This window comes from Micromonospora sp. WMMD1155 (genome assembly GCF_029581275.1).
GTDB lineage: Bacteria > Actinomycetota > Actinomycetes > Mycobacteriales > Micromonosporaceae > Micromonospora.
This window is the reverse complement of the sequence record NZ_CP120742.1, coordinates 57,672-115,342: the sequence shown is the minus strand read 5'-3', so window position 1 is coordinate 115,342 and position 57,671 is coordinate 57,672. Positions and strand designations below refer to the sequence as shown.

Below are 57,671 nucleotides of genomic sequence, written 5' to 3'. Positions count from 1 at the left end.
GGGCCAGCGGGCTGGATCGACGACCGCCCCGCCGAACTCCTGCTCACCCTCACCCACCCCGCGCCGGCCGCTCAACCAGCCCGACCAGCCCGACCAGCCACCACTGTTCAGCACTGGCCAGGGCAGTCACGGTGGATCGAGGCACACCTACACGGTCGGCTCGATGACATCTTGACCGACCTCGCCCGCCGCCCCGCCGACCACCTCCCAGCCGGTTGGTGGTTCCTGAGGTATCCCCACCCCGAGCCGCACCTGCGGCTACGCATCCCGCTTCCGGACACCGGCCGGTTTGCCGACACGACCCGCCACCTCGCCCGCTGGGTGCAGCACCTGCACGACGACTCCGTCGTCCACGATTACAGCCTGCACCCGTACCGCCCCGAAACCCGCCACGGCGCCGCAGCGACCCTCGCCGCCGCCGAGCGGGTGTTCGCCGCCGACTCCCGCGCCGCCCTGCACCGGCTCACCGGTGACCGCCAAGCCGCCACCGCCGCTGGGATGATCGCCATCGCCGAAGGCTTCACCGGCGACGGCCCGCGCTGGCTCGCGACCCAGGTTCCTCACCGTACCGGCCCCCGCCTCGACCCCGCCCAGCTCGAACATGCCCGACGCCCAGTGCATGACGAGCGGCTCGCCGCAGCGCTGGCCGCCTACCGCTCCATGGTCGCCCATGACGGGTTCGACCCCGACGACGTGCTGGGTGACCTGCTGCACCTGCACCACGCCCGCATGATCGGCGTCGACCCCGCCTCCGAGCGGCACTGCCTGCGGCTGGTCCGCACCATCGCCCGCACCACCCTCGCAGGGCTCAAGCCGTGACCGTGGGACAGTCCCTCGCTGACGGCGCGGCCGGCATCGCCCTGCTGCACCTCGAAACCGGCAACAGGCCGGCAGCGTACGAGGCACTGCGCGACGCCATCGCTGGTGGTGTGAGCATCGCCGATGGGGTCAGCCTCTTCTACGGCGCTCCCGCGCTCGCATTCGTCCTCGCCACCACCGACCACCCGGGGCTCGCCCAGGCACGAGCGGCCACCGCCGACGGCACCGCCACGGTGACCCGTCGACGACTCGACGCCGCCCACCGCCGCATCGACCGACACGAGCAGCCGCACTACGCCGAGTACGACCTCATCCGCGGACTGACCGGGCTCGGCGTCGTCCTGCGCCGGCTCGGCGATCACGACCTGCTCCGCCAGGTCCTGGACTATCTCGTCCGGCTCACCGAACCGCGAGGCGAGCTACCCGGCTGGTGGTGCTGGAACGGGCCCGATCGCCGCCAGCTACCGCCCGTCGGCGGTCACGCGAACTTCGGCATGGCCCATGGCATCACCGGCCCACTGGCACTGCTCGCCCTCACCCTCCGCGACGGGATCACCGTCGCCGGACACACCACGGCGATCCATCGCATCAGCCGATGGCTGGACGCCTGGCAGCAGCACACCGACTGCATGATCTGGTGGCCGCAAACCATCACCCTCACTGACCTACACCGCGGAACACCCGCCCAGCGGACCCCGCTGCGGCCGTCCTGGTGCTACGGCACCCCCGGCATAGCCCGCGCCCAGCAACTCGCCGCACAAGCCCTGCGCGACACCACTCGGCAGCGCCTCGCCGAGACCGCCTTCACCACCTGCGTCACCGACCCCGAACAGCTTCGACGGCTCACCGACCGAAGCCTGTGCCATGGCACCGCCGGACTGGTGGCTACCGCCCGCCGGGTCGCTTCCGATGCCCTCACCTTGATACCCCTGGCTGCCGTAGAAGATCTCCACCGGCAGGCCGCCCCCACCACCAACGAGCCCGAAGGGCTGCTCGATGGCAGGGCAGGCGCCGACCTCGTCACGGCCGTCGCCGCCGCCTGGGACGCCTGTCTCCTCCTTACCTGAAAGAGCCATCCGTGGACCACACCCCCTGGCACCAGGTCAACATCACCTACCCCGGCCAGACCGCCCAGGAGCGCGAGAAGCAGGCCGTCGCCCACCTGCGCCGAGTGCTTCCCGCCGCCGAGACCGCCGGCCTGATCACCTCCTGGTGGTTCATCCGCAAAGGCGCCTGGCGCATCCGCTACCTCCCCACAGACAGCCCAGACAGCGGCGACCAGGCCCGCCGGCTACTCACCGAAGGGGCCACCTGGACCGGCGACATCTACGAACCCGAAACCCACGCCTTCGGCGGCCACGACGCCATGACCACCGCCCACACGCTGTTCCACCATGACAGCCGCCACCTCCTCACCTACCTCCACCAGCACCCCACAGCCCGGCGCGAACACTCCCTGATCTTGTGCAGCGCCCTGATGCGCGCAGCAGGGCTGGACCCGAACGAGCAAGGTGACGTCTGGGCACAAGTCCTCGAGCACCGCGCGGCACACCTCAACCAGGCACCCATAACCGATCCCCGCAGGTGGGAGAGGTTCACCGGAGACGTTCGAAGCCTGCTGCTCGGCGCACCTCGCACTTCCGGCGACTGGCACACCGCATTCGCACACGTCGGCGCGGCTCTACACCGCCAACGGGAAAGGGGCACCCTCACCCGTGGTCTGCGGGCCGTAATCGCCTTGCACGTGATCTTCCACTGGAACAGGCTCGGACTACCCGCCACCACCCAGGCCACCCTCGCCCGAGCGGCCCAGGAAGCCATCTTCGGCCCGCCCGATAAACACCTGCCAGACCCCGGGTAGACGCACCAGAGGAAAGGAGTGGAGGAAGGCACCGTGCCCGACAAGGTGATCACCAGCAAGGTTCTCTGCTACGTCGTGCGGGAGGGCACTTGCTCGTCTTCCGCCACACCGACTTCAGCTACGAGGAGGTAGGCATCCAGGTGCCCGGCGGCAGCGTCCGCCCCGGTGAGGACCCGGCGGACGCGGCGCTGCGCGAGGCCCGCGAAGAGACCGGACTGACCGGCTTTACCGTCGTGCGCAAGCTGGGGGAGATCGAGTACGACATCAGCCCGCTCCGCTTCGAGATCCAACGTCGGCACGTCTTCGAGCTGGCGCTGCACGAGGCTACGCCCGAGCGATGGGCGAGCCAGGAAGACCACGACGGCGAGCAGGAGCCCACCCAATTCGAGTGCTTCTGGATACCGCTACGAGCCGCGCACGTCCTGCAATCCGGCCAAGCGGCCCTCGTAGGCCGGTTGTTCGACTGATCAGGGATCCAGCAGTGGTAACCAGGGAAACCAATGCGGCAAGACGAACTGCGGGACCTGGCCCAGCGCAGCCGGTGGCCCATCCTGGCGCTGGGCGCCGTTCGAAACTCCGCCTTCCCATGGCCAAGGCGGTGGCGGGTGTTCTCGACGCCGGTGTCAGCTGAACAACCTCCAGATTGTCTCCACTGCGCCGGGCCAGGGACGACCTGCCGACGAAGGCGGCTGTCTGGCATGAGTGCTACCGGCGCTCCGGCGGTTGAGTCGCCGATCAGTCAAGCCAGCAGATCACCGCGGCACCATCTCTGGCCCCTGCGGCGAAGAAGGTCTGGACGCCTGGCAGATTTCAGGTACCGGTGGTGTGCTGGATAGGCCCACGTCACCACCCACCCGAGTGCGTCTGGGCCTGATCCCGATGGCACTGCCGACACCAACCCCAAGCCCGAGGCTGCCTGGCCGAAGGTACGCATCGGGAGAGAACGATGAGCAGCCTGATCTCTCACCACGAACTGTTGTTCCGACCCGACTACCGATTCTTCACGGTGCGCGATGAGGAATGCGACGCCACAGAGGGCGGCCACGAGGCACTAGCCCGGTCGCACGAGAGCGGCGCCGCGGCGACAGAGTTCGAAGTGTATGTGACCGCCGCTCAGGACCTTCTCAGAGTACGAGCATGTCTGGAGGTGTGGGACGGGTCGGCCGGCCCGGCAATCGGGTTCGACGACGTCTCGGTCTTCGAGCTGGCGTGCCCCAGCGGCACGCTGCAGATGTCCGACGGCAGCGGCACGTCCATCGGGGGGATCGACCTCCCGACTGGCCCTGGTCTCTACACCGCGCAGGTGCAGAGCCGCGGTCGGGCTGAAGCCCTCGCGGCGTTGCGGCGTTTGGATGAACCCATGACGGCGTCACCGGCATCGGCATGGGCGGCCCATTTCGCGCCCTACGACGGGGTCGAGGAGTACTTGATCCGGGTTTGGTTCGCCGGGCTCTTGCCTGACGATGATGACGACGAGGCCCATCAACGCGGGTATCGATCGACTGAACCGTGCAGGCTGAGTTAGCCGAGAACGCTGCCGCCGGCGGCGACCTGTCCTGAGCAGTGTTGACCATTGGCATCACATCAGCGGGCGCCCTTTGCGGGCGAGACCTAGACCAGACCTAGACCAGCCTCGGCGCACGGCCAGCGCGCACATATTGCTCCACCTGTCGTCGACCGGGATGGCTCGGCGCTCGAAGGCTTCGTCGCGCCATGGCGCTACTCGCAGCCGATGCCGTCGCCGTTTCGGTCCAGTTTGCGCGAGTAGCCGGGGTCGCCCTTGTGGATCGGGCCGGCGCCTGCCTTTCGAACCTCTATGCAGTTGGCGTAGTACACGTCGCTGTCCGGGTCCGGGCCGGTGTCGCCGTTGCCGCCGTCGGGTTCGCACGCCTCCCCGTCCCCGTCCCGGTCCAGTTCAGGTCGGAAGCCGGGCTCACCCGGGTAGAGGGGGTCGGCTCCGACCTCTCGGACCGCGTCGCAGTTTTTGTAGTACGCCGTTGTGGGTGGACTGCTGGTGCGCGACGGCTGGGGTGCCCGTTCTCGGGCCGGCGCCGCGCTGGTGGGCGCGACGGCGATGGCGGTGGACTGCGGCATCGGCACAGGGCTGTTGGTGCCGGCGTTCGTGGCGGTGATGCGCTGCACCTGAGCTGACGCGGACAGTTGAGGCCGACTCTCGGCGGCCGGTTTGTCGTCGCCGATGTTTGCCCCGCAGATGACCATGCCAACGACTGCGGCGGCCGTGAGTGTGAGCGTCTGCGCGGGATGTAGGGGCTTCACCTACGCGAGCGTGCCGGGACTGATCGACGCTGGTGATCCGCCGACCGGATGCCGGGGTGTCAGGAAGGTGACGAGTCCCGCTCGGAAGCTGCTTCAGGGGAAGAGTGAAGTCGGGGGTTTCGGTACGATGACCGGGTGATCGAGGTGCGACAGCCGACCCCGGTCGACCTGGACGCGCTGGCGGACATCCTGAACGCTTTCGAGCTCGACTGTGACCCTGAGGGTCTGCAGTGTTGGGTGGCCGTGGAGTCGGGCACCGACGGCGATGCCAAGGTCATTGGCGGTGTCCTCGTCGACTTCGACTACGGCGACTACGGTTCTACGGTGCCGTCCGGTCACGGTGACAACCACCCCTTTATCTTCGCCATCGCGGTGGCGTCCGAGGGTCAGCGCAAGGGTGCCGGTCGCGCCCTCATGCGCCGCGTTGCCGAAGGTGCCCACGCGGCGGGCCTGTCGTTCCTGGTGCTCATGCCTCAGGAGCGCCGGGCAGACGATGCCAGCGAGCACATTGCCTTCTTCCGGGCCTGCGGCTTGAACGCGTTGGCACCGGAGCAGCACATGTCGCCCTACGGTGCCTCCGTCCTGGAGATTCTGGAGCGCCTGCGGCTCGATTCCTGACGCCCTGTCCTGGGCCTGAGGGTCAGTGTCCTCGGCCATCAGGTGCCGATGCGCAAACCGGTCACTGCGCCCGAGCCGTAGTCGATGTGGCTTTGGAATGCGGCAAGCACGACGTTAAGAGCTGTCGGCCTTCTGGCGCGGAGGTCAGTGGGATTTCTGGCGAGCGGCCCGCGCGGGCCGGTTTCGTCTGCTTCGGTTCACAGCTCGCCGAGGATCCGGCTGCGATGCTCGGCGTATTCGCCGTCGCTGACCAGCCCTTGCTCGTACACAGCTGCGAGTTGGCGCAGCCGCTCGACGATCGGGGCGAGTGGCGCCGTTGTCGGGTCGGGGTGTGGACGCGTGACAGGGTTGTCGGGATCCGACCCGACAACGTTCCCGGTGCCGAGCGGGCTGTCCGGTGCGGCTGGGGTGTCGACGGCGCGGGCTATGTTCCAAAAGTCTTCGTCGAGGGCCGTGCTGCTGCTGGTGGCGCTGATGAGGTGGCGCAGGGTGTCGGTCTCGCAGTGGAGGACAGTGGCCAGGCGGGTGGCGTGAGCGGCGGTGGGCACGTGACGGCCAGCGAGGATGTCCACCGTCACGGCCGTCGCGATGTCTGCCCGGGTGGCCAGCTCGGTGGGGGAGACGCCGGCGAACTCGGCGTAGACGCACAGGTAGCGGGCCAAAGCCCGGCGGGCGGGTGGGGCTTGGGCGTCGATCGTGGCGACAAGGAGTCCGAAGCGGATCCGCCGGTGGGTGGCGGGCAACTCCGGCAAATCGATGATGGGTATCGCGCGCAGGCCGGGCGCGGCGAGGAGTTCCAGCGCGACGCACTGGCGCGCGTACTCCTCGCGGATCGTCGCGACTTCCCCGGCGACGCCACGCACCCTCAGCAGTTCCTCCCTGACCTGATGAAACTGCACCTCAAGCTGGTTAGCCTGGCGGATCGCCTGGTTGCGGGCGTTCTCCGAGGCCCGCAGGTTGTTGACGTGACGCTCAGTCTCCGCGCGCAGGCGCTCCTGCAGACGTGCGACCTGCCGTTGCAGGACCGGGATGGCGGGTTCGCTCTCCGGGACGTTGCGCTGCCCGGGTTTGCCCGGCGGGCGGCTGACCGGACCGTTGTAACCGTCGGGCAGGCGACCGCGAGCGCACTGGTACCAGCCGGCGGCCAGGGCGCGGATGCCGGCGGCGTCGCAGGTGTCGGGCAGACAGGCGATGATCAGCTCGGTCATCTCCCAGGTTGGGCCCAGGCGGTAGCGGCTGAGCTGCTCCGATAGCTTCTGCCGGTTGAGCCCGGGGTAGTGCAGGCCCCGGTTATGGGCGTGCTCGAGGATCTTCGCCTGCCCGCCGACGCCCAGGTAGTCGGTGATCAGGCCGCGCACGTAAAGGGTGTACTCGGCGGCGTCCGGGTTCGCGGACCGCGTGCGGATGGTGCCCTCGTCGACGGTGTACGGGCGGGCGTTGCGGCGCGGCTCGCGCTGGCCGGTGCTCATGCGGTCGGTCGTCCTTGATGCACGAGAGTGGTCCCGACAACGATCGATGTTGTCGGGAGTTGCTTCGGACCTCTTTCCCGACATTAGGGACGTCGAGGAAAGTTATCCACGCCGATCTGCTGACTGGCTGGTCGGTCAGGGTGCTCCGTGCAGCTTGGTTGGCCGCCGGTTGGCGCGGAGCACCCGCCATCTATACATCATGCGAGAAGGCGGTGACAGAGTGCAGCCCCGAACGAGCATTCGGCGGGTTACCACCACCCTTGGCGCACTGGTTGTGCGGGCTTGGCAACGCCATACCGGCGCAACCAGTCGTCCAACTCGACCGGCGCGTCATCATCCCAAGCACCGTCGTCCGCGGCCCTGGCCGCGGCGCCCACGACGACGGCGTCCCTAGGTGCGGCCCGTGAGGACGAGCCCACCCAGCTAGCCAACCGGTGGCGGGCGCGCCACCTCGACGGGGCGATCGCGAGGCCAAGCGTTTCGCGTCGACCGTCGAGGGTGGCGCGCTCCAACCAAGCCAGCTTGCATGCACAACATCAAACAACCGTCCACTGATCGAGGAGGTCGGGGTGTCCCTCAGCGGCGATGCCGTCCAAGATGGCTCGTTCGCGCCTCCCGCACCCGACGAGCCCGTTCCACTGCTAGTAGTGCTTTGTTAGGTTCTGTGGCGTTTGTTGCGGTGTAAGGGTTTCACGGGTTGGTGGCAGGTGAGGCAGGCGCCGGTCCAGGTCGCGAGGAGTCGTTGCAGCTCGCGGATGACCGCATAAAGGGTCAGGCCGGCGCATCCGCTTTTGGGTCGAGGCGCAGTTCGGTGATGAACAGGTGCGCGGCGGTGGCCAGGGTGACGTGGCGGTGCCAGCCGATCCAGGAGCGGCCTTCGAAGTGGTCCAGGCCGAGGCCGGTCTTGAGTTCGCGGTAGTCATGTTCGATGCGCCAGCGGATCTTGCCGTAGCGGATCAGGTCGGTGTGGCTGGTGGTGGCAGGGAGGCTGGACAGCCAGTACTTCACCGGTTCGGCCTGGTCGTCGGGCCACTGGGCGATCAGCCACCGCTGCGGCAGGAGCCCGTTGGGGTCACGGGCGACGCGGTGTCCGGGCGGGCGGACTCGTAGGAAGATGAACTGGGAGCTCATCGTGCCTTTCGAGCCTTCCCGCCAGGTGATCGTTTCCGTGGCCGCTCGTCCAGCGGCGCGAATGTGCTCGACCAGGCTGACCGCAGTCTTCGAGTAGCGCGGGTCGGTGCGCGTCGGTGGGCGACCCCGCCCGGACCACACCCGCGTCACCGGCTGCACGTCTGATGTGTGGGCGAGGGCATCGCCTTTGACCTGCATGATGTAGTCGACGGACCGCTCGTCCAAAGCGCCGCGGAACTGGCTGTTATCGCCGTAGCCGGCGTCGGCTGCCAGCAACGGCGGGCGTAAATTTTGCTCGGCCAGCTCATCGAGCATCTCCACGACCATCGACCACTTCGGCCGGTGATGCTCATCGGCAGGTATCCCGCACCGGGACCGGCGAGCGATCACCTCAGGGCGGTCAGCCTCGTCAACAGCCTGGTCGTCCCACGACGTCGGCAAGAACAACCGCCAATCCAGCGGACACGACGCGGCGTCAGTGACGGCGTGGACACTCACCCCGATCTGGCAGTTCGCGACCTTGCCCAACGTGCCGGAGTACTGCCTGGCCACGCCCGGCGAGCCCTTGCCGTCTTTCGGGAAACCGGTGTCGTCGACCACCCACACCACCGGAGCGACCACCTCGACCGCCCGACGGGCCAACCGCATCCGCACCGCCTCGGTGTCCCACGTCGAGGTCGTCACGAACTGTTGCAGCCCCTGATGATCCACCCCAAGCCGATCCGCCATCGGCTGCATCGACTTACGCCGCCCGTCCAGCAACAGCCCTCGCAGATACGTCTCACCCTTGGCCCGCTGATCCGAGCGCACCAAAGGGGTGAACACATCCACGGCGAACGCCTCAAGCCGTTGCCGCACAACCAAAAGCTCGTCAGGAGTCACCGCAACATCGAACTACTCAGACCGCCCCGATGACCCCACGACACGCCGACCTAACAAAGCACTACTAGGTGACGTGCCCAGACTTCCGCACCAGCCGTAGCGGCCCATCGCCGCGCCAAGCCGTCGCCACGTAGAACACTCGCTGTGGCCGCACGCACACTCGTGCCTCTGCGATGCAGGCGGCAGCATGAGGTGGGAGAAGTCAGTTGGGTACCAACGACGGAAACGGCGACCGCCAGGGGATGGGTGACACCGAACGGGCAGTGCAGGACGCGTTCGCTCACTTCGTGCGCCACGCGGTCGACGCCGCCCGTGACGAGCATGACTGGTCGATCACGCAAGTGGCGGAACGCAGCGGCGTCGGGCGTTCCACCATCTTCCGGTGGCTCTCTGGGGACTGGCTGGACCATCCGAAGCTACCCAAGGTGCGGGCGTTTTGCGCCGCCTTGGGCCTCCCGCTCGGTGCTGCCCTGCGTGCCCTCACCCCGCTGACCTCCAAGACACCGCCGCCAGAGGTGCCAGCGGCGGCGGCGATGGAGGTACTGCTGATCGCCGTGCGGGACCGATTCAACGACCCCCACACCACCTCCGCCGAGAAAGAACACATTCTTACCATCTTGCGTCGACTCGGGCGGCGGACAACCTCGCGCGCTGGCTGACGGCAGACGAATGAACCCCATCAAGAGGAGTGACTGGTCCGCCGTCACGCAGTCTCGCACCAGCCGGTATCGACTCACGCTGAGCTGCGGACTGCTTCTGACTCTCCCCGATGCAGTCGGGCATCAGCGCAGCCATGACGCATCTGCAGGTCGGTCGGGGCGACCATGGGGGGAGTCGCCCCGACCGACGTTGCCGTTGCCGTACGGTGCTCAGGGCTACGGGCAATAGGTCGAGTGCTGATGGCGGTACCGGTCAGATAGCTGAGCGCACGCACCCGCAGCTCGCCGCGTGCGACACGACACCCTGTTCGGCGGCCGGCGTGACGCGGCCCGCCTCGAAGACACCAGGGCGGCGAGGGCCTACTTCTTGCCCGGCAGCGCGCTGTGGGACCTCCGGTGCCAACGAAGGAAGGCAAGCCCGCTCCCCCCAAGAACGACCGTCGACGCGACGATCCCTACCAGTGGAGAGATGCTGAATAGCACGTAGAAGCCCAGGCCAAAACTGATGACACCCAGCAGGGTAATCGCCAGAATGAGCATCAGGGCCGCGCCCAAATTGGGCGGCCTGTACCCGGCCGGCTGAGTGCGTGTGGCGCGGTTCATGGCGGACTTCAGGATCCTCGGTGCTGCTCGCCCCGCCGCGCCAACACTGAATTGGATCGCGGTCAGCAGCTTGAACAGCTTGCCGGGCCGTTCGCCGATGAGCGCGGTCCACTCCTCGGCGTACCCGGCCGCGATCTGCGGATCGGTGGCCCAGCGGTAGGCCGCCCAGCGGACCAGACGACGTGCCGCCCACGGCGACAGGTCGGTCATCTCGTTGACGGCCAGCCCGAAGACGAAGCTGGCAATGATCTCCCAGTGGTTCACGCCTGGCACCAGCCGAAGGCGAGCCGGGTGCGCACCGTCGGTGCGGGCTTCGGCTGCCGGGTGGCGATCAGCGCGCGGGCGCTGCTCACGCCGTGTGGGGTGAGCTTGTAGTACCGACGGCGGGGCTTGCCCGGCTCGGCGTCGTCCTCCCACCGCGAGGTGACCCACTTCGACTCGTTGAGCCGTTCGAGGATCTTGTAGACGGTGGGGCCGCCCTTCCCGGTCGCCTTCATGATCGCCCACCCGTGCAGCTCGTTGTCGTCTGCGTCGAGCAGGGCGTTGAGGACAGCCAGGAGTGGCCCGGTGATGCGTGCAGGTCCATCCGACATGGACTTAACGATACTAGGTGAAATAAGAGTCGTCCACCTGCCGACCTGCGGGTGGAGCGCGTGGCCCGGCTCGTGTGGAGCCACGGCGAGGAAGAGCTGCTACTGCGCCTTCAAACCGGGCCGGTCGCCGGGACCTGGCCCGCAGCGGTAGAAGCGGTCGATGTCGCTGATGACCCACTCATAGGTGGGAGGTCGACGGGGCAAGTTGAGCGTGACGATTCCCGCATTGATCTCCTGCCGGTCATCTCTGGTCGCCGTGTACTCGGCGATGCCTCGCTGAGGCGAGGTCGGGGTGGGTGGCGTCTCAACGACGTCAACCAACCGACGATCGAGCTAGCGGGCGGGTCTGCGGCGTCAGCCGTAGATATCCATGGCTATCTTTTTGTAGCTGCCGCGGTTAGCCAGTCTCAGAAGGGGTAACGTCGGGCATTTCTGGCGAGAGTGTGGAATCGGTCAGCGGCGGCTGAGGAGGGTACGTGACAGGGCGGAACATCGAGGCGAGATTCACGGATCGAATTCGGCGCGGGACGGCACGGCGCTGGTTGTGGATAGCCGCCGCTACGGCGGGGGTGCTCGCGGCCCTTCCGGTCATCCCTGCCACGGCCTTCGGTGGCGCCACCCCTGCGCGCACCGGTGAGTTTGGCCGCCCGGGGTACACGGAGACCGATGCGAGCGAGTATCTGCGGACCAATGGCGTTGACTTCCGCGAGGTCGTGCAGGGGTTGCGTCCGACAGGGGTGCCGGTACCGCCGGGCTACTCGTTTGCCTCTGACATTGACGAATTCGCCGCTGGGCTCGGAAGTGAGCCGGCGGTGATACAGGTGACTGCCGTCCGAGGGGCCTACGCTGCTTGGGCGGCGTGCGCCTGGAAGGCAGATTGGCTGGCTGCGCAAGCTGCAGAAAATGGGCCTCGAGCTGCGACGGCCGTGGCCGTGCTCCGAGAGGTGCCTTCGTGGCCGCTCATCAGGCAGACCGACGGCGGCGGGATCCGTCAACAGCACCGCAAGGTTGCGGAAGCAGCCGAGCGAGCAGACCTGTCCGTCGTACGCGACGATGTCCGGGACAACTGCCCGAGGCACTTGATCAGCAAGTCCCGGTAACCCTCGCCTCGCCACCTATTCTTGTTGTTTCCTAGGTCGAGCTCTCACTTCCGAGCCAGTCGGCCGTCAGTAATGCCGTCACCGTCACGCTCGGCGACCAGCCAGACCGGCCTGTGGAACTGGGCGGGCCGCCACCACGTGTACGTGCGATGCCGTGGTGCCACCGCCCGTCGATGTTCAAAGGTCGTCCGTTCGAACGGTGGCTGCGGGCCCGGCGACGGTTGGGTCCGCGACGAATTCCTGGACCCGCGCTTCAGCGCCCCGCTCGTACCCGCGTCTGCCCGGTGAGCGAGCTGTCGATGGCAGATGATGAGCCATGAGGTCGAGATGCAGGCCCGCCGGGCTCCGCGCTATTGATCTTGGTGATGCGGTCGGTGTGTGGTCTCCAGCGGAGGTCACCCCGGGTCAATCCGTGCCACTTCAGGTCAGTCGAGGTCAACGATCATGGTCGTGACCCGTCTGGTGTGATCCGCGTGTAATCGTCGGTCCGGCCGGCTCGCCGGGTCAACGCAGGTCAACGGGGGTCACTCCCTGCCAACGCGGGTCGACCCGCAGGTCGCTAGACTGGGCCCTCGCGCCCCCGTAGCTCAGGGGATAGAGCATCGGTTTCCTAAACCGTGTGTCGCAGGTTCAGGTCCTCATCGGATGCTCCACAGGCCAGCACCTTAAATAGGCAACCCGACCTGTGCCCCAAACGCGAATGGGCGGCAAACCCGCCCGGCGTCGCCAACTTGGCGTGCCTGCTCTTCAGGACGCTTCGGTCCAGACCGAGACGGGGAGTGTTCTCAAGGGGAACACCATAGTGACCCTTATGCGCATCTCGGTGTCGGACTGGGCCACCGACGAGCACGACGTCGACCAGGCGGTGGAGGCACTGCTACGCCACGCCCGCCTCTCCACCATGTGACCCGGGCGGGGGTGGGCGGCGCGAGCGGGCCGGGTTACCTCGGCCACCGGATCCGACCGCACCCAGTCCGCCCACTTCCCCTCGCGGTACTAAGCTCCCGGCGTGATCCGAATCCGGTTCGACGACTCCTCGATCGACCGCACCCGGATCGCCGTCAGCCCGATCAATGAGCTGGTCGGCGGCTTGGACATGGTGCATCGCGAGCGGGCCAGCCGGGCCGCGCCGTGGCCGTACACGGCCTGGGTGGAACGGGCCCGCGAGGTGCTGCGGACGGTCCCCGAGACGGCTCCGCTGAGGGTCTACGGGCAGTTGTACGGCGAGAGTCACAACCGGCCGACCCCGGACGTGTTCACGCCGGTGCCATCGGCGGCCACCCAGACTCTCCCTGAGCAGCTCGACGACCTGCGCCGTACGCCGCACGCCGTCGTGCGGGAGCAGTTCGCGAAGCACTATCCGCAGGAGCTGCCGGCCTTTCTCGCGCCCTATCTTGACGACCCGGATCGCGCCTTCGGTCGGCTCGGCGATGCCCTCGCCGCGTTCTGGGAGCTCACGACCGCCGCGCACTGGCCGGCCATGCGGGCCGCACTCGACGAAGAGGTGCTTCTGCGTGCCCGCACGCTCGCCGTGGCCGGCCCCGAGGCTCTGCTCAGCGGCCTGAGCGGACCGGCGCAGTGGGAGCGCCCCGTGCTGTCGCTGTCGAGGCAGCACGAGTCGGTGCTCGATGCGCGTGGGCGCCGTCTGGTGCTCGTGCCCGTGCTTCTCCTGCAGAACAGGATGACCTGCTCGACCGATCACCCCGAGATCCTGATGGTGTCCTATCAGGCGCGGGGGGCGGCGGCGCTGTCCGAGCATCCGGCGCCAACCGATCGCGAGCGCGACCGGCTCGCCCGGTTGATCGGGTCCGGGCGGGCCACCGTGCTGCGCGCCCTGACCGACCCGACAACCACCACCAGCCTGGCTGCATCTCTCGGCCTGTCGTCCGGCACGGTCTCCGAGCACCTGACCGTCCTGCGACAGGCCGGTGCCGTCAGCCGGACGAGGTTCGGGCGGCAGGTCTTCTACACGCGCCGGCCGGAGGGTGACATGCTCCTGGCGACGTTCGAGGATTCGGCATCTGCCGAAGGGCTGGGAGCGGTCGAGGGCGACTCCTAGCGTCCGGAGTCATGCATCCCGTTCTCACGGGCGTTCTGCGCCGCAGGGCGCGTTCGCTCGCGCTCGCCTGTGCCGCCTCGGCCGGGCACCAGATCTGCGAGGCACTGATCCCACTGGCCATCGGGCTGGCCATCGACCATGCCGTCAACGGTGGTCCGCCGATGTCGATCGTCCTGGCTGTCGGGGGAGTGCTGGTTCTGTTCGCCGTGCTGGCCACTGGCGGTGGCGTCAACTACTGGCGGCTGACCTCCGCCACCACGCGGGAAGCCCACGATCTGTGCGTCCGCGCTGCCGGCCGCATCCTGGCCGATGGCGCCGGCGCGGACCGGCTTCCCGGGGACCTGTCGACGGTCCTGGTCTCCGACGCGAAAGCCACCGCCGAGGTGCTGCGGGCGGCCGTGCTGCTGGTCTCGGGAGTAGCCGGTCTGCTCGTCACCGTGGCCGTGCTGCTGTCGATCGATCCCTGGCTCGGCCTCGGCATCGCCGTGGGGGCGCCCGCGCTCGGGCTGGCCGTCAGCCGGATCAGCCCGCTGCTCGAGTGGAGGATCGCCGACCGGCAGCACACCGCCGGGTCGGCCGCCGCCCTCGCCGCCGAACTGGTCCAGGCGCTGCGACCGCTGCGCGGTTTCGGTGGCGTCTCCGAGGCGGTCCGCCGCTACCGTACGGTGAACCTGACCTCCCGCGACACGGCGCTGCGCAGCGCGACGGCAGCTGCGGCCGCCGAAGGCGTCGGCGCGATGGTCAGCGGCCTCGTGCTCGTCGGCACCACCGCCGTCGCGGCCGCCATGACACTCTCCGGACGCATCGGCGTCGGCGGCTTCGTCACCGTCGTGGCCATGGTCGCGTTCGCCGGCGAGCCGGTCGACCGGATCGCCGCCGGCATCAAACAGCTGGCGATCTCCCGGGCCAGCGCCGTCCGCATCGCCGCCCTGCTCGACGCGGCGCCGCCGAGCCGCGGCGACCCGGCGGACACGGACGCCGACTGCGATCTCACCGTACGGGAGGGCGAACTGCTCGGAGTCGTCGCCACCGCCCCCGACTCCGCCGACGCTTTGATCGACTCCCTCGCGGCGACACACCCGGACGTGCTGGTGGAGCCGCACCTGGTGCACCTGTTCGGCCGTACCGTGGGCGAGGCCCTCGACACCGGCCGCGACGCCGATCCGGCCGCCCTGCGTCGTGCCCTCGGCGCGGTACAGGCCACCGACCTGACCGCGGCGCTGCTCGACGGCGGCGTCAACCTCTCCGGTGGGCAACGCCAGCGGGTGGCGCTCGCCCGTGCCCTGGCAGCCCAGCCGTCGCTGCTGATCCTGCGTGACCCGCTCACCGCTGTCGACGCCGTCACCGAAGATCGGGTCGGCGCGGGACTGGCTGCCCTGCGACGCGACGGCCGCGGCAGTACCGTCATCGTGACCACGTCCCCCGCGTTGCTTGCCCGGTGCGACCGCGTCGCCTTTCTGCCCGGCGCGGAGGCCGCGCAGGTGTCCACCCACGACCGGCTCGTCACCGACGCCGCCTACGCCGCGGCGGTCCTGCGATGACCGCGCTGCCGATCGCCACCGGCCGGCAGAGCCTGACCCTGCTCGCCACGGTCCTGCGCTCCCACCGAGCGGCGGTCGTCGCCGCAGTGCTCTGGACCACGCTGAGCGCCGCCGGCACCGTAGCCGCTCCGCTCCTGCTGGGCTGGCTGGTCGACGCGGTCCGTGCCGGCGACGCGGCGCACACGACCGCTATGGCCGCCGGACTCTGCGCGGTGGGCCTGGCCGGTGCCGCCGCCACAGCGCTGGCACTACGCGCCACCGAACGCCTCGGCGCGCACGTCGCGGCGGACCTGCGCGCCCGAGCGGTCCACCGCACCCTTGAACTGCCGCCGGCCGTACTCGAGAACGCCGGCCGCGGCGAGGTCGCGTCGCGGGTCACCGAGGACCTGGAGAATCTCGTCACCTCGGTCCCGTTGGTGGCCGAGGTGCTGCGCGCGCTGGTCACCGTCGTGCTGTCCACCGCGGGCTTCCTGACCCTGGACTGGCGGCTGGCACTCGCCTTCGTGGTGGTCTTCCCGATCTACGCCCTCAGCCTGCGCGCCTACCTGCCGCGGGCGGCCCGCCTCTGGGCACAGGAGCGCTCGCTCGCCGCCGAGCGCGGACGGGTGCTGCTGGAGTCGCTGCACGGCCGGGACACCGTGTCCGCGTATCGGATGGCTTCGCTACAGACCCGACGGCTGGCGACGGCGTCGGGGGACAGCCTGGCCGCGTCCCTGCGCGCGGCGCGCAGCTACCTGTGGTTCAGCAAGAGCATGAACGCGGCCGAGGCGATCGGGCTGTCCGCCGTCCTGCTGACCGGATACTGGCTGGTCCGGGCCGATCTCGTCACCGTCGGTGCGGTGACGGCAGCCGCTCTGCTGTTCCACCGCCTGTTCACGCCGCTGGGCACCCTGCTCCTCTCCTTCGACGCCGTGCAACGCGCCCAGGCGTCGATGGCGCGTACCGCCGGGGTTCTGCTGGTGCCGCCGCCCGCCGCGGGCCGGCAGGACCGCCCCGGCGCGCCGGGAACGGTAGCGGTCGCCGTGCGCGGGCTGCGCCACGCGTACGGCGGCGAACCCGACGTCCTGACCGGCATCGACCTCGACGTACCGGCGGGCACCTCGCTGGCGCTGGTCGGCGGCAGCGGCGCCGGCAAGACGACCCTGGCGAACCTGATCGCCGGCACCTTCCGCGCGAACGCCGGCCGGATCACACTGACCGGCCCGGACGCCGCCGTTGAGGTCGCCGACCTGGACCCCGCCGTGCTGCGCGACTGGATCGGCCTCGTGTCGCAGGAGACCCACGTCTTCACGGGCACCCTACGCGACAACCTCACCTACGCCGTGCCGGACGCCGACGACGAACGCCTCCTCAGCGCTCTGACGGCGGTCGGTGCGGGCGACTGGGCGTCGCGCGACCTGCTGGACAGGGCAGCCGCTCCGATGCCACCCGCACGGGCGCAGCAGCTCGCGCTGGCCCGGCTGCTCCTGCGCGACCCGCCCGTCGTCGTGCTCGACGAGGCGACCGCCGAGGCCGGCAGCGCGGGTGCCGGTGAGCTGGACCGGGCCGCCGCGGCGCTGATCGAGGGCCGCACGGCAGTGGTGATCGCGCACCGGCTGACCCAGGCCCGTGCGTGCGACCGCATCGCCCTGGTGGAGGCCGGAACCATCGTCGAGTTCGGTACGCACGACGACCTCGTCGCCCGCGGCGGCGCCTACACCGCCCTGTGGTCGGCCTGGTCGCGCTCGGCGACGTCGACGACCTGACCCCGCCGGGCCTCGGGCGGCGGGGCGGCGCGGTGAGGGTGCCCAGGCCCCCGGCGACCGTCGGTTGCGTCCGACCCTCGCCGGGACTCCGGATGAACAGGCGGCAACGCCCAGCCGTCGAAGAACATGAGCAGTTTTTCGGCGTAGTGGTGAGGGTGGGACCATGGCCTTCGACGGCTGTAGAGAGATCCGGATGTACTTCTCCGGGCCGAAGGCGCTGGTGGTCACCGGCACCCTGACGCAGCAGGCGAACCCGGGGCCGCTGCGGGCCGTGGAGGAGGCCGTCGCGCCGGCCGACGCCCAACTCATGGTCCTGGCCGAGGCGGACGCCGCGACGAGCGTGGCGCCCGCCTTCCTCACCGGTCAGGCGTGGCGGGACCGCCTGGTGGTGGTGCCCTGGGATCTCGTCGGTGCCGGCGCCGCCGCGATCGAGCCGGCCGACGCCGAACATGTCGCCGACCGGCTGGGCACCCAGATCCAACTGCCGGCCGGACGGATCAGTCCGAGCGAGGAGTATCTCCAGCAGGGCCGGTTCGTGCCGGTCGACGCCTCGGGCCGGGAGACGCCGATCGCGGGTGCCGTGTCGGTTCGCGCGTTGCCGTGGCGGCACGTGGCGGCCCGGGCGGCGATCCGGGACGCGACAGCGCTAGCCACCGGAGCTCTTCCACCCTCTTCCGCCCGCCTGAGGGGCTTTCTCGCCGATCTCGGCTGGCTCGGTGTCCGACTGCCGGGGCGGGCACCGGCTGCGGCCCAACTCGCCGCCGCCTACCTGGCCCGGTACGGCGTACCGGCCGGCTTCGACGCCACCACGCTGACGTCCTCGCCGATGCCGGTGACCGAACAGACCCTGCACGAGTTGGTGGGCGGCGAGCCGGTGGCCGCCGACCCGGCCCGGACGCTGCTCGCGTTGACCGGTCATCAGGGTGCCACCGCGCTGGTCTCGTACGTGCCGGCACCAGGCTGGCCACGGGAGAGCGCGTTGATCGCCTCGGACGCGGACGGCCTGTGGTGGTACGACCCGGCGACGGCCGAGGCCGACGTGCCGCAGCGGTACGTACCCGCCGTCGACCGGCTACGCACCGCGTACCTGGGCGGCGATGGGACCAGAATTTTGCTGATCGACCGGAACGGCCGGGTCAGCGCACCCGAGGATCTGATTGCGCTGCCCGCGCCGGTGGACACAGCGCCCTCCGTGGACGCCGCGCCGCCGGTGCTCGCCCCGGCGGTCGCGACGCCTGCGCCGCCGGTTGCCGAGACGCCTGTGCCGGCGGTGGCCGCCGCCCCGGTGGTCGCGACGCTTCCGCCGGTCCAGGTCTACACGGTGCGGACTCCGGGTGACGCGCTGAGCGACGCCGTCCGCGCGTTGACCACCGTGCCGAAGGACTACTTCGACTGGTTGGCGCCGGTCCTCGAACACGTCCGGGCCGAGCGTCCGTCTCCGCAGTCGCTGCACGCCGCGCTGGTGGACTTCGCGGTGGACGTCCTGCCGATGGACACGGACGACGCGTTGGCCACCCTGATCCGGCTGGCCCATGGCGAGGACCGCAGGTATCCGCTGCCGGTCCTGCTGCACCTGCTCGAAAGGGCCGCCGCCCGGCCGATCCCGAACGACCTGGCCGCCTGGCACACGCTGCTGGACGAGCTCGCGGACCAGATGCCGTCCGCGCTGGCGAACCGACTGAGTGAGCCGGCCGCGGTCGCCGCGGTGGCCGATCTGATCCTCGCCGGCTGGGGATCTCCCGACCGTGTCCCGGCGGAGAGACTTGCCGCCGCACTCGCGGTCTCACCCACCCAGTTGGCGCCGGTGCGGCAGGTAATGGCCGCCCACCGGGGCAGCCTCGACGACCTCGTCGGTGCGATCAGGGAACGGTTGAGCGACCTGGACGACGTCGCTCCCGGCCTGGCCGAGTCGTCGACGGCGCTCGCCTTCCTGTCCGACCGTGGCCTGAGCCTCGAGGACGTCGGCGATCTGATCACCGTGCGTACCGAACTGGCGCACTGGCTGGCGGAGTCCCTGGGCATCCCGCTGGCGCTCGCCGAGAGCCTGGCCGAACAGCCCTGGTTCACCCTTACCGACCTGGAGGACGATCTCGTCCACCTGGGCGGACTGGACGGACCGTCCCGAGACGCCCTGAGAGCAGCCGCGGACCAACTCGGCGTGAGCTGGATCTGGTTGGCCGGTCACCGCCTGAGCACCGGCGACCTCACCGCGGACTGGGCCGCCGCCGCGCGCCGCTGGGGTGTGGAATATCCCGGCCGGCTCTTCCGGCTGCTGTCCGACCTGCGTGTCGGCGTCGACGACATCGAACGGGCCTGGCCCGACAACGCGACCCGGAGCACGCTGCTCACGCCGCTGAACCGACCGGCGGACGACCGGTCGGTGGTCGCGTCGACGCTGGCGACCCTCGTCCGGGACGATCGGTTGCCGCGGCCGCGGACGTCCCCACTGGAAGCTCACATCGTCGCGGCGGTGGACACGGGCGGCCTGTCCGGGGAACTGGCCCCCGTCACCCCGCAGGGGCGGGACAGCGAGCTGTCCCTGTCGTCCGCCCAGGTGTACGACCGGCTCGTCGAGGCGCGTGCCGACCTCGACGAGCGGACGACAGATCTGTCCACCGTCTACGGCGAACTCGCGCAGGCGCAGGCGCGGCACGCCGCCGTGGCTGCCGAACTGGCCCACCAGCATGGTCAGCGGGCGGATCTCGACGCCCGGCTGGGTCGGCTCACCGAGGTACGGCGTGGATGGGCCGCCGAGCTGCCCGGTCTCGAGCAGGCGCTGAACGAGGCGACAGCGAGCGCGAACGACGCCCGGCAGCAGGTCGCGGACGTCCAGGAACGGATCCTGGCCACCGCCGGGGCCACCGAGGACCTTCAGGCCCGCCTGCCGGATCTCCGCGCGGCCGTCACGACGGCCCGGGCGGCCTTCGAAGCCGCCACCGCCGACCGTCGCGCCTTGACCGACGCCGAAAGCGCCGTGACGTCCGCCGAGCACACCCTCGACAACCTCGGCATCGAGGCCCGACGGCTGGAGAACACCCGGGTCCGGCAGCAGCGGGAGGCGGATCGACACGCGGCGGAGCGGGGTGCGGCCGACGCCCGTGCGGAGATGACCCGTAGCCGGATCGAGATCGCCGAGGGTCGGCTACGGGTCCTGGCGGACCGGCGGGCCGACCTGGACACCCGCATCCGGGACCTGACCGTCGACGAGCGCCGGCACGCCGCAACGGCCGCCGAGGCGCAACCCCGGGTTGCCAGCGCTCGCGACCTCTCCCACGCGCAGCGGACGACAGTCGGGGAGTGGGAGGAACGGCGCAACCGGCAGGCCGACCTGACCGACCTCAGCGACCCCCGCGTCATCGTTCCGGTGAACAGTCGGATCGTGGTGACGCAGGGCACCGCCGACCGGGTCGAACGACTGGCCGTCAACACCCTCAAGAACTACTGGGCCGAACACCCGGGCGTCTCGGCCACGCAGCGGGCCGCGATCGAGCAGGAGGTACGTACCCACGCCGGTCAGGACGCACTGAGGCGGCTAGCCACCACGGCTACGCCCGACGGCCAGGCGTACGTCATCGGCGACGGTCCGAGCGCGGTCCGAGTCACTCTCAGAGTGGAGCTGAAGCGGCCCTTGAACGAGCCGGCCGGGCGCGAGATCAGCGAGTTGGAGGGGCAGAGCCGAGAGGAGCGTTCCGTCGGCGCGACCTCTCGGTACACGGCGCGCAACAACCGGGACTTCGCCCCGTCGCTCGGCACTCTGGGCGGCCTTGGTAAGCGTTTCTCATCCCTGGCGGCGGCTCTGGGCGCGGCCCGTGCCCTGGCCGGGGGTGGAAACACCACAGTGACGTGGAACCAGTCGACCCGGACCATGTCGGTCGCCGACCGCAGCACCCAGTCGTTCATGCTCCGGCTACGCGAACCGCACTACCCGCACCCCTACGACGCAACGTGGACGGTGCGGGTCGCACCAGCCGGCAACACGCTCGACGACGACACCGGCGTACGCACCAGCTATCCGCTCACCACTGCGGAGCCGGTGGAGATCTGGATCCCGGAGCACATCGCCCGGCCTCGGGGACCGATCGAGAGTCTTCCCGGGACGGCCGTCGAGCAGCGGGACGCGCTCGCCCAGGACCGGCTGGTCCTTTTGGACGGCCTGCACAATCCGGGTGCCGTCGAACGCGAGTTGCGCCGCCGCATACCCGTCCTGGACCAGCTCGACCCGGACGGGCAGCGAGCCCTGCTCGATCTGCTGGACCAGTCCACCATCAGGGGCGCCCACGAGGCCCACCGCGCCTCCGGCCTGCTGTCCGAGCTCCTGACCGATCGGAACGGCGAGCCCGTCGGGCACCTGCGGCTGTGGATTCGCCCGGTGCCGCGGCACACGTTGACCGTCGCGCCCAAAGCCCGGATGGAGGCCTACCGCACCGACGGGTCCGGGCTGTCCGGTACGGCGGAGCTGCGCAACGGTGTCGACATCGGCTTCAACGGGGGCGCGAACCTGGTGCCGTCCAGCCTGCCGAGGACGTCGACGTACGGCGCCTACAACTTCGCCACCCCGTTGTTCCGACTCAGCGGGGCAACCGGTGCGACCCACTCGATGGCGGCCGGCGGCTCGTCCGCCGTGCTGAAGGGCTGGGAGAGCGGCACCGACGAGCAGGGGGTGATGTATCCGAACCAGGTTCAGGAAGCCGATATCGAGATCACCGCCCACCTCATGGATCTGAGCGACAGCGCTCCGGTCGTCTGGACCGGCCACGCCCAGGACGGGGAAGGCGCCCGGGTGCGGCGTATCCCGCTGCACCTCGGCGCGGCGGACGACCGGCTGCATCCGCCGGCCGCTGTCGAGCACGGCGGGACCGGCAGCATCGGCCACACCGAGATGTCCAACCTGCTCGTGAACAACCCGGCCATCGACCGGCAGGTCCTGGACCAACTGGTGGCCGAGGGGTTCGTCGCGATGGGCGCGAACGCCACCAAACAGCAACTGAAGAACTTCCGCGAGTTCCTGCGCGTCAGCGAGAAAGGGTACCGGGAGACCAACTGGGCGGAGCTCGATGGCTATGGCATCTGGGCGAGCTTCGAACGGAGCAGCCCGAGGACCGGAACTGTCGACCGGATCACCGTACGGTGGACGACGGCGACGCTCGACGGCCTACCGGCCACGCACGAGGGTGCCAGCCGGACCGGGAAGATCTTCGCCGGATCGGAGGGTCAGGTCAGCCTGACCAGCACGGGAATCGTAAGGGGGTCGGTCGGGCTTCGGGGCGGGGTGGACGTCACCATCGGCGCCCACGACTCGTCGCTTCCCGCGGTGATCGCCAGCTTCGGTCCGGTGCACGGCGAGGGCGGCCACCAACGGACCGGTGAGCGCGGCGCATCGTTCGACAGTCAGACGATCATCGAGTCGCCGGCCGGCGTCAACCACGCCTTCCGGGTCAAGCGGTCGCTGACGGCGCGGATGTACCGGGAGGACAGCGACGAACCGTTCTGGACCTCCGAGCGCAATCCGGACGGCGTCCGGGCCAACCAGCCCGACCTCACCGCCCGCGCCTGGGTGCCGGAGCTTGTCGTCCGGCACGGCGAGATCGCCCCACCTCCGCCGCCCCACGTCATCCGCGAGGTCACCGACAGCGACCGGGCCGGCCTGAGCCGGCGGGCCGACCAGTTCTTCGGCTCGTTCACCGCGGCAGTCGGGGTGGCCGGCTCGCCGGCGCTCAACGATCTCTTCCAGCGCCTCGCCATCGACGTCTTCGGTCGGCCCAAGTCCCGGATCTGGAGCACGGTGACGGCGCCCAGCCCGGCCGCCCACGGCTCCCGCTCGGCTGATGCCCGGCGGGCCTTCCTCAAACCGGCAGCGCTGCTGGTGAACAAGGGCGGGCTCGGCCAGGCGTACGTGACGGAGAACCAGATCGAGACGGGCGCCGCCTCTCAGTCGCACGGCGCCATGCAACTGCAGGCGTACGTCGGCACGCCGCGGTTCGTACCGGCCCGCCCCGGCGCACCCGAACCGGCCGGGTATTTCGAGTTCACTGGGGACGTCCACGAGGGACACGCGCAATCCCGCGCCGTGCGGGGGATGGTCCAGGCCGACGGCGGCTGGCAGCTCGTCTTCCTCCCCAGCGACGACACGATCTTCAATACGACGTACGGCGGTCGCGGGACGGCTGGCTGGTCGCGTACCCGGTCACACAACCAGGACGCGTCGGACGGACGGACCATGACGTACGAGGGGCCGTACTACGCGGTGTCGGTCCCGCTGACCTTTGTCGGCCGGATGGACGGCGGCTTCCACAATCTGGCCACCACGCTCGTCGAGCTGGCGGCGAACCTGTCCAGCTCGGCCGAGGCGGCAGTGGACGTCCCGGACGCGATCGAGGCGTACCTCACCTTCGACGAGCTCACCGACCTGTGGCAGGCGATGCGCGCGATCGGCGGGGACGGCCCGGTGATCGAGGGTCTCCCGGCAAGCCTGGAGGCCCGGCTCGAGGCGGCAGCTGAGCAGGCCGAGCGGGACACCGTGATGCGTCTCGCCCACCGATACCCCGTCGATGATCCCACGGTGCGCTTCGCACCGCGCCGGATCGTCGAACGCCGCGGCCTCGGCGAGTCCGTCGTGACAGGGTTCAAGGAGCGCGGCCGGGTCGAACCACCGGCCGTCGTCGGCCGCTCGTTCATTCCTCGGCTGGGGGCGTGGCTGACGTCGAACTCGGCCGGCGTCGAGCCGGTGGGCGCCGACGTGGAGATGGGGGAAGGGGATCCTTCGATCCGCGCAGCCGCCGGTCTCACCGAGGCGGTGCCGACCGAACACCGGGCGTTGTTCGACGCCGGCCTGCGCTCGGCCGAGGCGCAGGTCCCGGGTATCACCCGGCCGGGCTCCCGCACGTACGCGGGGGTGGTCTGGACCTACCTGGCCGACATCGTCAAACCCCACGTGATCAATTCGGCGATGAGCCGGTACTTCTCCGCCGGTGTCGGCAGCACCCACACGAGGCTGCTCTCAGCCACCTTCACCGCCACCAAGGATGGCGGCACGATCAGCGGCCGGGTGGAGCTGTACGCCAGGCCGACTCCCGGATTCGAGACCGTCGAACAGACCCGCAAGCTCTTCGGCCGGATACCGCAGGAGGGCGACGCCGGCACGGAGACACACGCGGTGCTCGGGCAGGGCGAGGGCCGGGAGAGCGCCCGCAGTTGGGCACAGGGAGGCGCCTCCGGGGGAACCGTACTGGCCCCGAGCCAGAGCGAGGACGTCCGCTGGGAGGTGGTCAACGCCTCCGTCCGTGGGATCTCGGGTCGGAACCAGGCGAAGGGCGAGAACAAGAGTTCGGGCGATCGGCGCACCACCCGGAACTCCGCCACGCACGTCGACATCCCGGTGCCCGTCCAACTGGCCGTCCGGGTGGTCTTCTACCCGTCGAAAGACCTGGTCAACTGGATCGGCCCGACCATTCGTCGGACGCTCACGGGTGTGTCCGCCAACCCTTTCACCTGGGTCGACGGTGACGTCCACGTGAGGGTGGCGGAACAGGACACCACGAAGGCCCCGATTCGGGCGCAAGCGCCGGACTGGTATCACGAGGCCCGGGCCGACATCGACGAGTCCGTCCTGCGGGACGCGGTCCCGGACCTGATGCCCTACACCTCCCCACCGCAGTCCGACCGGATGAGCTTTTTCAACGCTCAGGATGTCCTCGCCACTGTCACCAAACAAGTGCTGCCGACGATCGCCGCCGACAGCGACGGGGCGGAGGACATCCAGGAGTACTTCGCCGGCGCGACCGGTGAGATCAACGCGCACCGGCTGCTCGGTTCGACCGAAGGGGCGGAACGCGAGTTCACCATTGGTAGTGCCAAGAATCCCTTCGAGTACTCCGGCACCGTCCTGGTCGAGCCGATCGCGGCAACCCGGTGGGCGCTCTCCACCGACCAGGTCGAGGGCGACGACCAGCCATACGTCATCGGGCACGACGGGAAGGCCGTGCTCGAGCGCTTCGAGACCCGTGCGGCGGCGTACACGCAGAGCCAGGGCGCAACTCAGAACCTGCTCGGCAACGTCTCCGGCGGCTCCAACCGCTGGCTCAGCCGCGACCAGATCGGCGAGGAGTACAAGAACGCACCGGGCAACATCAGCACCCTGGGGTACAACCCGCTGAACGTGACGATGACCGGTGGCGACCCGCTCCAGTCGACCACCGACCGTAGCCCGTCCGGCCACCTCGGAGAACGCATGCCGGGGTTGCACAACAGCCCAGACGGCACGCCCAACCTGCTGGTCAACCGGGTCGTCTTTTTCCGGGTCACCGGACAGACCCGGTCGCGGCTGCGCGGCCTCGAGACCTGGAGCGAGCCGGTCAGCGCGGTCCGGTACGTGCTGGCCACTGTCGAGGACCTGGTCAACCAGGACGACCTCGGCGAAGCCGACGACACTCCGACCGCCGGGACCGGCGCGGTGGCCACCGGGACGTCGACGTCTTCGGCGACGACCCAGTCCGGTCTGCCCGGCGCCGACCCGATCGTCATGACGGCCTTCACCGAGGCCCCCGGGCCCAACCTCGAATGGCTCGTGCCGGAGTCGACCAGCGGTGCCAGGAATGCGATGGCGGATGCCCAGCGGCGCTTCCTCCGCTGGGCCGACACGCGCTCCGCCGAGCTGGACGCCCTCAGCGCGACCGACACCACTGTCGAGGCTCTCCTGGCCCACCTGCGCGCCCCGATCGACGCGGCGACCCGCCAGCTGCGCAACACCCTGCTCACCTACCTGCTCGAATATGACCAACTTCGGGTCCACCTGACGGCGGCGGGCATTCGCAGCCACGCGGTGGAGTACTTGGTGCGGGGGACGTCGGCCCAGCGGTGGCTCGAGGAAGAGTGGCAGGTTCCGCAGGACGCGGCCGAACAGATCGCCTTCGTCCTCGTTCTCGATCTGCCCGGCGCCGAGCAGTTCGTGGCCCTGGCCGACGTGCTCGAACTGCTGCCCGCCGACCTCATGACGCAGATCGACGGGCAGGTCGAGCAGCTCGGCCGGGCACACCTGGAGCCGTTGTACGCGCTGACCCGTGACCTCGCCCTGCGCCCGGACACGATCGTCCGCGCGGTCGGCGATCTGCTGCCCGACCTCGACGGCGACGCCGTGGCCGGACTGCGCGCTCGGCTGGCCGACGCGGGGGTCCGGACCGACGCGGACCTGTCGGCCGTGGTCGAGCTGACCGCCCGGATCGCCCCGCCCACCCCGAGGGACCGGGAGGCATTCCGGGCGACGCTGGGCCGCCTGGCCAGGCGCCACGTTTCGCCGACCCTGCTGAATCTGGCGCCCACGGACCTGGTCGAGCGGTCCCTGCAGAATCTAGAGCGGCAGGAGACGACAGCACCGTCCGTCGCGGCCCAGCGACTCGGCCTCTCCGGCACCCGCGACCTGCAGATCGTCGCGCAAGAGCTGAACGTCCTGACCGCTGACCTCGTTTATTTGGCCGGCGAGCCGATGTTCGCCGCTCTTCTCGATCCGCGTCCCGGGTACGACGGGGCGACGCCGGCCCCTGGTGCAATCGCCAGGCAGTTCGCCAGTGACGTTCTGGACACGCTCGCCAACGCCGGTGTCGAGGAGCCCCGCATGTGGTTGCGGGCCAGCGTGGCTCTCGGCTTCGGCGTCCACGAACTGCTGACTTCGACACCACGGGACGACGTGGGCTGGCTCCTCATGGATCTGCTGGGCGCTGTGCGGCCGGGCGACGTGACGCCGACACTGGCCCGGCTGGTGCCGGCCCTGCGGACACCAACCGAGGCCCTCGCGCACGACCTACCGTCCGTCGCGCGTTCGAGGCGTACGGCGTACCTGCTGGGTCTACCCGACGACGTCGACTTCGTCGCGGCGGTGGCCGCCGGGCTCGGGGTGACGCCGAGCGAGATGAGCGTCTTCCAGGAGATGTTCCGCCGCAACGTCGCCGCGCCCGCATCGTCGCGGGTCGACGCCGACCAGATGGTGAAGGCGATCCGGTCGTTCCTCGGCGTCGAAACCGACGAGGCCGCCGCCCGGCAGTTGCGGCTGTTCGCTCGCGGGCCGGGCCGGGTCGGCTACTCGCTTGCCCAGATCCACCGCATCGTCGCGGCGCCGTTCGACGACGGCGCGAGGCGGAGGTTCGTCGCTCACCGCAACCGGGCCAGGTCGCTGGCAGACGTGATCACCGAGTACGTGGCCGAGCACGAGCTGTTTATCCGGTGGAAGATCGGCAGTAGGCCGCTCGACGTGTTCAATCAGCACATCCACGCCGTCAAACGGATCGCCGACACGATCGAGAAGCACCCCGCCGTCGCGGCCGCCGAAGTCCTCGAACTCGTTCAAACGGCGATTCACACCGCCGACGAGCAGGCCCAGCGGCCGTCGGGCGCCAGTGGCGGGCCCGACCTGCCGTGGGACCCGGTGCGCCGCGACCTCGGGCGGCTGCACCAACTCGACGGTGTCGCGCCCCGAATGGACACGGTCACGGTGTTCGGCTCCGGGCTCCGCGTGGCGACCATGGCGCTCAGTATCGAAGCCAGCTCGGACACGGTCCATCTGAACTGGCTGGCCGGAAAAACAGGCGAGATCGCGGTCGAGTTGTCGGAGGCGGTGTCGGCGCTTGAGCGTGCCGAGCAGGGCCCGGTCACGGCGGACTGGGACCAGCACGCGCAAACCGCGCTGGTGCAGAGTGGTGGTGACACCGGAACGATGGCCGGTCAGTCGATGGCCGCGGCCGATCTGGTACTGGCGCACGTATGGCTGCGCAAACTTCAGGTGCACGACACCGAATCGCAGGAGATCCTCCGCACGTTCGACGGCTATCCGTACGCCGCGTTCCTGCGCCATGCCGTTGAACACGACATGTCTCGCGACCAGATCCGATACATCAGTGCGGTCGCGGACCGGTTGGACCTGAGGGCCCACGAGCGTCTGCTCCTGCAGGTCGCGCCCGACCTGGGCACGGAAATCACGGACGTTGAGCAGCGGAGCGAGACGATCGCGGCATATCTGCGCGCGTTGCCCCTCGCCGATGTCGGCTTCCACGGTCGTCTCATGTTCCTCGCCGACCTCGGCATGACGGTTCGGATACCGCAGCAGTCCGGCCTCAGGGAGGTCGCTGATCAATGGCTCGCCAGCGGATTGGGCATAACCCTGGCGGACCTCGACGTGCTACGGGCGCGGAGAGACGATCTGACGATCTGGTCCAGTACGGTCGATGTGCTGCGCAGGGATCTGCAAGGCCGGGAGCCGACCGGCGGTTGGCATTTTGCCGACATCAGACGAATTGCGGCCCACCTGGGCGTCAGCGAGCATCTGCTCATAGGACACAGCGTGCTGACCGAACGGGTGCCGTACGACCTCGGCGACGTGGCCGATCAGGCTGGCATCCGCGAAGCGGCGAGACTCTTCGGCTTGGCCGTCGAGCTTCGGGTCCACCATGGGGAGCTGAGATCCGAGCTGCGTCGCGACGACGTCCGGGATGCCCTCAATTCTGGGACGAATCGGGTGTCGGCGGTGGCGGCGGCGAAGGATCTGATCAACTCAGAGGCGGTCGCGCCGCGGCGGTGGATGAGCGATCTGGTCCGCCTCGCTGTCGACGACAGCGCCGTGCTGGTGGATCTCGTCGGGTTCGCGCGACAGGCTGGGCTGCGTCCCGCCGCCTACGTCGAGACCATTGTCCGCGTCAAGGCCATGCAGGGACCGTTCGCCAGGATCCAACCCGGTGCGATAGTCACGTTCATCGAGTCGGTACCCGCGGGAAGCGCAGGCCGGAGTCCGGCCGAGATCGCCGACGCGTTCGGGGCGTGGGCGAATCGGCTGTCGGACCTCGGCATCGCACCGTTCCACATCAGGGGGACCGACGTGTTGCTCCGGACGGTTGGGCGAAGACTGGCCACGGTCCAGACTCCCATCGACGCGGCGGAGGCCGTCGGCCTCGCCCGCGGACTCCTGTTCGGCGCCTCTTCGGAAAGCTTGACGACTGCGTTGGACACGCGGGTGGGTGACGAGCTCGAGCCGGGCCTCACTGAAGTCCGAAGCATCGTCAATGCCATGAGGCTGGCCGGACGTAGCGCTGAGCCGGACGTCGTGCAGCCTCCGCCGACGGGCGCGCTGGTGACCGTCCCGATGAGCGCACACCTGGCCGAACAGTTGCGGGAGACCCTGCGCGGCGTCTCGGATGTCAGCTTCGCCGCCGACGCGTCCAGCCCCGAACGGCGGACGATTACCATCGGTTTCGGGGACGGCTGGACCGCACTCGTCAGGACCCTTCCGCTGTTGCTGCCGGACGAGCTGCGCGGTGCGGTATCGATCACGGTGCCGAGTCCGGCGGTCGAGATGAACGTCGACGGATTCGACACCCTGTCACGGACCGAAGCCAGCGCGCTGATCATCGCGGCCGGAATGGGATCTGTCGCGCCGCGGGCTCTCGAGGCTCTCGGCTGGCGTGTGCACACCACGGCGTCGGGCCTGCTTCGGCTGCGCCCGCCCGCCGAGGATTTCCAGCCGTCGGCCGCTCTGTTCAAGGTCTTCCCGGGTTCCCATACCCGCAATATCGCCATGCTGGCCGCGACGACAACGGCCTACCGGCTGCGTCCGCCGCGACCGTGGTGGGTTCGGCAGGCAGCCGATAGGTGGTCGCGGACCGAGCTGCCCCCGTCGGCGCCCGGTGACGAACTGGTAAGCGTGATACTGGAGAGCGCCCGCCGGCAGGATCGCCCGTTGCCACCGGGCGTGACCGACGTGGCCACGCTGATGAGGCACACGGCTCGTGACATGGCCCAACGGAAGACCGCCTACAGCGGTCTTCGTCATGAGGATGCCGGCGCGTGGTATGTCGGCATGCTCGACGATGCCACAGCGGTCCATCTGGCCCGTATCGCCGCAACCCCACTCGAGGTGGTCGCGAACCCCGAGGCCGCCCGCGACCTGCTCACCGCGACGATCCGCGCTCGATCCGACATGTTCCGCCGCGACATCCGACAGCACGCGCGGGTCACCGACCCTGACCTGGCCAGGCTGCTGACCACCATCGTCGAGACGGATTCGCTCAGCGCCGTCGACCTGATCGGCGAGGCGCTGCTCGCGCCCAACTTGCGCCGGAAACTCCCACGTGACCTGGTCGAGCAGGTGATCAGCATCGCGTTGGACGTCAACCTCATGGTGCTCGACAACGACAGCATCGTCCGTCAGACGCGGCCCGGAGGACCGCGGACGCTGATCATCGGTGAGGTCCGAACCGATGGCCGGCACCGGTACCTGGTCTATGGGCCGCGGACGGCTGACGTCTCGGTACACATGGCGCCGTCGATTCCGACGCCGTCCCTGGGGCTCCGCCACTTCGTACCCGAGGATCGGGACGGACTGCGCGCGGTGCTGTTGGCGTTGAAGCACAGCGGTCTCCGCAGCAGCGAACAGTCGTTGCGAGACGGGCTGAGCCAGGCCGCAACTGAGGGCGATACCACTGCCGATGCGGCGACTGGCATGCGCGACCACCTCGATCAGCAAATTGAGTCCCTGTGGTCTCTGCTGGCAATGGACCCGCAGGTCGGCCTGCAGACGATCCGCGAGGAGTTCCATAACCTCTTCCTGTTCATCGATCAGCTCTACGAAGACGGTATTGACGTCCTCGCGCCGGTCGGCGTCCGCAGCCATCCGGTGGCCGATCTGGCACGGACCGCCGAGGCGTACCGATGGCTCGTCGACGATGGCGTACCCGAGGCATCGGCCCGGTGGGTCGCGTTCGACCTGGCGCTCGACCGGCCCGGTGTCGAACAGTTCACGGTGCTAGCCCGGGTGTTCGGCCTCGATCGGGTGGACCTGGCGCGGCAGCTCACCGTGCAGACCGCGCGTCTCGGACTGCCAGGTCCGGAGGCGCTGTACGCGGCGACTCGCGATCTCGCCCTCAGCCCCGAGATCATCGCCGCCGGCGTCGGCGACCTCCTGCCCGGGCTGGACCGCGACGCCGTCGTGCCCGGCCTGCGCGACCGTCTCGCCGGCGCCGGCGTCCGTACCGACGCGGACCTGTCCGCGGTGATCAGGCTGACCGCGCGATTGCAGCCGAGGGACCCGGCCGACGTCCGGTCGATGCTGGGCGATCTACAAGCCCGTGACGTGCCGGCGGTCCTGCTCAATCTCGTCCAGGACGACCTGGTCGAGCGAACCGTTCGCAACCACGAGCGGCGCCTGTCGATGGGGCCCTCCCAACTGGCCGAACAGCTCCTCCTGCCCGGCGAGGAGGCGGTGCGGGCCGCGGCGGTCGCGTTGGGGGTGCGGTCCGGCGATCTGGCATATCTGATCGACGGTTGGATGCTTCCGACGTCGGTCGCCGAGCAGCACGCCGACAGGGCAGGCAGGGAGTTCGCCGATCGCGTGCTCGACAACCTGGCCGGCGCGGGCATCGAGAATCCGCGGATGTGGTTGCGCGCCAGCGTGGTGCTCGGGTTCGACGTACACGAGCTGCTGGCTTCGGCGTCGTCGCGGGGGAGAATCGGACCGCACCTCTCGGATCTGTTGGGCGACGTGCAGCCGGGCGACCTGATGGAGACGCTGGACTGGCTGGTGCCCACCCTGCGGACCCCGGAGGAGGCCCCACCCGCTTACCGCGACGTGGATGTGCCCGCCTCCAGCGACACGCCGGCCGACGGGCTGGAGCGCACGATGTACCTACTCGGCCTGTCCGGCGAGAGCCGACAGGCCGTCGTCGAGGTGGCCGACACGCTCGGCGTACGGCCGGAGGAACTGGGCGCGTTCCGTGAGGTGTTCCGCCTCAACGAGGCCATGTCGGGCGAGCACCGCGCCAACCCCGCCGATTTGGCCAACGCGATCAGGTCCTTCCTCGATAGCGATGAGCCTGGCGAATTCATCCGCCGGTTCGCGCGCGGCCGTGGCCTGGCCGGCTACTCGCTCGTGCAGATGCACAAGTTGGCGAGGCACGAGTTCCACGACGAATGGCTCCAACGCTTCCATGAGCGCTATCAACGTGTTGTTGTCCTGATCGGCAACATCTCCGAGAACCGAATGAGGTATCAGGGGTGGCAAGCGAACGCCGTGGTCGACCTCGCGCAAAACGCCCGCCTGGTTGCCAACGCCATGATGCGGACGCTGGGCGGCGGGTCATGGAATGACGACGAGGTCACCACGGTCCACTCCGAGCTGCGCGTTGTGGCCCAGGCGCTGAGGCCAACGGACGGCGACGACTACCAGGTACGGGCGCGCGCGAACTGGGTCGCCGACGACGTCGAACGGTTGGCCACGGCACTGGTCGAGGCGCTGTCCGCGTTGCAGCACGCGCGCCAGGGTCTGGATCTGCGTGACTGGGACCGCCAGGCGGTGTCGGTGCTCGGGCCGGCCGCGGCCGACGGCGATGCGGTAGCCGAGGCGCGGCTGGTGCTGGCCCGCTGGTGGGTCCGCCGACTCGAGCTGAACGACGTGCCCGAGTACGGCCGTCCGGAGGCTCTGCTCGACGACGTCAACGGAGCTGCCCTTGGTTACTCCCAGTTCTTGCGCTTTGTTGTCGAGCATGACTTTGCTCCGCAGCGTGTTCGCGCGATCAACGCTCTGGCGGCTTCGCTGGGTGTGCTGGCAGATCCGCTCCTACTGGTCCGGGTAGCGCCCGAACTCAGAAACACCGAGTTCGGCATCGCGGGCATGTTCCAAAGGATCACAACCGCTCTGGACCAACTCCCGCTGAGCTACGCCCGCCGGTCCGCGCGGCTCACGTTCCTGGCCGACAACGGAATAACGGTCTGGGAAGTGGAGCATGCCGACCTTCGCAAGGCCGGCGATCAGTGGACCGCCATCGGGTTCGGGGTCAGCGCCGACCAGAACAGGAGGTATCTCTCCAGCGAGACGGCACAGCTCGACTGGGCGGAGTTGATCGAATCCCTGCGCGCCTATCACGAACGCCAGGAACCGACCGCCGGCTGGAGCATCGTCAACATCCGCCAGCTGGCCCTCCGGCTCGGCATCAGTGAGTTCGTGCTGCGTGGCCACAGCGTCCTGATCGGCGAGCTGCCATCCCAACTCGGTGAATTCGCCGCGACGAACGGCATCTGGGACCCGCCGCGGTTGCTCCTGCTGGCGGCGCAGCTCCAGGTCGACCACCGGGAACTGGCCGCCGAGCTGCGCCGGGTGGATGTCCGTGCTGCCCTCAATGATGTGACGAGCAGCCGAACGGCGGCCGTGCAGCGCGCCGCCGCGCTGGTGACGCGGAGCGCACTCGCGCCGCGCCGGTGGCTGGGTGACTCCCTCGTGCTCTCCAGGCGCGGCGCCGGTCGTCCGGCCGACATTGCCTCCCTGGCCGAGCGGGCCCAGCTGTCCCCATCCGCGCTCGTTCTCACCGCGCGCTTGGCCAATGGTCTGCTGCGAGAGGAGCTGGAGCAAGGTCGACGGGGATTGCCAGGCGCGATCGTCGTGTTCATCGAATCGGTGCCGTCGGTGCGGACACCCGGTGACACCCCGGAGCAGATCGCTGCGGCCTTCAGCACGTGGGCAGGGCGGCTCGGCGGGTTCGGTATCCCGCTGAACAGGATCGAGTTCATCCACAATCGCCTGCGACTCATCAATCGGAGTCTCGGCACCATCGAGAACGCCATCGACGGGCGGGAAGCCTCCGTCCTGGCAGACGGCCGGCAGTACGGCAGCTCATCCCAGGCCCTGTCACGGGAGCTCGACAAGAACCTGTGGACTGACAACCACACGCAGCTCACCTGGGTGCGGTCGATATTCGACGCGATGACACTGGCCCGGCACGTCGTTGATCCTGTTGTCAGCGAGCGCCCGCCCGCAAGGACCAGGGTGGACGTTCCGCTGACCACGGAGCGTGGCGTACAACTCAGTGAGGTTTTCCTGGGCTCCAGCCACGTCCGATTCTCTGTCGCGACCACGCCCGGTCGGTACACGATGACCATCGACCTAGGCGAAGGCTGGGGTCCGCTCAACGAGGCCCTGGAACACCTGGAGTCGGCCGACGTGCGCGGCGACGCACTGATAACCGTCAGGTCCCGCGGGACCCGTCGTCGTGACCGCATGGCCGTCGTCGAAGGGTTCGGGGACCTGTCGCTCACCGAGTTGATGGCCCTGTTACTGGCCGTCGGTTCGGCGTGGGACGGGCGCACCGAAGCCCTGCGGGCCCTCGGCCGGGAACCGGTCTATACCGGGCACCGGACGATGCGGTTGCCGGCGCCGACCGGCGCTTTCGAACCCTCGCCGGCTCACTTCGCCGCCTTTGCAAACCCCGAAACCCGCATGGTCGCCATGCTGGCCGCGACGATGACCGCTCATCGGCTGCGACCACCGGCGCCCTGGTGGGTCCGGCAGGCGAGCTGGCACCCCACGCCGACGACGACCGGCGGCGAACTCGCCGAGGCGATCGTGGAGAGCGCCCACCTGCAGAACCGCTCGCTGCCGGTAGGGATGACCAGTGCAGCCATGCTGATGGCTCACGTCGCCGATCAGATGACGATCCGGCGGGTGGGGTTCGGCGGTCTGCTACGGGACGAGGATGCCGGCGCGCTGTATGTCGGGATGCTCGACGACGACACTGTGAGAGATCTGGCGCGGGTGACGGACCAGGTCTCCGACGGGCCTTTGGCCAACATGGCTGCTACCCGTAGGGCACTGATAGCCGCGTTCAACGCCCGTACTGACGGCTTTTTCAGGGACATGCGGAACAGGGCGTTGGTGGCGGACCCGGAACTAGCCGGACTGCTCGCCGTCATCGCCGCGACCGGGCCGTTCGGCGTCGTCGACCTGGTCGCTCACGCCCTCATCCGGCCGGGACTGCGCCGCCTGCTTCCGCCGGAGCTCGTCGAAAAGGTGGTCAGCACCGTCCTCGACGTCAACCTGCTGGTCCTCTCCGCTGACGGCCGCTACCTCCGGCAGTCGCGGCCCAACCAGCCTCGGACGCTGGTCATCGCCGAAGGCCCGGCCGGCGCTCCGGGCGTGTTCCAGGCGATGGCACCACGGCCGCTGCCACCTCTCCAGGTGCATATGGCGCCGTCGGTTCCGGTGCCGGCCGTGGAGTTCAGTGGATTGGTTCCGGAGAGTCTGGGTGGGTTGCGGGCTGCGGTGTCGGCGTTGGTGGTGGCTGGTCGTTTCGGTGTGGGGCGGTCGTTGCGGGCTGGGTTGATGCGGGCTGCGGCGGTGGGGGACGTGGCGGCCGGTGATGCGCTCGGATTGTTGGATCACGTGGGTCGGCAGGTTGAGCTGATGTGGTCGCGGTTGGGTGTGGTCACGCCGGAGTTGGTGCCGGCGGTGCGGGAGGAGTTTCACGACCTGCTGTTGTTGGTGGATCAGGCGTATGGGCAGGGCGGTGCGGTGCTGGGGGAGCCGGCGCCGGGTGTGGCGGTGTTGACCGGTGGTGTGCATGCCGATGCGGAGCCGGCGTCGGTGGAGTGGTTGCGCGCTGTGGGGTTGTCGGAGGTGGCTGCGGGGCGGGTCGCGGCTGCGGGGGTGGTGGATCGGGTTGGGGTGAACCAGGTCAGATCCAGGTTGGATCTGGCTTTGGATGTGCGTGGTGTGCGGCGGTTGGTGGGGTTGGCGGAGGTGTTGGGTGGGGTGCCGGTGGTGGGGTCGGCGCCGGTGTATGCGGTGGCGCGTGATCTGGGGTTGCATCCGGAGCAGGTGGTGGCTGCTGTGGGTGAGGTGGTGGATCGGGTTGCTGGGGACAGCGTGGTGGTGGATCCGCCGGGGGTGGCGTGGGTTGATCGTGTGGTGGCGGAGTTGGCGGGGGAGGGGGTGCGTTCTCGGGTTGATGTGAGTGATGTGGTGCGGTTGGCGTCGGGGTTGGGGTTGGACGCTGCTGAGCGGGCGCAGTTGTATCGGTTGCGCGGCGATGGTGTGCCGTTGGCGTTGTTGGCGCAGGTGCCGGGTGAGTTGGCGTTGCGCAGTGTGTGGGCGAGTGGGGAGCGGTATTCGCTTTCTTCTGCGGAGTTGGCGCAGAGGTTGGGTTTGGCGGGGTCGGGTGCGGTGGTGGCGGCGGCGCAGGTGTTGGGTGTGGCGCCGTTTGATGTGTTCTTTGTGGTGTCGCGGTGGCCGGGGCTGGTCGCGGGTGTGCGGGTCGAGGTGGTGGATCCGGGTGTGGTGGGTGAGGCCCGGGTGGTGGCGGTGCGTCGGCAGGGTGAGTTGTTCGCCGAGGCGATCCGGGATCGTCTGGTCGGGCACGGGTTCGACGAGGCGTTGATTTCTGAGTGGTTGGGCAACAGTGCCCGGCTCGGTTTCTTCGTCCAACATCTGCGCGAGTTGATCACCGGGCCGGACCCCGACTCCAACCACCACATTTTGCTCCTGATCGGAGCGGCACTGCCGACAGCGCGGCCGGGGGTCATCATCGATGAACTCGCGGTGCTGCCGGACGCGCCCCCGCACGCGTCGATCGAGGCGGCATTCGAGCGCAGGCGCGAGCAGCGTGCCCACCGAGCCGATCAGATGCCGGTGACCGCCGCTCAGGTGCGGCTCGCCGAGGACGGCGCTGACCGGTTGCGGGGGTTGGCCGAGCATACGGGTGTGGCGCCGGACGCGCAGGAGGTGTTGCGTCTGGCGTATCTGGCCGGTGGTGCTGATCCGGCGGATGTCGCCGATCTGGCGATCGGTCTGCGGGTCGACGTCTCGTTGCTGTCGCCACTGGTGCCGTTGCTGGCCCGGGTGCCATCGCTCGACCCGCAAGACCGGCCAGGGACCGACAAGCTGGTCGAGGCCATCCAAGAGTTTCTGGATGTCACCACGGACGACCGGTTGCTGGAGACGCTGCTGTGGGCCGCCGTCCGGGGCGACGGACCCGACGGCCCACTGCTGCTGTCCGAGCTACGCCACCTGGCAGGCCGCAGCAGCGACCACCTGACCTTCATGTCCGGCCATCTGCGGCAGAACCTGCTACGGGTGCGCAATAGTGAAGGCCCGATCACGGTGGCGGCCACAGCGATGAACCGCGCTCTCCCGCCGGACAGCCCGGTCCGGGAGATACTCGACGCGATCCAGCGTCTGGCCAGCGCAAGCAGCGATCTCGCGCTCAACGACGACCACCGCTCCGAGATCGAGGCGGCGGAGACTGCGGGAACGGCAGCCCTGGACGTCCATCGCATCGCAGACTTCGGCAGCGAGCGGGCAGATACTGTGGCCGACCGGCTGCGCCACCTGAACGACAGAGATGTGCCAGCGAGCTCGCCGATAGGCCGCGCGTTCGCGCTGGTCATCGACGCCGCCCGACTGGCCGGAGACGGCCTGCTGCGGGCCACGGAGAGCCTGGCCGCACCGCTGAAGATCCTGGCCCGGGAGATCGTCGAGCAGCTTGGCGAGATCGCCAGCGGTCTGGCTCACATGCTGGCCGCGCACTTCCGGACGCAGGACGGAGCCACCGCGGCCGAGTGGGCGTCCTTCGTCGAAGCCCAGCTGCTACCGGACGAGCACGGCAGCCGGCCGTTCGAGCGAAGCGTGAGAGCCGACCCCGACCTGCTGCTTGCGCCGTACTGGGCTCGTCACCTCAGGATCCCGGAATTCGAGGTCAGGCAGGCCCTCAGGCGCCCCGAGCCGATAGACCTCGCCGAGGTGCCGGAGCTGTCCCGGGTTATCGGCATCGCACCTTCGCGCCTGTTCGACAAGCTCAAAGCGGACGGCGGCTGGCTGTCCGGTTACGCCGAGGCGAAGGCCGAGGCGGTGGACGACCTCGGCAGTAACACGTTGAACGCGGCCGCGCAGCGGGCGGTCGCGACGGTCGCCCTAAAGACCGGAATTCGTCCGGCCCGGCTGATCCGGCTATTGCGACCGCTGTGGAAGTCGGGTGATGAACGCCTGCGCACCGATGAGGACGTGCTCGCGTATCTCCGCGAGCAAACAAAACCTGTGATCGAGCTGTTCCGCGTCGCCACGAGACATCCGTTCGTCTTCATGAGCGATCTCGGCCTGACCTTCGGCGATCTCGACGATCCGGACCGGGTCGCCGCAGCAGCCCGGCAGTGGCGTGCCGCGGTGCTCGGATTGAGCGGGCCGGAGGCGGCGCTCCTCGAGGGGCGACCTTGGTTCAATCTCGATATCTGGCTCGGTATTCTTGATGACCTGCGGGCCGAGCGGGCCGAGCGGGACCCGGCCGGCGGGTGGGACCTGGAGAACATCCGCAACGTCAGCGCGCTCCTCGGCCATCTCAGCAAGCAATGGATCATCACATTCAGTCTGCACGTCGACCGTGTGCCGAGCAATGTGGAGGCGATCGCCGACGAGTGGGCGGTGGAGAACGTCGGCCGGCTCTTCATGGTTTCGGCAATGTTGCGGACCGACCCTCAGGACTTGGCCCTGGCGTGGCCCGGTGACCCGGACGACCTGCGCGAGCGACTGTCCGTTCTCGACACCGAGCCGGACCGCCTCACCGCGGTGACTCGGGTGGTCAACGAGCTGACGGAGCACGGCTGGCACCCGCCAGCCTACGCGTCGGTTCCGGCCCAGCTTGCCCTGGTCGCCACCAACAGCCAGCGGATGCCGGAAAATCTCTCATCGCTGATCAGAACCGATCACACCATAACCGAGCTGATCAGCGCCGCCGTGGAGACGTTCGCCCGATCATCTAATCCTGCCCTCGGCGACCCGCGTTTCCTCGCCACATACCTCAATTCGGCCCCGTCATCGCACGGCGCGTCCGCCAAGGAAGTTCGCAACCAGGCGGGGCAGTCCGCGGTCGGCCAGCTCGCCGAGGACGCGCTTGCCTGGTCCGACTGGCTGAGGCAGCAGTATCAGATCGCACCCGAGGAGATCCCGCCGCTGGCCCGACGGAGCATTCAGACCGGCCACGATTTGAGCCTGCTGGACGAGCCCACCGACTACGCCCGAGGGATGCTCGACGACTGGCGCGCGGCCGCCTTTCCGGACTACTTCCAGAAACGACTACTGGACCTTGCCGAGAGGTTCCGGGACGACGACGCCGCGCTGCTGGCCGGCGTCCGAGATCTCGGCTACCGGGTGGCGATGGCCGGCCGGTCGGCGACGCCCGGCCTTCCCCGGCCGACGCTGCCGGCCGACGCGCGGGTGGCAATAGCACTTATTGTGGATCACGGTGGTCCCGCCGCCCGTGGCCAGCTCTCCGCGCTCGTCGGCGGTCGCACCGACGTCGAGGTAACAGCCACGCAGGTCAACGCCCAGGATTACGTCCACATCGCCCTCGACATGCCCGGCCTTGAGCCGAGGTGGTCACTCCTCGGCGAATTGCTGCAGGTGGCCGCCCAATTCCGCGTCAGACTCGTCTCCGTCGAGGTACGCGGTGGTGAGGGATTCTTTCTAAACCTCCCCCTTCTCGTCGGTGACCCGGGGGCCCGAGAGCTCCTACTCCTGGCCCTGACCATGCCGGGAGCCCCCGACGAAAGGCTGCGCGTTCTCGGCTGGAGTCGGGTCGCGTACCCGGAGCGAGAATCCGACTCGATCCCAGAGTTCGACTTGACCCCGGAACCCGCCGGTACGACCACCGAGCAGTTCGCGGTCTTCCCCGCCGGTCCACTACGCGCGCTAGCCATGCTCGTCGCGGAGCGACCCCGGCGGGAACGTCAGACCGTGCAGGCGCTGATTCAGGAGAGCGTCCGGTGGCAGGACGCGGCGCCTGAGACATGGTCCGACGGCGGTGAGACGTTCTCCGAGTCTGGAACGGGGGCGATCGGGCGTTCGAGTCCCCTCCAGGTCGAGGAGCAGGACAGGCCGTCCTCGGTCACCGACATCATCCCGGTGCCGGCCAATCTGAACCGGCCGATCGGTACCGCGATCGCCACCGGGCCGGACGCACTGGCCATCGCGATCATGAGGGCCGCGGATGGGCAGCAGGTGCGGCTGTCTGCCGAGGTCCGCGATCCTGAGGTCCTGTGGCAGTACGTGGCGACGGATGTTTGGGTCGGTGCCGGCACGGCGTCGGCGATGCGCATCTCCACCGCAGCGGCGATCGGCTACCTGCTCGACGAGCGTGTCCGGGCCGCCGTCGTACGCGCCTGGGAACTGCGGCACCCGTCCGATACTGCGCGGCTGCCCGACATCATGGCCAGTCCGGACGAACTCCGCTTCGTGGCCCACGCGCTGGAGAACGAGGGCCACCTGTCGGCTGCGGCGCTGGTGCGGCGGGTGGCCGGTGGGTTGTCGGCGGAGCGGATGTATGAGGCCATGCTGGCTGACGCGGCGTTGCGGGCTTCGTTGCCGGTGGAGGTGGTGGCCAGGGCTGTCGGTCAGTCGCTGGGTGTCCGGCTCGTGGTTGTTAGTGCGGGTGAGTCCGTCGGGGTGGGGTTCGGTCCGGACGGTGCGCCGTTGCTGTTCGTCGAGGCGCGGGATGGCGGTTTCGGGGAGTACGTGAATGAGGCCATGGTCGCGGTGGCCGAGTCGGGCGCGGGCGTTGAGGACGTTGCCGTTGGGGGCGGCGATGTCCAGGTGCACATGGCGCCGTTTGTTGCGGTGCCGGATTCGGGGCTGGGTCACTCTGTGCCGGAGAGTCTGGGTGGGTTGCGGGCTGCGGTGTCGGCGTTCGTGGTGGCTGGTCGTTTCGGTGTGGGGCGGTCGTTGCGGGCTGGGTTGATGCGGGCTGCGGCGGTGGGGGACGTGGCGGCCGGTGATGCGCTCGGATTGTTGGATCACGTGGGTCGGCAGGTTGAGCTGATGTGGTCGCGGTTGGGTGTGGTCACGCCGGAGTTGGTGCCGGCGGTGCGGGAGGAGTTTCACGACCTGCTGTTGTTGGTGGATCAGGCGTATGGGCAGGGCGGTGCGGTGCTGGGGGAGCCGGCGCCGGGTGTGGGGGCGCTGACCGGTGGTGTGCATGCCGATGTGCGGTTGGCGTCGGTGGAGTCGTTGCGGGGTGTGGGGTTGTCGGAGGTGGCTGCTGCGCGGGTGGCGGCTGCCGGGGTGGTGGATCTGGTCGCGCTGGATCGGGTCAGGTCCGGGTTGCGTTTGGACGCCTCTGGTGTGCGGCGGTTGGTGGGGTTGGCGGAGGTGTTGGGTGGGGTGCCGGTGGTGGGGTCGGCGCCGGTGTATGCGGTGGCGCGTGATCTGGGGTTGCATCCGGAGCAGGTGGTGGCTGCTGTGGGTGAGGTGGTGGATCGGGTTGCTGGGGACAGCGTGGTGGTGGATCCGCCGGGGGTGGCGTGGGTTGATCGTGTGGTGGCGGAGTTGGCGGGGGAGGGGGTGCGTTCTCGGGTTGATGTGAGTGATGTGGTGCGGTTGGCGTCGGGGTTGGGGTTGGACGCTGCTGAGCGGGCGCAGTTGTATCGGTTGCGCGGCGATGGTGTGCCGTTGGCGTTGTTGGCGCAGGTGCCGGGTGAGTTGGCGTTGCGCAGTGTGTGGGCGAGTGGGGAGCGGTATTCGCTTTCTTCTGCGGAGTTGGCGCAGAGGTTGGGTTTGGCGGGGTCGGGTGCGGTGGTGGCGGCGGCGCAGGTGTTGGGTGTGGCGCCGTTTGATGTGTTCTTTGTGGTGTCGCGGTGGCCGGGGCTGGTCGCGGGTGTGCGGGTCGAGGTGGTGGATCCGGGTGTGGTGGGTGAGGCCCGGGTGGTGGCGGTGCGTCGGCAGGGTGAGTTGTTCGCCGAGGCGATCCGGGATCGTCTGGTCGGGCACGGGTTCGACGAGGCGTTGATTTCTGAGTGGTTGGGCAACAGTGCCCGGCTCGGTTTCTTCGTCCAACATCTGCGCGAGTTGATCACCGGGCCGGACCCCGACTCCAACCACCACATTTTGCTCCTGATCGGAGCGGCACTGCCGACAGCGCGGCCGGGGGTCATCATCGATGAACTCGCGGTGCTGCCGGACGCGCCCCCGCACGCGTCGATCGAGGCGGCATTCGAGCGCAGGCGCGAGCAGCGTGCCCACCGAGCCGTTCAGCTACCGGTGACCGCCGCTCGGGTGGGGCTGGGTGAAGGTGACACTGACCGGCTGAGAGGGCTGGCCGCACGTACGGGTGTGGTGCCGGACGCGGAAGAGGTGTTGCGCACGGCGTATCTGGCTGGTCGCGATAATCCGGCGGACGTGGCCGATGTCGCGATCGGTCTGCGGGTCGATGTGTCGTTGCTGTCGCCCCTGGTGCCTTTGCTGGCCCGGGTCGCCGCACTGGACCCGCAATACCGGCTCTCGAACGACCAACTCATCGAGGCCATCCAACGATTCCTGCACATCGACGCCGACGCCGACGACAGGCTACTCGAAACGCTGCTGTGGATCGGTAGCCAGGGCAACGGACCCTACGGCCTCCTCCTCTCCGAACTACGCCTCCTCTCGCGAGAGTCCGCCGAGACTCCATCTCAGACGCGCCGGAGGAACGAAGATCAGCTTCATTTCCGCACCTCGGACGCGATCGGGTTGATCCCACCAATCCGGCGGGCGCTCCCTCGGAGCACGTTCCCGCAGCGAGTTCTACGACAGCGACGCACCAAGGTGGACCGCATCCTCGATTCCGTCGAAACCGTTATTTCTGAGGCCGGTTATACGGCGTCCAGAGCTCTCGGCGAGGGAAACTGGTCCAAGGCGTCTGCGGCTGGAAAGGCGGCTCTCAGAGTTCATGAGTTGGCCGGTCCCGGCAATCATCATCGGGCCGATATCGTGAAGCACCGGCTGAGCCGATCGGACGGCGACGACCTGCCAGTGGCCTCGCCGGAGGGCATCACGCTGGCCATCGATGCTCTTCGGCTGACCGCGGACGGCGGGCTGCGGGCCACGGAGGGCTTGGACCGGCCTCGACGGCTTCTGATCCGATTCCTTACCGACAAGCTCCTCGAGATAGCCGAGCTCCTGGGCGATACGCTGGCCGCCATCCTGCAGCAAGCTGGTGAGACGAATGCGGCAGAATGGGCGTCTCGTATCAAAGCTGCGCTGCCATCGGACGCACTCGGCGACCAGCCTGCGGATCGGTACACGACCAGTGACCCCGACTTTCTGCTCGCCGTCCTCCAGGCCGAGCGTTTGGGAAGCCCGATCAGCGAACTCGAGTTCGCCGCCGCGCGCGCCGCAGCCCCAGACCTGCTGATGATGCTGCAGTTGGCTGAGCGTCGCCGGAGCCTTCCGATCGCTGAACTGATCGAGGGACTGTCCCGGGATCCTGGCTTCCTGGCCGGCCTGGTGGACGCGGTCAACGAGTGGCGCGACGCCGCATGGCAGACGCACAACATCATGCTCGTCGCCCACATTCTGGAAATCCGTCCGGCGCGCCTACTCCGGATGTGGCAGGGGCTGGCGGGGCGTGGCGAGCGCATCGCGATGAGCACGATTACGTCTACCGCATTCGTCCAGCGCAATCTCGCGGTGTTGACTGAGTGGTTCCCGGCGAAGCAAGGCCTGCAAAGCGTGTTTATGAGTGACTTCCGGTTGACTTTTGGGGATCTTGAACCTCCGGCTGTTGCTCGTGTGGAGGCGGCGGCGGCGCTGTGGTATTCGGCGGTGTTGGGGTTGGGTGAACGGCTTGCGGGCGAGGTGCTGGGGCGTGAATGGTTCCGGTTGGAGTCGTGGCTTGGGGTATTGGAGGGGTTGCGGGCGGAACGTGCGGCGCAGGATCCGGGGGGTGGTTGGGATGTGGTGAACCTGCGGCGGGTGGGTGTGTCGTTGGGGGGTTTGAGTGAGGAGTGGTTGACGGGTTTCAGTTTGGCCGTGGGTCGGGTGCCGGTGGTCGAGGATGTGCGGGGGGTGGCTGCGCGGTGGGGGGTGACGCGGTCGGATCGGTTGTTGATGGTGTCGTCGTTGGTGCGTACCGCCCCGGAGGCTTTCGCGTCGGTGTGGGCTGGTGAGTCGGAGGATTTGCGGGCTCTGTTGTCGGTGTTGGATACCGAGGCGGATTTGCTGACGGCGGTGTCAGGTGTTGTCCTGGCGTTGCGTGAGGCGGGTTGGCGGGCGCCGGCTTATGCGGGGGTGCCGGAGCTGGTCGCGCGGGTGGCGGTGCAGGCTGAGCGGATTCCGTCGGATCTTTCGGAGTTGGCGGATGTTGTTGGGCGGGGGCAGGTTGATCTGCTGGAGGCGGCGGATCAGGCGTTCGAGGTGTCCGGGATTGCGGCGGTGGGTGATCCGCGCTTGTTTGCCGCGTATGTGCGTTCGGTGGGGCAGCCTGCCGACGTGTCGTCGAAGACGTACCGCGAAGTCGAGCGGATTCCGGTCGGGCAATTGGCTGCTGACGCGGTGGCGTGGGCTGAGGGTTTGCGGGAGCGTTTTCAGATTCCGCCGGAGCAGATCTGGGCGTTGCACGAGCGCAGTCATCAGACCGGGCGCAGTCTGGCGGTCCTGGACGAGCCGACAGACGGCGCCCGCGGCCTTCTCGACGACTGGCTCTCCGCCACCTTCGCCGAGCACTACGAACAACGGTACAACCGGATCGTCGAAGAATCCTCGGACGACGCCCAGTTGCTGGACAACATCCAGCACCTCTACGCCAGGGTAACGGCGGCTGGTCGCACGACGTTGCCTCGCTCGGCCTGGCTGCGGTTCCCGGGCAGCATGGAGGTACGGGTGGATCTTTGGATGGTCGGGGAGGCTGAAGTCTCCGATCTCCACTATCTCGGCATGCATTACGACGTCACTGTGACCACGGACAACGATCGCCTGCTGGCGGTCATGACCATCAACGGCGAATCGCCGGATTGGTGGCTGCTTGACGAGCTGATGGAGGCCGCCGCTGGAGACGGCCTTGATGTCAACCGCATCGACCTCACTGCGGGCCAGACCATGGTGCGGGTGGACGACTTCATCCACCTTGACAGGAGTGCTCGACAGCTCCTGTTCCTGGCGCTGACGGACGACGACCCGCTGCCCCGCCTGGCCGTTCTCGGTTGGAGCCGGGATGAGGATCCGGAGCGCCGGCTCCGGCGCACTCCCGAGACTGCCGGCACGACTGCGGCGGATTTCGTCGTCATCCCGCACGGGCGGCCGCGCGCGCTGGCGATGCTGCACGCGGCCCGTCTGCGGCGAGCCGCGGAGCCTTCGCCAACGAGAGAAAGTCTGCCCGTGCCGGTCACGCTGTCGCGGCCGCTCGGTAAGGCGGTAGCAACCGGGCCGGACGGGCTGGCCATGGCGGTAATGGCCGCCAGTCGGGGGCAGGGCGTGCCGTTGCCGGCCGGAATCAGCGACACCGCCAGTCTGTGGCAATACGTGAGGACCCGGACTCAGCAAGCTGTCGTTGAGCCGCCGCCGATATCTACCTTCTCCCAGGCGATCGTCGACCTGTTGGACGGCGAGCCTCAGGAGGCGTTAGCGATAGCCAATGATCTGTTGCATCCATCGATGCCTGATTTCCTGGAGGCGGGGCTCCTGGCGTCCGCGCTGGAGAGCGAGGGCCACCATTCGGCAGCGGCGCTGCTTCGGCGGATGGCAGATGGGCTGTCGGCCGAGCGGACGTACGGCGCCATGCTGGCCGATTCACGACTGCGGACTTTAGTGCCGGCGGAGGTGCTGGCCCGGGCCGTCAGCCATGCGCTGGATATCAGGTTGGTGGTTGTCGGTGCGGGTGACTCTGCGGGGGTGGCGACCGGTCCGGTGGGTCGGCCGTTGTTGTTTGTGGAGGCGCGTGATGGGGGTTTTCGGGAGTACGTGAGCGACTCGGCCATCGCGGTGGCCGAGCCGGGCGTGCGGGTTGAGAATCCCGATTCGCCGGATGGCGATGATCGGCAGAGTGTCGCTGGGGGCGGCAATCTCCAAGTGTATGTGGCGCCGTTTGTTCCGGTGCCGGATTCGGGGCTGGGTCACTTTGTGCCGGAGAGCCTGGGCGGGTTGCGGGCTGCGGTGTCGGCGTTGGTGGTGGCTGATGGCTTTGGTGTGGGGCGGTCGTTGCGGGCTGGGTTGATGCGGGCTGCGGCGGTGGGGGATGTGGCGGCTGGTGCTGTCCTTGGGGTGTTGGGTCATCTGGGTCGGCAGCTTGATGTGATGCGGTCGCGGTTGGTGGTGGGGACGCCGGAGTTGGTGCCGGCGGTGCGGGAGGAGTTTCACGACCTGCTGTTGTTGGTGGATCAGGCGTATGGGCAGGGCGGTGCGGTGCTGGGGGAGCCGGCGCCGGGTGTGGGGGCGCTGACCGGTGGTGTGCATGCCGATGTGCGGTTGGCGTCGGTGGAGTCGTTGCGGGGTGTGGGGTTGTCGGAGGTGGCTGCTGCGCGGGTGGCGGCTGCCGGGGTGGTGGATCTGGTCGCGCTGGATCGGGTCAGGTCCGGGTTGCGTTTGGACGCCTCTGGTGTGCGGCGGTTGGTGGGGTTGGCGGAGGTGTTGGGTGGGGTGCCGGTGGTGGGGTCGGCGCCGGTGTATGCGGTGGCGCGTGATCTGGGGTTGCATCCGGAGCAGGTGGTTGCCGGCGTGGGGGATGTGGTGCAGCGGGTTGCGGGGGACTCGGTGCTGGTGGATCCGCCCGGTGGGCCGTGGGTGGATCGTGTGGTGCAGGCGTTGGCGGGAGAGGGGGTGCGTAATCGGTTAGATCTGGCTGATGTGGTGCGGTTGGCGTCGGGGTTGGGTTTGGACGCTGCTGAGCGGGCGGGGTTGCATCGGTTGTGGAGCAGCGATGTGCCGTTGGGGTTGTTGGCGCAGGTGCCGGGCGAGTTGGCATTGGAGAGTATCCGGGCGCGTCGGGAGCAGGATTCGCTGAATCTTGCGGAAATGGCGCGGGCGTTGGAGTTGGGTGGCCCGGAGTCGGTGGTGGCGGCGGCCGGGGTGTGGGGTGTTGAGCCGTTTGATGTGTTCTTTGTGGTGTCGCGGTGGGCGGGGTTGGTCGCGGGTGTGCGGGTCGAGGTGGTGGACCCGGAGGTGGGGGGTGAGGCGCGAACGGCGGCCCTGCGTCGGCAGGGTCGGGTGTTCGGGGAGGCGGTGCGGGACCGTCTGGTACGGCACGGTTTTGATGAGGCGTTGATCGGTGAGTGGGCGCGGAACAGTTCCCGGCTGGGATTCTTTGTTCAGCACCTGGGTGAGTTGTTTGGTTCGCGGGATCCGGATGCGCAGCGGTTTGCGGTGCGGTTGGTGGCGGCGGCAGTGCCGGAGGTGCGGCCGGAACGGGTGATCGATTGGGTGTTCGGGTGGCCGGATGTGCCGGTGCCGGTGGCGGTCGAGGCGGGGTGGGAGCGGCGGTGGGAGCAGATTGCCCAGCAGTTCGGGCAGGTGGCGGTGACGGCGGCGCGGGTGGGCCTTGGTGATGGTGGCGTCGAGCAGTTGACGGGGTTGGCGGGGCGTACGGGGGTGGCGCCGGTCGCGGAGGATGTGTTGCGCACGGCGTACCTGGCCGGTGGTGCTGATCCGGCGGAGGTGGCCGCCTTTGCTGTCGGTCTGGGCGTCGACGTGTCGTTGTTGGCGTCGTTGGTGCCGTTGCTCAGCCGGGTGGCGTCGCTGGATCCCCGGTATCGACCGTCGGCTGACGAGTTGGCCACTGCGGTTCGGCAGTTCCTCAGCGTCGACGGTAGGGGTCGGTTGCTCGAAGAGCTGTTGTGGGCCGGGGTCCGCGGCAACGGCCCCGATGGCCTGCTACTGACCGAACTACGCTACCTACGGCATCAGCTACCCGAACTGAACCTTTCCGCCTTTGAATACGAAGTCGGTAATAAGACGCGGATCGCCCAGGCTCTCTTTAAAGTCAGGCGTGACAGCTCGCTGCTTAGGGCAGCCGTCCGCTCGACCGGCTCGTCTCCATCCGTTCTGAGCGTCCTCGAACAGGCCTACCAGACGGCCGACAGGGCGGGCAAAGTCGCGGGAGGCGAGCCGCCGGAGATCCGTATGGTCGCGGCTCGCGAGGCCGGGCAGGCGGCGTTGGAGGTTCATCGGTTGGCCGATTTCGGCGGCGACCGGGCGGACACTGTGAACGACCGGCTGCGAAGACTGGACGACAACGACGACGAGTTGCCCATGACCTTGCCGGAGGCTCGCGACCTCACCTTGGCCGTCGACGCTCTCCGGCTGGCCGTAGACGGCGTGCTGCGCGCCACAACGGACCTGGACCGATCCCTGAAGATCCTCGTCCGGCAGTTCACCGGTCAGCTGCTCGAGATGGCACTCGGCCTGGCCGAACGAATTCCTGCCACCTTCCCGGTTCAAGACGGAGCGACTACGGTCGAGTGGGCGTCGTTCGTTGACCAGGTGCTACAACCGGACGACGAGGACGGCGTCTGGCCGTTCGTCCGGCTGGAGACCGGCGATGCCGACCTGTTGCTCGCCGGCTCGTTCTGGGGGGAGCGGTATGACCTCGCGGTCGAGGACGCCGAGACCATCGTGGTCGGTTCGGGGGCCGTCAACGTTCCGGAGTTGCTGGAACTGGTCCAGCGCACGGGGGTCAACACGGAGCCCCTGGTCGAAGCCATCGATGCCGACCCCGGCTGGTTGGTCGGTTTTGTCGATGCGGTGACCGCTGCGGTGGGTGAGTTTGGGGACGACGTCGTCACCGACACGGCGCTGGTCGGTATCGAGGGCGCGGCCCGCGATGCGGGGATTCGTCCGGCGCGTCTCATGCGGATGGCGTTGACGTTGTGGGAGGCAGATGACAGGCAGGTCGCGGGGAACCCGGAGGCATTGAGCGACTACGTGCTGGACCAGCTTGATGCGTTGGCGGAGTGGTTCCCCGCGGAAGGGAGTTTGCAGGGTGCGTTGATGAGCGATTTCCGGCTCACTCTTGGGGATCTTGGAAATGTGGGTCGCGTGCAGGCGGCGGTTGGGTGGTGGTATTCGGTGGTCTTGGGGATGGGTGGACAGGAGGCAGGTGATCTGGTCGGTCGTGAGTGGTTCGAGTTGGAATCGTGGCTGGGTGTTTTGGGGGGTCTGCGGGCGGAGCGGGAAGAGCAGGAGCCAGCGGGTGGCTGGGCGCTGGACAACATCCAGCGGGTGGGTGTGTCGTTGGGGGGTCTCAGTCAGGAGTGGGTGACTGCCTTCAGTTTGTTTGTCGGTCGGGTGCCGCTGGTTGAGGAGGTGCGGGGAGCCGCTGCGGAGTGGGGGGTGACGCAGGCGGGTCGGTTGTTGATGGTGTCGTCGTTGGTGCGGACGGATCCGGTGGACTTCGGGCGGGCGTGGCCTGGAGATCCGCAGGAGTTGCGGATCCTGTTGTCGGGGTTGAACACCGAGACGGATCGGTTCACGGCGGTGACGGCTGTGGCGGATGCTCTAGTGCGGGCGGGTTGGCGGGCGCTGGCTTATCCGGGGGTGCCGGCGTTGTTGGCTCGGGTGGCGCTGAGCGCGGAGCGGATTCCGACCGATCTGGCGCAGGATGCCTACAGCACAGGTCGTGCCCAGACGGATCTGTTGACTGCGGCGCAGGAGGCGTTTGCGCTGTCCGGGGTCAAGGATCTGGGGGATCCGCGGTTGTTCCTCGCCTACGTCCGTTCAGTGGTGCCGCCGGATGACGATCCGTCGAAGTCGTATCTCGCCGTCAAGCGGATGCCGGTGCGGCAGCTGGCCCATGATGCGGTGAACTGGGCCCGGGGTTTGTGGGCGCAGTATGAGATTCGGCCCGAGGAGATTCGCAGGTTGTCCGACCAGAGCAGGGCGGGTGGGCACACGCTGGCGTCGCTGAACCAGCCGACGGCCGCTGCCCGCGAACTGCTCGATGACTTGCGCTCGGCCGCTTTCGAGGAGCACTTCGCACAGCGGATCGCCCGGATCGTCAGGCAGTCCCCGAACGACGCCGAGTTGCTGGACACCATCCGGGACCTCAGCGACCGAGTAGCGGCCACCGGACGGACGACCCTGCCCAGATTTCCCATTCCGAAGCTGCTCCACGACGTGACCGTCACAGTGGTCCTCCAGCCGGCCGAGGACCGTGAAAACCTTTTCGACCGCGGCTTCCCTCTGAGCGACCGCCCCGGCATCAGATTCACCTATGACGACAGCCAGGGCACGTCGACGCTTCGGGTAGACCTCGATCTGGACGCTGAGCGACCCGACTGGGAACTCCTTGACGATCTGTCGCAAATATCCCAGACCGCCGGCATCACGGTCTCCCGCGTCATCGTCCGTATCGGACGGCTTCAGGTACGCGTGGATGCCCTCGTTGGCCTTGACCAAGGTGCCCGGCAGCTCCTGCTGCTCGCCCTGATGACGCCGGAGGGCCTGCAGCAACGCTTGGCCGCCCTCGGCTGGAGTCGCAGCCCGACCGAACTGTCGCTCCGGCGCACCCCCGAGACGGTCGGCACGGCCGTGTCGGACTTCGCCGCCTTCCCGGATCGTCAGCTGCGCGCGCTGGCCATGCTCGGCGCCGCCAGTGTGCGGCGAGCTGCCGGGGCCCAGGCATCGGTTGCCAACGTCGCAGACGACATGTCCGTCGACAGACCCAGCCCAGCGTCGGTCGATAATCCGGACACCGAGATGTCCGATGTCCCGGACGACATCCAGGTGCCATCCACCCTGTCCCGTCCGGTCGCCGCGGCAGTCGCCGTCGGACCGAACGCGCTGGCCACGTCGGTGCTGGTGGCGGCAGCGGGACAGGACGTTCGCCTGCCGGCCGGTGTCAGCGCCGCGAACCTGTGGCAGTACGTGGCGACCCAGGTCCGTAACGGCGCCATCGACCCGCCCGCGCTGCGCACCCCGCGGCGGGAGGCGATCTCCCTTCTGCTCGACGACGACACAGGGGCGGCGATCGAACGGGCCTGGGACCTGTGGCATCGAAACCGCCCAGCCAGCTTGGCCCACATCCTTGCCGATTCGGATCTGCGGTTCGTCGCCTACGCACTGGAGAACGAGGACCACCATGCCGGCGCGGCGCTGGTCCGACGGGTAGCCGCAGGGAACCTCTCGGTCGCCGAAACCTACGCCCAGATGCTGGCCGAGCCGGAACTACGGACCGCCCTACGGTCGGACATCCTGGCCCAGGCCGTCGGCTACGCCCTGGGCGTCAACCTGGTCGTCGTCGAAGGGGGGGAGTCCGCCGGCTTCGGGTTCGGCCCGGAGAACGCGCCGCCGCTGTACATCGAGCAGCACGACGATGGCTACGGCGCGTACCTCCCGGCCGGGGCCGTAGACGCGATGGTCTGGACGGCCCCGGTGGCAGAACCAGCCGTTGTCGAGGTGCCGGCGGATCGGATCGAGATGGCCCGGGTCGCCGCCGGCATCCGCAGCGACCTCACCCAGGGCTTCGGCCGCACCCTGGCGACGCGGCTGGCCCAGCACCCCGACACGCTGGCCCTGGTGGAGAACTTGCGCACGGGTGCCGCTCAACTCCAGAGCGCGCTGCTGGGCAAGGGGAACCTGCCGTCGGCCGCTGTCGGGGACATGTACCAGAACCTGCTCCGTACCCTCGACCAGACGCTCGGCGTCGTCCGCGCCCAGCTGCCGGACATGGCGGCGGCGCTGCCGACCGTGGCCGGCGTGGTCGACGCCTGGAGGTCGGAGCCGGTCGACCACAGCGTCCGTAAGCCGGGCCAGGCCGCCTGGATGCGCGGGCGGCTCACCATGATCGGCACGGCGGAGTCGTGGTCGTCGGCCGAGCGGCTGGTGACCTCGGTGTCCGACCTCGCGGCGGCGGCCGGCCGGCCGGTGACGCTGATCCGGGGTGAGAGTCTGCCCCAGCCGGCCGGGCAGGCCTCGTCGGCCCGGGCCGAACCGGCCTGGGGTGGCGCCGAGCTGCGGGCGCTGACCAGCCTGCTGTCCCGGTACGGCGAGCCGGCACGCGACGCCGTCGACCTGACCACGCTCGGGTCGGTGCTGGCCGCGAGTCCGGTTCCGCCGGTGGTCGTCACCACCGGTGGGTCGGCCGCGCTGACCACGCTTCTGCGCCGTCAGGGCGTCGTGCAGATCGTCCGGGTGCCCACCGCCCTCGGTTCGGCCTGGCAGATGATCGCCTCGAACGCCGCCGAGCCGGTGGTCGAGGCCGAGCAGTTGACCGGTGACCTCTTCGCCCGGGCCGGGGAGATCGCGGTACCGCCGGCCGGGGCCCCACCGGAGGTGCTCGGCGGTTGGCTCGCGCAGCCGACTTGGTCCGCCGCCGGTGACTACCTCGCCGAGCACCTGACCGAGCTGCGCGAGCCGGGGGTGAAGGCCGCGCTGGATACCATGCGGGTGGCCGACCCGGACAACCGCGAGTTGGCCGCGTACCAGGTCGTGCTGAACGCGGCCGAGCGCTTCGGCGGCATGGGCGACGAGGTGCTGGACCGTTGGCGGCCGGCGGCGACCAGCAACGCCCTGGGCGTCGACCACATGGCCGATCCTCCGCCTACCGGTCCGGTTCCACCCCGGTTCCTCACCGAGTTCCTCGGTGACATGGACTCCTACGACCTGCGTCGCGGGTGGAACGACACGCTGCTCAGGCTGCTCTACTCCGGGCAGTTGAGCAGCCTGGACGTGGTCGCGCTGAGTCGGGCGCTCCTCGCGGCCGACGGTGAGGCGTCCACCGTGGACCGCGGCGCGACGAACACCAGGGTGTTCACCGCGATTGCCGCCGTGCTGGCGATGACCCCGCAGGAGGCGCAGGAGCACTGGGCCGACCCCGCCGGCCCGTTCAAGCTGGCCGAGTCACTGCTGGAGACCTGCGTGGTGACGCCTACCGACCGGTGGCTGTGGGTGCTGCGGATCGCCGGGCTGCGGGACCTGCTGGCCGCCGCCGGCCGACCCGGTGCCTTCGGGCCGGAGCACGCCGACCAGCACCGGAGACTGCTCGACCTGCTCGCCACCACCCTGTCCAACTGCTTCTGAGCCGGAGAACCGCATGTTGCGAATGATCTTTCCGGACGCCGCGCCGGAACTCTGCGCCGACGGCATCGCGCTCACCGGCGATGGCGCGTTCCTGGTGGGTTCGCGTCTGGTCACCGCCGACGAACTGGAGGCGGTGGCGGCCCAGCCGCGTCCGGTCAACCCGGGGCTGACCACTCTGGTTCCGCTCAAACCGCCGGTGTTGACCTGGCCGCACCTGCTGACCTACCTGGAGATGCAGCCGTCGCGTTCACTGGACAAGGCCGTGTTCTACCTACCGCCTGCGGTGGTCGGTTCGCGAAGCCTGTCGGATCTCGGCCGCCACGCCGACGAGCTGCGGATGCCGGTGCAGTTTCCGGCGGCGCAGCTGCTCGACGAGGCGCCGGACGCCCTGGTGGGCGCCGCGGACCGGGTGAGCCACCTCGACCGCGCCGGCACTCCGGTCGCTCCTGCCGACGCCGACTTCGTCCAGGTGGAGCCGCTGAACCGGCGTGGTGCCGACGCGTACGCCGACGTGGGCGACGACCTCGTCCCGCTGACCCCCGCGCAGCGGCTCTTCCGGTTGGTGCACATGCCGGAAGGCGTCCAGCTCGGTCAGGCGCCTGGGCTGGTCGCCCAGATGCTGCGCCGGCTACCGGGCGGCCCGGTCCAGGCCGCCGACCCGGTCGTGGCGCCCGAGCAGCTGGGCGACCGGGCCTTCGAGGTGGCCGGTGTCACCGAGGTGCACACCCCCGAGGGGTACGCCGATCTGCGCGCCGGATTGCGGGACCTGCCACGCGGCGGTTCCGCGCTGGTCGTCGTGGAGCACGGCAACGGTGTCGGCGTGTTCCAGGTGACCCACGACCCGCTCACCGAGAGCCTGATGCAGGTCGACGTCGCCACCGGCGCCCCGGGGCTGCTGCCGAACGGGGCCGACCGGATCCGGTACGGCCAGGCCTCCGCTGAGCAGTCGTTCCTCGGCCTGCTGAACGAGCTCCGGCAGGAGCTCTACGCGACGACCCCGACCCGGTCGTGGGCGTCGGCGACCACCGACGGTCAGCACCTGTTGCAGTGGCGTGGCGACAACGACGCCGAGCACAGCGTCGAGGTCATCGGTTCGACAAAGAGCCTGCCGGCGGTCGGACGGACCGCGCACCAGCGCATCGACGACGGTACGTTCCAGAGCGGCGTGATGAAACTGGCCGAACTCAGCGGCCGGTCGCTGGTCGTGCTGGGTGTGGACCGCCCCGGCCAGCCGATGCCGCTCACGGTGTCGAACGACCTCGCGGCGCGCGTCGGTGTGCACGCGCTGGACGGCGACGTGCCGCTGGTGGTGACCAACGGCACCGTCACCGCCGACCTGCGCGCCGAACTCGACAGACTGCACGCCGACCTCGTCTACCAGGCCCCGGGAATGTCCACCGGCGGCGGGCTCAACCTCGGCGCGCCGCCCTGGGCGGTACGCACGCCCGGCGCGGCCGACGACGAGGTCGCGGTCGTCGCCGACGAACTCGACGACTCCGCCATCGTCGACGCCGTGCGGGAGAAGCCGGCCCCCGCCGTGGAGGCGCCGGCCCACCAGCTCTCCGCGCTCATCACCACGCCTCTCACCGCAGGCCGGGAGGAGCTCGACCGGCTGCTGAACGGCGTACGCGATCTCGGCACCGACCAGCGGCCGGCGGCGACCGCGCTGGCCGGCCTGACCACCGCCTTCCGGCCGCAGGTGGCTCTGCTCAACCTCGACCACGTCGGAGGTCGGGAGGGCACCCTCCGCTATCTGGCCGAACCGGCGACGCCGGGCGCGGTGCTGAACCCGCTGCGTGCCGTGCCGGAGACCGCCACCCCCGCCGAACGGGAGATCCAGGTCCGGCAGATGTTGCCGGAGCTCGCCGCGCTCGCCGAGCACGGCCTGAACGACCAGGTGAGCACGACGATCACGTCGGTGATGGACACGCTGTTCGCGGGGGCGATGACCGAGGCCGACGCGCGCACCAGGATCTTCACGCTGGCCGGACAGTTGGCCAACGAACCGGCCATCCGTGGCCAGTGGGTCACCGCGCTGAACGACGTGGCCCGGGTGCTGCCGCAACATGTGCAGACGCTGACGTGGGTCGTCGAGGCGATTATCGACTGCCCGTGACCGTGGCCGGCTGAACACGGCCGGGCCGTGGTCCGTCGTACGAGACTGATGATGGATACCAGCGAACCCGTCGAGACCCCGGCCCGGCGGGCGGTGCGACTGCGCAGCGAGTTCGTGGCCGCGTTCGTCGAGCACGCCGGGCCGGTGCCCGCCAGCGAACGGCGTAGTGTCACGTTTCCCACGCTGATCACGGTCACCGCGGTGGTCCTCCTGCTGACCCTGCTGGTCGGGGTGTTCTGGGGCCTCATCCGGGGTGACAAGGACGGGAAGGCCCGGGTGCCTTCCTACACCGCGTTCGCCGGCTGGGGCTGCGCGGGCGCGGCCGACCACGGGTTCGAGCCCCACGGGCGTACGACGCAGTGGCGGACCGTCGCCCAGGGCGGCTGGGCGACCAACGGGTGCAACAGCACCTTCCAGACCATCCCGCTCTCCGGCAGCGACGAGGACGCCGGGCAGCAGTACGTCCAGTGGTGGTTCGCCCCGACCACCGGCAATCAGTGCCGGGTGCAGGTGTACGTGCCCAAGAGCAGCTCGCCGGCCGACACCTGGGCCACCGCCGCGCAGTACGCGGTGCTGTCCGGCCGTACCGGAACGGCCTACGCCAACTTCACCCTGGACCAGTCCGGCAGCTCCGGCCGGTGGGTCGACGGCGGCACGTTCCCGTTGCGTGGCGGCGAACTCGCGGTCCGACTGACCAACAGCGGTGTGCCGAAGCGGTCGGGCGACCGCATCGCCGTCTCCGCCATGCAGGTGACCTGTGGTGGCTGAGCGCCGCACTGTGCTGTTCCTGCTGGCGCTGCTCACCGCGCTGCTGACGCCGCACCCGGCACCGGCTGCGGCGGCTCCGTCGACCACCGACAAGTACTGGGTGGTGTCGGGCGGTTCGGGCGGGCAGCGCGAGTCGCTCTACCAGATCGCGGCCCGCGCCCTGGGCAACGGCAGCCGCTCCCCGGAGATCTTCGCCCTAAACGAGGGTCGCCTCCAGCCGGACGGCGGCCGGTTGACCGATCCGCTGGTGCTGAAGCCGGGTTGGATCCTCGTCCTGCCCGCCGACGCCAAGGGCACCGGTGTCCGTACCGGTCCGATCCCCTCAGCGGCCACGCCACCGCCGTCCGGGCCCGCTCCGACGTCGCCCGACCCCGGGGCGGCTCCGGCGTCGCCGGAGGAGCGCGATCCGATGCTCCTCTTCGGTGCGATGGCGCTGGCGATCGTGCTGCTCATCATGCTGGTCATCGGGTTGCAAGGCCGCCGCCGCAGGGCTGTGGCATCGGCCCCGGTCACGGCCGTGCCGACGGCTGCCGTTGCCGACGCCGGGCCGCCACCGACGGAGAACCTGGTGGTACCGATCTTGTCCGGCAAGCCTGACGGGGCGCCCCGGCCAGCGTCTTCCTCCGGGCCGGCGGTCTCCGCCGAGTCCCCTGACACGCTGACCACAACGCCCGCGTCGGCGCGGGCGGCCGGTGCGGAGCCGCCGGAGGGTGCTACAGCGCCGACGGTCGGCGTCACCGGCCGGTCGGGCCCACCCGAACGGCTCGCGAGCGGGGACTGGCCGGCCCCCGGTGCGGAACCGCCACCGCACGACCCGGTTGGCGGAGGACGGCGCAAGCGCGGCCAAGATCGAGCGATTGTTACGGCACACGTGTTCGGCGTCGATGTCCCATCCGGCACGGAACCGGCGGACAAGGCCGAGGCGTCGGACACGGTGGACCCGACCGACACCGCGCCCCCGGCCGGGACATCGCCTTCGGCATCGGTGCCGACGCCGGCTCAGGAAACGACGCCGGCTCAGACGTCGACAATGACCACGGCGTCGACGGCGGCCACGAAGGCGACGCCGGCGGGGAAGCGGACGGCAGCCGGAACACCGAAGACAGCCGAAACGCCGAGGCCGGTGGAGAAGCCGATGTCCGCAGAGGCCTCGGAAGCGGCTGCGCCTTTCAGCGCCGCGCGCTCCTCGGCCGACGATGTCGCCACCCCCGGCACCGGCCAGGCCGACGCCGGTCAGCCCTCGACCGCCCAGCCCTCGACCGCCCAGCCCTCGACCGCCCAGCCCTCGACCGCCCAGTCCGAAGGCCCGCTGTCGCAAGGGCCGCCGATGGGAGGCCCCCCAGCCGGTGGCCTGCCGCCCGATGGCCTCACCGCCGACCTGGTCGTCGACGGCTACCGCGTCGCCGTTTCCCTGGTCGGTGTCGCCGGTGACGGGTCGGGCAGGCCGTACGACTGGCGGTTGGTCGGTCAGACGGGCCCGGCGGCCACGCTCGGGGTCGTGCTCGGCGACCGCGACGGCCAGCTTCTCCATGTCGACCTGGGTCGTTGTCCCGACGTGCTGACCGTGACCGGTGCGCTGCCAGACTGCGAGAGATACGCCCTGCGCCTGATCCGTCAGCTCCTCGACAGCGGCCGTGGCGTCGCCGTGGTCGGTGACGGTGTTCTCGGCGAGGCGCTTCCCGACGGCTGTCGGCGGGTGCCCACGATGGCCGACACACGTAGCCTGCAATCGGCCGGGATAGTCGTCTGCGGACGGCTCAGTGGCCCGGGCATCGCCGCCGCTCGCCTTTCGCGGGCGTCCGGCGGCCCGACGCCAGTGCTGATCGGAGAGGTCACCCCGTCGCGCTGGTCCGTCCGGGTGGGGTTGCTCTAACGGACGGCG

19 protein-coding genes and 1 pseudogene (2 of these 20 cut by a window edge) are annotated in these 57,671 nt (G+C 69.3%); 14 read left to right on the top strand and 6 right to left on the bottom strand.

Features of this window, described 5'->3' with window-relative positions; translation table 11 throughout:
• The 5 genes and pseudogenes from O7617_RS00260 to O7617_RS00240 all read left to right on the top strand — a co-directional run.
• On the top strand, positions 1–819 hold the end of the coding sequence (locus O7617_RS00260) for a lantibiotic dehydratase (RefSeq protein WP_282260703.1). The gene continues 1,929 nt to the left of window position 1, outside the view; the window shows 819 of its 2,748 coding nt (coding positions 1,930–2,748); its start codon lies beyond the left edge, outside the window; the stop codon is at positions 817–819.
• A complete protein-coding gene (locus tag O7617_RS00255; RefSeq protein WP_282260702.1) occupies positions 816–1,886 on the top strand; it encodes a lanthionine synthetase C family protein in 1,071 nt (356 codons plus the stop codon). Before O7617_RS00260 ends, O7617_RS00255 begins: the two co-directional genes overlap by 4 nt.
• 11 nt (positions 1,887–1,897) lie before the next feature.
• On the top strand, positions 1,898–2,680 hold the full coding sequence (locus O7617_RS00250) for a thiopeptide-type bacteriocin biosynthesis protein (RefSeq protein WP_282260701.1): 783 nt from the start codon (positions 1,898–1,900) through the stop codon (positions 2,678–2,680).
• Between the two features lie 33 nt (positions 2,681–2,713).
• Positions 2,714–3,147: pseudogene (locus O7617_RS00245) on the top strand (NUDIX domain-containing protein).
• Between the two features lie 479 nt (positions 3,148–3,626).
• Positions 3,627–4,205 (top strand): hypothetical protein, encoded by a 579-nt coding sequence (locus O7617_RS00240; RefSeq protein ID WP_282260698.1) that lies wholly within the window; start codon positions 3,627–3,629, stop codon positions 4,203–4,205.
• A 194-nt stretch (positions 4,206–4,399) separates the two neighbouring features.
• Here the strand turns inward: O7617_RS00240 and O7617_RS00235 are convergent, their stop codons facing one another.
• A complete protein-coding gene (locus tag O7617_RS00235; protein ID WP_282260697.1) occupies positions 4,400–4,957 on the bottom strand; it encodes an excalibur calcium-binding domain-containing protein in 558 nt (185 codons plus the stop codon).
• 135 nt (positions 4,958–5,092) lie between these two features.
• On the opposite strand from O7617_RS00235, the gene O7617_RS00230 reads away from it, so the two are divergent.
• A complete protein-coding gene (locus O7617_RS00230; protein WP_282260695.1) occupies positions 5,093–5,575 on the top strand; it encodes a GNAT family N-acetyltransferase in 483 nt (160 codons plus the stop codon).
• Positions 5,576–5,772: 197 nt separating this feature from the next.
• Here O7617_RS00230 and O7617_RS00225 read toward each other — a convergent pair whose 3' ends face one another.
• Entirely contained in the window at positions 5,773–7,044 is a 1,272-nt protein-coding gene (locus O7617_RS00225; RefSeq protein WP_282260693.1) for a hypothetical protein, read from the bottom strand.
• 771 nt (positions 7,045–7,815) lie between these two features.
• Positions 7,816–9,057, bottom strand: a complete 1,242-nt coding sequence (locus O7617_RS00220) for an IS701 family transposase (RefSeq protein ID WP_282260691.1) — start codon at positions 9,055–9,057, stop codon at positions 7,816–7,818.
• A gap of 206 nt (positions 9,058–9,263) precedes the next feature.
• On the opposite strand from O7617_RS00220, the gene O7617_RS00215 reads away from it, so the two are divergent.
• Positions 9,264–9,716 (top strand): helix-turn-helix transcriptional regulator, encoded by a 453-nt coding sequence (locus O7617_RS00215; RefSeq protein WP_282260689.1) that lies wholly within the window; start codon positions 9,264–9,266, stop codon positions 9,714–9,716.
• Between the two features lie 360 nt (positions 9,717–10,076).
• Here O7617_RS00215 and O7617_RS00210 read toward each other — a convergent pair whose 3' ends face one another.
• Positions 10,077–10,583: a hypothetical protein gene (locus tag O7617_RS00210; protein ID WP_282260687.1), complete on the bottom strand. Its 507-nt coding sequence runs from the start codon at positions 10,581–10,583 to the stop codon at positions 10,077–10,079.
• Entirely contained in the window at positions 10,580–10,912 is a 333-nt protein-coding gene (locus O7617_RS00205) for a helix-turn-helix transcriptional regulator (protein ID WP_282260686.1), read from the bottom strand. Before O7617_RS00205 ends, O7617_RS00210 begins: the two co-directional genes overlap by 4 nt.
• A 2,109-nt stretch (positions 10,913–13,021) precedes the next feature.
• Here O7617_RS00205 and O7617_RS00200 point away from each other — a divergent pair.
• The 7 genes from O7617_RS00200 to O7617_RS00170 all read left to right on the top strand — a co-directional run bounded on the left by O7617_RS00200 (position 13,022) and on the right by O7617_RS00170 (position 57,662).
• Positions 13,022–14,071 carry a helix-turn-helix domain-containing protein gene (locus O7617_RS00200; protein ID WP_282260685.1) on the top strand — a complete coding sequence of 350 codons (1,050 nt, stop codon included), beginning with the start codon at positions 13,022–13,024 and terminating at the stop codon, positions 14,069–14,071.
• Positions 14,072–14,082: 11 nt separating this feature from the next.
• On the top strand, positions 14,083–15,612 hold the full coding sequence (locus O7617_RS00195; protein ID WP_282260684.1) for an ABC transporter ATP-binding protein: 1,530 nt from the start codon (positions 14,083–14,085) through the stop codon (positions 15,610–15,612).
• Entirely contained in the window at positions 15,609–17,357 is a 1,749-nt protein-coding gene (locus O7617_RS00190; protein ID WP_282260682.1) for an ABC transporter ATP-binding protein, read from the top strand. Before O7617_RS00195 ends, O7617_RS00190 begins: the two co-directional genes overlap by 4 nt.
• Before the next feature lie 163 nt (positions 17,358–17,520).
• A complete protein-coding gene (locus O7617_RS00185) occupies positions 17,521–52,905 on the top strand; it encodes a hypothetical protein (RefSeq protein ID WP_282260680.1) in 35,385 nt (11,794 codons plus the stop codon).
• A 13-nt stretch (positions 52,906–52,918) separates the two neighbouring features.
• On the top strand, positions 52,919–55,021 hold the full coding sequence (locus O7617_RS00180; protein ID WP_282260679.1) for a hypothetical protein: 2,103 nt from the start codon (positions 52,919–52,921) through the stop codon (positions 55,019–55,021).
• 48 nt (positions 55,022–55,069) lie between these two features.
• On the top strand, positions 55,070–55,789 hold the full coding sequence (locus O7617_RS00175) for a hypothetical protein (RefSeq protein WP_282260678.1): 720 nt from the start codon (positions 55,070–55,072) through the stop codon (positions 55,787–55,789).
• Positions 55,782–57,662, top strand: a complete 1,881-nt coding sequence (locus O7617_RS00170; RefSeq protein ID WP_282260677.1) for a hypothetical protein — start codon at positions 55,782–55,784, stop codon at positions 57,660–57,662. Before O7617_RS00175 ends, O7617_RS00170 begins: the two co-directional genes overlap by 8 nt.
• Here O7617_RS00170 and O7617_RS00165 read toward each other — a convergent pair.
• A protein-coding gene (locus tag O7617_RS00165; RefSeq protein WP_282260676.1) for a response regulator transcription factor crosses the window boundary here: on the bottom strand, positions 57,659–57,671 show its 3' end. 653 nt of this gene lie beyond the right edge of the window; 13 of the gene's 666 nt are visible here — the last part of the coding sequence; its start codon lies off the right edge, out of view — the gene reads right to left on this strand; its stop codon occupies positions 57,659–57,661. The two genes, O7617_RS00170 and O7617_RS00165, sit on opposite strands and share 4 nt — an antisense overlap.

What these genes read in the sequence shown, in the direction of transcription:
- O7617_RS00240 (WP_282260698.1), top strand. Translation starts at nt 3,627, where the DNA reads ATGAGCAGCCTGATCTCTCACCACGAACTGTTGTTCCGACCCGACTAC.
- O7617_RS00225 (WP_282260693.1), bottom strand. Translation starts at nt 7,044, where the DNA reads ATGAGCACCGGCCAGCGCGAGCCGCGCCGCAACGCCCGCCCGTACACC.
- O7617_RS00205 (WP_282260686.1), bottom strand. Translation starts at nt 10,912, where the DNA reads ATGTCGGATGGACCTGCACGCATCACCGGGCCACTCCTGGCTGTCCTC.
- O7617_RS00195 (WP_282260684.1), top strand. Translation starts at nt 14,083, where the DNA reads ATGCATCCCGTTCTCACGGGCGTTCTGCGCCGCAGGGCGCGTTCGCTC.
- O7617_RS00190 (WP_282260682.1), top strand. Translation starts at nt 15,609, where the DNA reads ATGACCGCGCTGCCGATCGCCACCGGCCGGCAGAGCCTGACCCTGCTC.
- O7617_RS00185 (WP_282260680.1), top strand. Translation starts at nt 17,521, where the DNA reads ATGGCCTTCGACGGCTGTAGAGAGATCCGGATGTACTTCTCCGGGCCG.
- O7617_RS00180 (WP_282260679.1), top strand. Translation starts at nt 52,919, where the DNA reads ATGTTGCGAATGATCTTTCCGGACGCCGCGCCGGAACTCTGCGCCGAC.
- O7617_RS00175 (WP_282260678.1), top strand. Translation starts at nt 55,070, where the DNA reads ATGATGGATACCAGCGAACCCGTCGAGACCCCGGCCCGGCGGGCGGTG.